The organism is Rhizobium sp. IY2, assembly GCF_047532935.1.
GTDB classification, from domain to species: Bacteria; Pseudomonadota; Alphaproteobacteria; order Rhizobiales; family Rhizobiaceae; genus Rhizobium; species Rhizobium anhuiense.
Genome location: NZ_JBLKNU010000011.1, coordinates 1 through 57,500, shown reverse-complemented (window position 1 = coordinate 57,500; position 57,500 = coordinate 1). Strand labels below are relative to the sequence as shown.

At 61.5% G+C, this 57,500-nt stretch carries 49 protein-coding genes, 2 tRNA genes and 1 pseudogene (1 of these 52 running past the window's edge); 32 read left to right on the top strand and 20 right to left on the bottom strand.

The features are described from left to right. Positions 1 to 491, top strand: partial view of a ligase-associated DNA damage response endonuclease PdeM gene (gene pdeM, locus ACMUVN_RS26715; protein WP_414815731.1) — the 3' portion only. It extends 235 nt beyond the left edge of the window; the window shows 491 of its 726 coding nt (coding positions 236-726); its start codon lies beyond the left edge, outside the window; it ends in the stop codon at positions 489 to 491. A gap of 43 nt (positions 492 to 534) precedes the next feature. On the opposite strand, the gene ACMUVN_RS26710 is transcribed toward pdeM, so the two are convergent. The 9 genes from ACMUVN_RS26710 to ACMUVN_RS26670 all read right to left on the bottom strand — a co-directional run bounded on the left by ACMUVN_RS26710 (position 535) and on the right by ACMUVN_RS26670 (position 10,059). Continuing rightward, the gene (locus ACMUVN_RS26710; protein ID WP_025570306.1) at positions 535 to 1,116 is read right to left on the bottom strand and encodes a transglycosylase SLT domain-containing protein; all 582 of its coding nucleotides are present in this window, start codon (positions 1,114 to 1,116) and stop codon (positions 535 to 537) included. Between the two features lie 145 nt (positions 1,117 to 1,261). Continuing rightward, positions 1,262 to 1,819, bottom strand: coding sequence for a dihydrofolate reductase family protein (locus ACMUVN_RS26705; RefSeq protein WP_414815676.1), 558 nt, complete (start codon positions 1,817 to 1,819; stop codon positions 1,262 to 1,264). Positions 1,820 to 2,012: 193 nt separating this feature from the next. Continuing rightward, the gene (locus ACMUVN_RS26700; protein WP_047617015.1) at positions 2,013 to 2,813 is read right to left on the bottom strand and encodes a TIGR02186 family protein; all 801 of its coding nucleotides are present in this window, start codon (positions 2,811 to 2,813) and stop codon (positions 2,013 to 2,015) included. Continuing rightward, complete coding sequence (locus ACMUVN_RS26695; protein WP_047617014.1) at positions 2,813 to 3,736, bottom strand: sulfite exporter TauE/SafE family protein; 924 nt, start codon at positions 3,734 to 3,736, stop codon at positions 2,813 to 2,815. The genes ACMUVN_RS26700 and ACMUVN_RS26695 overlap by 1 nt, the downstream gene beginning before the upstream one ends. Continuing rightward, a complete protein-coding gene (locus tag ACMUVN_RS26690; protein ID WP_047617013.1) occupies positions 3,733 to 3,966 on the bottom strand; it encodes a hypothetical protein in 234 nt (77 codons plus the stop codon). The genes ACMUVN_RS26695 and ACMUVN_RS26690 overlap by 4 nt, the downstream gene beginning before the upstream one ends. Before the next feature lie 68 nt (positions 3,967 to 4,034). Beyond that, positions 4,035 to 7,811, bottom strand: a complete 3,777-nt coding sequence (locus ACMUVN_RS26685; RefSeq protein ID WP_414815675.1) for a peptidoglycan-binding protein — start codon at positions 7,809 to 7,811, stop codon at positions 4,035 to 4,037. Between the two features lie 330 nt (positions 7,812 to 8,141). Next, positions 8,142 to 8,507, bottom strand: a complete 366-nt coding sequence (locus tag ACMUVN_RS26680; protein ID WP_063473923.1) for a VOC family protein — start codon at positions 8,505 to 8,507, stop codon at positions 8,142 to 8,144. Positions 8,508 to 8,600: 93 nt separating this feature from the next. Further along, entirely contained in the window at positions 8,601 to 9,302 is a 702-nt protein-coding gene (locus ACMUVN_RS26675; RefSeq protein WP_097594919.1) for an SDR family NAD(P)-dependent oxidoreductase, read from the bottom strand. Between the two features lie 73 nt (positions 9,303 to 9,375). Then, positions 9,376 to 10,059 (bottom strand): DNA-3-methyladenine glycosylase I, encoded by a 684-nt coding sequence (locus ACMUVN_RS26670; RefSeq protein WP_097544981.1) that lies wholly within the window; start codon positions 10,057 to 10,059, stop codon positions 9,376 to 9,378. A gap of 252 nt (positions 10,060 to 10,311) precedes the next feature. On the opposite strand from ACMUVN_RS26670, the gene ACMUVN_RS26665 reads away from it, so the two are divergent. The 4 genes from ACMUVN_RS26665 to ACMUVN_RS26650 all read left to right on the top strand — a co-directional run bounded on the left by ACMUVN_RS26665 (position 10,312) and on the right by ACMUVN_RS26650 (position 16,295). Beyond that, positions 10,312 to 12,108: an acyl-CoA dehydrogenase C-terminal domain-containing protein gene (locus ACMUVN_RS26665; protein WP_028756808.1), complete on the top strand. Its 1,797-nt coding sequence runs from the start codon at positions 10,312 to 10,314 to the stop codon at positions 12,106 to 12,108. 212 nt (positions 12,109 to 12,320) lie between these two features. Continuing rightward, positions 12,321 to 13,529, top strand: coding sequence for an acetyl-CoA C-acetyltransferase (locus tag ACMUVN_RS26660; RefSeq protein WP_028756809.1), 1,209 nt, complete (start codon positions 12,321 to 12,323; stop codon positions 13,527 to 13,529). Between the two features lie 66 nt (positions 13,530 to 13,595). Continuing rightward, positions 13,596 to 15,812 (top strand): 3-hydroxyacyl-CoA dehydrogenase NAD-binding domain-containing protein, encoded by a 2,217-nt coding sequence (locus ACMUVN_RS26655; protein WP_414815674.1) that lies wholly within the window; start codon positions 13,596 to 13,598, stop codon positions 15,810 to 15,812. Positions 15,813 to 16,085: 273 nt separating this feature from the next. Next, complete coding sequence (locus tag ACMUVN_RS26650; RefSeq protein ID WP_003545273.1) at positions 16,086 to 16,295, top strand: cold-shock protein; 210 nt, start codon at positions 16,086 to 16,088, stop codon at positions 16,293 to 16,295. Positions 16,296 to 16,544: 249 nt separating this feature from the next. On the opposite strand, the gene ACMUVN_RS26645 is transcribed toward ACMUVN_RS26650, so the two are convergent. Beyond that, positions 16,545 to 17,045: a MarR family winged helix-turn-helix transcriptional regulator gene (locus ACMUVN_RS26645; protein ID WP_028756811.1), complete on the bottom strand. Its 501-nt coding sequence runs from the start codon at positions 17,043 to 17,045 to the stop codon at positions 16,545 to 16,547. 58 nt (positions 17,046 to 17,103) lie between these two features. Here ACMUVN_RS26645 and ACMUVN_RS26640 point away from each other — a divergent pair, with 58 nt between their 5' ends. Further along, positions 17,104 to 17,508 (top strand): GFA family protein, encoded by a 405-nt coding sequence (locus ACMUVN_RS26640; RefSeq protein ID WP_028756812.1) that lies wholly within the window; start codon positions 17,104 to 17,106, stop codon positions 17,506 to 17,508. Positions 17,509 to 17,626: 118 nt separating this feature from the next. Then, the gene (locus ACMUVN_RS26635) at positions 17,627 to 18,070 is read left to right on the top strand and encodes a nuclear transport factor 2 family protein (protein WP_028756813.1); all 444 of its coding nucleotides are present in this window, start codon (positions 17,627 to 17,629) and stop codon (positions 18,068 to 18,070) included. A gap of 9 nt (positions 18,071 to 18,079) precedes the next feature. On the opposite strand, the gene ACMUVN_RS26630 is transcribed toward ACMUVN_RS26635, so the two are convergent. After that, entirely contained in the window at positions 18,080 to 19,282 is a 1,203-nt protein-coding gene (locus tag ACMUVN_RS26630) for an MFS transporter (protein WP_028756814.1), read from the bottom strand. Between the two features lie 132 nt (positions 19,283 to 19,414). Here ACMUVN_RS26630 and ACMUVN_RS26625 point away from each other — a divergent pair, with 132 nt between their 5' ends. After that, the gene (locus ACMUVN_RS26625; RefSeq protein WP_063473919.1) at positions 19,415 to 19,972 is read left to right on the top strand and encodes a TetR/AcrR family transcriptional regulator; all 558 of its coding nucleotides are present in this window, start codon (positions 19,415 to 19,417) and stop codon (positions 19,970 to 19,972) included. 8 nt (positions 19,973 to 19,980) lie between these two features. Here the strand turns inward: ACMUVN_RS26625 and ACMUVN_RS26620 are convergent, their stop codons facing one another. Then, on the bottom strand, positions 19,981 to 23,520 hold the full coding sequence (locus ACMUVN_RS26620) for a PAS-domain containing protein (protein ID WP_414815673.1): 3,540 nt from the start codon (positions 23,518 to 23,520) through the stop codon (positions 19,981 to 19,983). Positions 23,521 to 23,740: 220 nt separating this feature from the next. On the opposite strand from ACMUVN_RS26620, the gene mscL reads away from it, so the two are divergent. The 5 genes from mscL (at position 23,741) to ACMUVN_RS26595 (ending at position 30,027) form a co-directional block, all read left to right on the top strand. Then, the gene (gene mscL / locus ACMUVN_RS26615) at positions 23,741 to 24,178 is read left to right on the top strand and encodes a large conductance mechanosensitive channel protein MscL (RefSeq protein ID WP_028756817.1); all 438 of its coding nucleotides are present in this window, start codon (positions 23,741 to 23,743) and stop codon (positions 24,176 to 24,178) included. A gap of 120 nt (positions 24,179 to 24,298) precedes the next feature. Then, positions 24,299 to 25,465: a pyridoxal phosphate-dependent aminotransferase gene (locus ACMUVN_RS26610; protein ID WP_028756818.1), complete on the top strand. Its 1,167-nt coding sequence runs from the start codon at positions 24,299 to 24,301 to the stop codon at positions 25,463 to 25,465. Positions 25,466 to 25,686: 221 nt separating this feature from the next. Beyond that, positions 25,687 to 26,721, top strand: a complete 1,035-nt coding sequence (galE, locus tag ACMUVN_RS26605) for a UDP-glucose 4-epimerase GalE (RefSeq protein ID WP_028756819.1) — start codon at positions 25,687 to 25,689, stop codon at positions 26,719 to 26,721. 206 nt (positions 26,722 to 26,927) lie between these two features. Continuing rightward, complete coding sequence (locus ACMUVN_RS26600; protein WP_414815672.1) at positions 26,928 to 28,889, top strand: putative bifunctional diguanylate cyclase/phosphodiesterase; 1,962 nt, start codon at positions 26,928 to 26,930, stop codon at positions 28,887 to 28,889. Positions 28,890 to 28,974: 85 nt separating this feature from the next. Next, positions 28,975 to 30,027, top strand: a complete 1,053-nt coding sequence (locus ACMUVN_RS26595; protein WP_414815671.1) for an enoyl-CoA hydratase/isomerase family protein — start codon at positions 28,975 to 28,977, stop codon at positions 30,025 to 30,027. Positions 30,028 to 30,039: 12 nt separating this feature from the next. Here the strand turns inward: ACMUVN_RS26595 and ACMUVN_RS26590 are convergent, their stop codons facing one another. Continuing rightward, a complete protein-coding gene (locus ACMUVN_RS26590; protein ID WP_414815669.1) occupies positions 30,040 to 32,100 on the bottom strand; it encodes an ATP-dependent helicase in 2,061 nt (686 codons plus the stop codon). Positions 32,101 to 32,205: 105 nt separating this feature from the next. After that, complete coding sequence (locus ACMUVN_RS26585; protein ID WP_028756823.1) at positions 32,206 to 32,472, bottom strand: hypothetical protein; 267 nt, start codon at positions 32,470 to 32,472, stop codon at positions 32,206 to 32,208. A 135-nt stretch (positions 32,473 to 32,607) separates the two neighbouring features. On the opposite strand from ACMUVN_RS26585, the gene ACMUVN_RS26580 reads away from it, so the two are divergent. Both ACMUVN_RS26580 and ACMUVN_RS26575 read left to right on the top strand, forming a co-directional pair. Next, positions 32,608 to 32,868, top strand: a complete 261-nt coding sequence (locus ACMUVN_RS26580; RefSeq protein ID WP_028756824.1) for a BON domain-containing protein — start codon at positions 32,608 to 32,610, stop codon at positions 32,866 to 32,868. A 93-nt stretch (positions 32,869 to 32,961) separates the two neighbouring features. Continuing rightward, positions 32,962 to 33,222 (top strand): hypothetical protein, encoded by a 261-nt coding sequence (locus ACMUVN_RS26575; RefSeq protein ID WP_028756825.1) that lies wholly within the window; start codon positions 32,962 to 32,964, stop codon positions 33,220 to 33,222. Between the two features lie 293 nt (positions 33,223 to 33,515). On the opposite strand, the gene ACMUVN_RS26570 is transcribed toward ACMUVN_RS26575, so the two are convergent. Both ACMUVN_RS26570 and ACMUVN_RS26565 read right to left on the bottom strand, forming a co-directional pair. After that, positions 33,516 to 33,758, bottom strand: coding sequence for a DUF982 domain-containing protein (locus ACMUVN_RS26570; protein WP_011650393.1), 243 nt, complete (start codon positions 33,756 to 33,758; stop codon positions 33,516 to 33,518). A 315-nt stretch (positions 33,759 to 34,073) separates the two neighbouring features. Continuing rightward, positions 34,074 to 34,148: transfer RNA gene (locus tag ACMUVN_RS26565), tRNA-Thr, on the bottom strand. A 153-nt stretch (positions 34,149 to 34,301) separates the two neighbouring features. On the opposite strand from ACMUVN_RS26565, the gene ACMUVN_RS26560 reads away from it, so the two are divergent. From ACMUVN_RS26560 to ACMUVN_RS26505, 12 genes are all read left to right on the top strand, one after another. After that, on the top strand, positions 34,302 to 34,496 hold the full coding sequence (locus ACMUVN_RS26560; protein WP_097544972.1) for a hypothetical protein: 195 nt from the start codon (positions 34,302 to 34,304) through the stop codon (positions 34,494 to 34,496). Between the two features lie 107 nt (positions 34,497 to 34,603). Continuing rightward, positions 34,604 to 35,896, top strand: coding sequence for a UDP-N-acetylglucosamine 1-carboxyvinyltransferase (gene murA, locus ACMUVN_RS26555; RefSeq protein ID WP_028757476.1), 1,293 nt, complete (start codon positions 34,604 to 34,606; stop codon positions 35,894 to 35,896). Between the two features lie 95 nt (positions 35,897 to 35,991). Continuing rightward, positions 35,992 to 36,423 carry a DUF2948 family protein gene (locus ACMUVN_RS26550; protein WP_028757475.1) on the top strand — a complete coding sequence of 144 codons (432 nt, stop codon included), beginning with the start codon at positions 35,992 to 35,994 and terminating at the stop codon, positions 36,421 to 36,423. 118 nt (positions 36,424 to 36,541) lie between these two features. Further along, entirely contained in the window at positions 36,542 to 37,840 is a 1,299-nt protein-coding gene (gene hisD, locus ACMUVN_RS26545; protein WP_414815668.1) for a histidinol dehydrogenase, read from the top strand. Positions 37,841 to 37,844: 4 nt separating this feature from the next. Then, complete coding sequence (locus ACMUVN_RS26540; RefSeq protein ID WP_097544977.1) at positions 37,845 to 38,318, top strand: UPF0262 family protein; 474 nt, start codon at positions 37,845 to 37,847, stop codon at positions 38,316 to 38,318. Continuing rightward, entirely contained in the window at positions 38,315 to 38,800 is a 486-nt protein-coding gene (locus tag ACMUVN_RS26535; protein WP_028757472.1) for a low molecular weight phosphatase family protein, read from the top strand. The genes ACMUVN_RS26540 and ACMUVN_RS26535 overlap by 4 nt, the downstream gene beginning before the upstream one ends. A 123-nt stretch (positions 38,801 to 38,923) precedes the next feature. Then, entirely contained in the window at positions 38,924 to 39,142 is a 219-nt protein-coding gene (infA, locus tag ACMUVN_RS26530; RefSeq protein ID WP_003545338.1) for a translation initiation factor IF-1, read from the top strand. Between the two features lie 54 nt (positions 39,143 to 39,196). Next, on the top strand, positions 39,197 to 39,817 hold the full coding sequence (locus ACMUVN_RS26525; protein WP_028757471.1) for a Maf-like protein: 621 nt from the start codon (positions 39,197 to 39,199) through the stop codon (positions 39,815 to 39,817). Positions 39,818 to 39,850: 33 nt separating this feature from the next. Then, positions 39,851 to 40,063, top strand: coding sequence for a DNA gyrase inhibitor YacG (gene yacG / locus ACMUVN_RS26520; RefSeq protein WP_028757470.1), 213 nt, complete (start codon positions 39,851 to 39,853; stop codon positions 40,061 to 40,063). A 282-nt stretch (positions 40,064 to 40,345) separates the two neighbouring features. Beyond that, a tRNA-Phe gene (locus tag ACMUVN_RS26515) sits at positions 40,346 to 40,421 on the top strand. Positions 40,422 to 41,180: 759 nt separating this feature from the next. Further along, complete coding sequence (locus ACMUVN_RS26510; RefSeq protein WP_028756155.1) at positions 41,181 to 42,110, top strand: sugar ABC transporter substrate-binding protein; 930 nt, start codon at positions 41,181 to 41,183, stop codon at positions 42,108 to 42,110. Positions 42,111 to 42,653: 543 nt separating this feature from the next. Further along, positions 42,654 to 43,517: a DUF6030 family protein gene (locus ACMUVN_RS26505; RefSeq protein WP_414815730.1), complete on the top strand. Its 864-nt coding sequence runs from the start codon at positions 42,654 to 42,656 to the stop codon at positions 43,515 to 43,517. A 44-nt stretch (positions 43,518 to 43,561) separates the two neighbouring features. Here the strand turns inward: ACMUVN_RS26505 and ACMUVN_RS26500 are convergent. The 4 genes and pseudogenes from ACMUVN_RS26500 to ACMUVN_RS26485 all read right to left on the bottom strand — a co-directional run. Next, positions 43,562 to 43,819, bottom strand: a pseudogene (locus tag ACMUVN_RS26500) (transposase); the annotation flags it as partial. Between the two features lie 7 nt (positions 43,820 to 43,826). Then, on the bottom strand, positions 43,827 to 45,272 hold the full coding sequence (locus tag ACMUVN_RS26495) for an HlyD family type I secretion periplasmic adaptor subunit (protein ID WP_414815667.1): 1,446 nt from the start codon (positions 45,270 to 45,272) through the stop codon (positions 43,827 to 43,829). Positions 45,273 to 45,284: 12 nt separating this feature from the next. Further along, the gene (locus tag ACMUVN_RS26490) at positions 45,285 to 47,000 is read right to left on the bottom strand and encodes a type I secretion system permease/ATPase (RefSeq protein WP_414815666.1); all 1,716 of its coding nucleotides are present in this window, start codon (positions 46,998 to 47,000) and stop codon (positions 45,285 to 45,287) included. Between the two features lie 103 nt (positions 47,001 to 47,103). Further along, on the bottom strand, positions 47,104 to 47,679 hold the full coding sequence (locus ACMUVN_RS26485) for a hypothetical protein (protein WP_028756841.1): 576 nt from the start codon (positions 47,677 to 47,679) through the stop codon (positions 47,104 to 47,106). A 596-nt stretch (positions 47,680 to 48,275) separates the two neighbouring features. Between ACMUVN_RS26485 and ACMUVN_RS26480 the strand changes: the two genes are divergently transcribed. From ACMUVN_RS26480 to ACMUVN_RS26460, 5 genes are all read left to right on the top strand, one after another. Beyond that, on the top strand, positions 48,276 to 49,364 hold the full coding sequence (locus tag ACMUVN_RS26480; RefSeq protein ID WP_414815665.1) for a hypothetical protein: 1,089 nt from the start codon (positions 48,276 to 48,278) through the stop codon (positions 49,362 to 49,364). Between the two features lie 712 nt (positions 49,365 to 50,076). Then, entirely contained in the window at positions 50,077 to 50,784 is a 708-nt protein-coding gene (locus ACMUVN_RS26475) for a helix-turn-helix transcriptional regulator (protein WP_052213402.1), read from the top strand. 307 nt (positions 50,785 to 51,091) lie between these two features. Beyond that, positions 51,092 to 53,239 (top strand): type I secretion system permease/ATPase, encoded by a 2,148-nt coding sequence (locus ACMUVN_RS26470; RefSeq protein WP_414815664.1) that lies wholly within the window; start codon positions 51,092 to 51,094, stop codon positions 53,237 to 53,239. After that, positions 53,236 to 54,693, top strand: coding sequence for an HlyD family type I secretion periplasmic adaptor subunit (locus ACMUVN_RS26465; protein WP_414815663.1), 1,458 nt, complete (start codon positions 53,236 to 53,238; stop codon positions 54,691 to 54,693). Before ACMUVN_RS26470 ends, ACMUVN_RS26465 begins: the two co-directional genes overlap by 4 nt. Positions 54,694 to 54,813: 120 nt before the next feature. Next, on the top strand, positions 54,814 to 57,500 hold a 2,687-nt coding region (locus ACMUVN_RS26460), incomplete at its 3' end, for a M10 family metallopeptidase C-terminal domain-containing protein (RefSeq protein ID WP_414815662.1).

The window sequence follows — 57,500 nt, the reverse complement described above, 5'->3', positions numbered from 1 at the left end:
TCATCTCGCGCTACGATCCGAAGCTCGTCGTCTCGCTCGGCGATAATTTCCACGACCGTATCGGCTCAAAGCATCTGCCGGAGAATTTCCGGGCGCTGATCGTCGAAATGGCGCGCGGCCGCGAATGGATCTGGATCAACGGCAACCATGATCCGGATGGCATCGTCGATCTGCCGGGCGCTTCCACTGACGAGATGCATTATGCCGGCCTGACCTTCCGCCACGAGCCGAAGAACGGCTTGCAGAAGGGCGAAATATCGGGCCACCTGCACCCGTCGGCCACGGTCCGCCGCCGCGACAAATCCGTCCGCCGCCCCTGCTTTGCCACCGACGGCGCCCGCCTCCTCATGCCGGCCTTCGGCGTCATGAGCGGCGGCCTCGACCTCGGCCATCAGGCGATGCACGGTCTTTTCGACAGGGGATCGCTGATCGCCCATCTGCTCGGCAGGGACCGGATCTACTCGGTGCGGTATGGGAATTTGCGGGGATAGCGCTACGACCCGTGTGCCGCGTTCCCCTCTGCACACCCTTAAATCAATCACACTCCCGTAGCTGCTGCTGATACGTCCCCGCCATCCGCGCGAACCTCTGCGCCGTCTGCTGTAATTGCCCGTTCGAGCGCCAGTCGCCGCGCTTATATCCGGTCGGACCGGAATAATAGGCGAGATAGAGATTATAGGCATCGTTCAGCGGAATGCCGGTCTCCACGCTGTTCTGGTAGTGATACCAGCCGATGAAATCGATCGCGTCGGAAAAGTTTGTCCGGCGCGCGGCCCAGTTCCCCGTCTGCGACTGATAGTGATCCCAGGTCCCGTCGAGCGCCTGCGAATAACCGTAGGCCGTCGACGGCCGGGTCCAGGGAATGAAGCCGAACAGCTTGGTGCGCGGCGGCCGCGCATAGGGTTGGAAGCCGGATTCGGTATACATCGTCGCCATCAGGATCGGCACCGGCACGCCGTATTTCTTCTCCGTCCGCTCGGCGGCACGCTGCCAGCTGGTGAAGAGCCCGTCGCGCTCGTCGAAGACGGCGCAGATGTTCCGCGTCTGTTTGGGCGCCGTCGCGCAGCCGGCAAGCAGCGCCAGCCCGACGGCTGTCAGAACGATACGAGTACGCATAACAAAACCTCTCGTTTCCGAGAGATTACTAACTCGTAAATGTTAAAGACCGGTTTTTAGTCGAATACGAAGTTTCCCGGATGCTTTCCCGGGCGGCCAGGGGGATGCTGGCCTGATCGCCGGGAGGCCTAAGGAGAGACGCCCGCTACGCTTTGACGGGCTCGTAGCGCAGGATCATCGCGCCGCCTTCCGTCGTCGAGGATTCGATCAGCTTCAGCGGCACCTGGCTTTCCGCAGATTTGAAAAGCGGGTTGCCGCTGCCGAGGATAACCGGCACGACGCAGAGCCTGATTTCATCGATGAGGCCGGCTTTCAGCAGGCTGTCGGCAAGCTCGGCGCTGCCGAAGATGAAGATCGTCTTGCCGTCCTCCTGCTTCAGCTTCGTCAATTCCGGGATTGGGTCGCTGACGATGCGGGCATTGGTCCAGCCGGGTTCGGTCATCGTCCGCGATACGGCGATTTTGGCGATGCCGTTCATATAGGCTTTGATCTCACCTTCGCCCTCGGCGGTCGGCCAGTAGGAAGCCATGCCCTCATAGGTCTTGCGGCCAAAGATCAGCAGATCGCCCTCCCTGCCGAACTTTTCGGCATAGCGCTGCAGCTCAGGTCCCCAGGCGAGATTGTGGAAGTCGATATCCCAAGGCTTCGTGCCTTCGAAATAACCGTCGAGCGTCATCAGGTTCCAGACAACAAGCTTTCTCATTTCCATCCTCCTCCTGGATTGCTCAAAACCAGTTGCGTTTAACAACTGGTTGAAAACTAAGCTGACTGATAGCGAAATGCAAGCGGTTTTTGGAGTGGACTATCCGGGCAGGCTGCTGCTGCCGGCAGGCCGTTGTGCTCGGCGCTTTGCCGAGCCTGTTTTCGGGGAGAAATCTTGAACGCCCTGCGGCGGATCAGTCCTTACGGAAGATCAGGCTGGCGCCCCAGCCGGTGATGACGGCGAGAGCCACGGCCGCGCAGCCGTAAAGGATCGGCTGATTGTGCGCCGCATCCGTGATCGTCTGTTCGATACCGGTCTTGATCACCCTTAGCGGCAGCGATTTGTCGGTCACGAAAAGGCCGCTCTTGAACAGATAGGCGCGCACCGTGTGCACCCCGTTCGGAATGTTGGCCGGCAGGCGCAGGCTCGCCTTGAAGAGGTTGGAGGAAACGAACCGCACACCGCTGGTGTTCCGGTCGTAGAGGCCGCCGCCCTGCTGCAGCCGCCGGAAGGCGTCGCGGAATTCGCCGAGATTGCTGCCGTCGCCGACGAAACCGACCGGCGTGAGCGGAATATGATCGATGCCGATCCCCTGATCGGTCAGCTCGAGCGGCGTCGTCAGATCGTCGGTCATGCGCGAGCTCGACATCGAATAGGAATGCGGCACTGCCTCGAAGGTCATCGAGCGTGTATTCACCCAGATGCCGAAGACCCGTTCCTTCCTGCGCACCGTCGCATCCTCGCGCGGGCCTTCCAGCACCACGACCACGTCATATTGGCCGATGGCGAGCAGCAGCTGGTCGGTGTTCGAGAGCGCCCCGAAGATTGTCAGGTCGGCGCCGTGGAAATCCGAAGTGATGGCGATTTCGCTGGTCGAGGTGCCGATTTCCAACCCTTCACGCACCGCTTCCGTCGCCTGGCCCGGCAGCCATTGCGCTCCGGCAGTCGCCGGCAGCAGGCAAAACAGTGCGATGATGAAAGCCAGCAGGCGCATCAGTTGCCCGCTCCCATGACCACCGAATAGACGTCGGCCGGCGTCACCACCAGCGCGACAGCCAGACGCAGGCCGACGGCGAGCACCAGCAGTCCGAGCAGGGCGCGCAGCTGTTCGCCGCGCAGCTTCTGGCCGACCCGCACGCCGTATTGCGCGCCGATGACGCCCGCCACCATCAGGATGAAGGCGAGCACGATGTCGACGGAGAAGTTCGTCGCCGCCTGCACGATCGTCGTATAGGCGGTGACGAAGATGATCTGGAACAGCGAGGTGCCGACGACGACATTGGTCGGGATGCGCAGCAGGTAGATCATCGCCGGCACCATGATGAAGCCGCCGCCGACACCCATGATCGAGGTGAGGATGCCGATCGCAAAGCCGAGCGCGACGACCGGAATGACGCTCAGATAGATCTTCGATTTCTTGAAACGCACCTTGAGCGGCAGTTTGTGCACCCAGTGCTGGTGGCCGGGCTTGCGCGGCGCCGGCGGCTCGTTGCGCGCTGCCCGCCGCATCGCATTGATGCTTTCGAGCAGCATCAGTCCGCCGACGGTGCCGAGGAAGATGACGTACATCAGCGAGATGATGAGATCGAGCTGGCCGACCCGGCGCAAAAGCGAGAAGATCCAGATGCCGACCGTGGCGCCCGATAGGCCGCCCAGCAGCAGCACCGTGCCGAGCTTGACGTCGAGCGTGCCGCGCCGGAAATGGGTGATCGCGCCCGAGATCGACGACGCCACCACCTGGTTGGCGCCGGTCGCGACCGCGACGACAGGGGGAATGTTGTAGAAGATCAGCAGCGGCGTGATGAGAAAGCCGCCGCCGACGCCGAACATTCCAGACAGGAATCCGACGGCCGCCCCCATGCCGAGAATGATGAAGATGTTCACCGACAATTCTGCGATGGGCAGATAGATTGTCACAGCTGACCCCGAATGATGACCGCTCCTGCCGGGCGGTTTCTGTCACGTCCCCGTTCGAATGCGCACCATACTGTGAAATCGTTGCCAGAGGCTTTCGATCGGGCCTGATTGGCGAAGAGATCGGCGGCAGAGGATTCGCCGGATGCGCGGATCGATATGTCCGGGCATAATCCGGCTTTTTTCAGGTTTTGTGACAGGCGGCGGAAAAATTGGAAGAAGCCTTGCGGCATTGTGCCGCCAGGCCCTTCAGATTGCCCAAAGCAGAGATATGAGACGATCCCTTGTCGATGCGACGCGCTTAGATTGCCTTGCTGCCCTGCTTGTTGCGTTCGAGCAGCGCCTTCACGGTTGCGTCGGTCACCTTGCCGTCCGGCTCCTGGCCGACCGACTTCTGGAAGTTCTTGATCGCGGTCACGGTCTTCGCGCCCATTTCGCCGTCCGGCGCGCCGGCGTCGAAGCCGTTATTGTTGAGGATCGCCTGGATGTTGCGGATCGCCTTCTTCATGTCGACGGTCGCCGTCTTGGCGCCGGTGCCGGCCCATTCGTCGGGGATGTCGATGGCGTTGGTGCGGTGGTCGAGCGGCTCCGGCTTCCACAGATCGGCCTTGGCGCGCGCCCGTTCGAGCTGATCGGGCTTCATGGCGTTGGCCACTTCGTCGCGCTTCTGCGCCGCATCCTTGTCGCCGGCCTTGGCGGCAATCGCAAACCACTTGTAGGATTCTTCGAGATCCGCCGGCACCCCGTTGCCCCTGGCGCAGAGGATCGCCAGGTTGAACTGGCTGTCGGTGATGCCGAGATTCGCAGCCTTGGTGAACCACGAGGCTGCCGTCGCATAATCCTGCTGGCCGAGTGCGCCGGAGGCGTAGAGGACGGCGAGATTGTGCATGGCGCTGGCATTGCCCTGGTTTGCCGCCTGCTCGTAGAAGCCCTTCGCCTTAGCGATGTCGCGCTCGACGCCGTTGCCCTTCTCGTACATGCTGCCGAGCCGATACTCAGCAGGCGCAAAGCCCTTGTCGGCCGAAAGCTGATACCAGCTTGCCGCCTGCTTCTGATCGACCGTCATGCCGTTGCGGCCGTCCGAATAACGCGCGCCGATCTCGAACAGCGCCAGCGCATCGCCGCCGCTTGCCGCATCGGCCAGCGATTTCGGCTGGACGGTGTCGGGAATGGTGATGGCGGCCTGCGGTGCAGGTGCGGGAACGAAGCCCGATGTCTCCTGTGCGGCGCCGGATGGAGCAGGGGGGGCAAACGTCGCAGCCCCTTCGCCGTCGAGCGGTGCTGCGTCGGTCAGATGCTCGCCGGCAACCGGCGGGGCTGCTTCCGGCTGCGCCTGTTCGCCAGCCGGAGGCGTAGCCTCCGCTGCCGGCGCGGTCGTTCCGATGGCTGCGGCGTCCGGCTGGGCGGGGATCGCTTCCGGCACAGCAGGCGACGGGTTTTCCGTAGCCCCGCTCAGCGCCGAAACTTCGGCTGGCGCCTGCGGTGCGCTCTCGCCGCTCGTCAGCGTCCGGGCAAGCGGAAAGGCCATGATGGCGAGCAGCACCGCGCCGACCGCCAGCAGGATCGGCCGCCGGTAGCGCGAAAAGGCGCTGGTCTTGCCCGTCTTGTCAGACGTCTTGCCAGCCTTGCCGGCGGTCGCGCCTTTCTTCTCGGGCTTGACGGCGGCCTGCTTCGGATTGGCGTCCACCTCCATCGCGGCCGCCTGCGCCGCACGGCGGGCGGCGGCGATATAATCGGCCCGGTCGGTTTCGCCGGCAGGTTTGCCGCGCGCCGCACTCTGGCTGGCGCGAACCCGTTCCAGGATCTTCTTCACGTCAGGTGTGCCCGAGCCCGGCTCGAGCAGTTCGTTTGCCGCATCCGTCGGCACCACGTCGGCGGGGTCGATCGACGGCGCGGGGTCGATCATCGGGCGTTCGCTCGCCCGGCTCTCGGTTTTCTTGGCCGGCAGCAGCCGCTTGCCGAGGCTGGCGAGCAGGCTGACCTTTGACGGCGCCGGAGCCGCTGCCGGAGCCTCCGTCGTCCGGGTCGCGGCTTCGATGGCGATCACGCTCGTTCCGCTCATGGCGCTGGTTTGAGCCGGGGCGGCAGGTTCGGCTGCGACCTCGGCCGTACGGATCACCGGAGAGGCCTTCAGCGTTGCGGCTGTCTCCGCCGCCCTGTTCATCTCCGCTTCGGCCACCATCAGCGCGTAGGGATCGACATCGAAATCGACCTCGGCCACCGGCATCTGGGCGAGCGGCCGCCCGCGCTCTTCCATGCCGTCGAGGCGGTCGGCGATATGGACCAGCGTCTCGTGCAAAGCCTTGAAAGTCTTGTGCGTGCGCTCCTCGCTGTCGCGGCTGAGATCTTCGAGGTGGCGCAGATCTTCGGCAAGTGCCGTCAGCGCCGACATGTCGGCGGGTGCCACGGCGCCCTGCGGGCCGCCATGGCGCGAATAGGCTTCGACGACGGCTTCGGCCGCCTGGCGTGCGGCTTCGATGATATATTCGTCGCTCGTCGCCATATAGTCTTCGATCGCGCCCATGCGACGGTCGAATTCGGCAGGCATCGCAGCGCTTTCGCGCGGCTCGCTCATCAGCGCCGAAAGATGGGCGATCTGGTCTTCTAGGTTCTTCAGCGCCCGCGGATCGGTCGGCGCTGCGGATGTGCTCTCTTCCAGCCGGGCGGCGATGTCGCTCAGTCGTCCTTCGAGGCGCCGGAAGGCGCCGTCGTCGACCGCAGCGGCCGGCACCGGCACTTGCTGCTGATGCGCCATCTCGTCGATACGCCGGGCGAGATAGTCGAGCCGCTGCGCCAGCACATCGTTGACGGCGCCGTTCTCAAGCGCGTCGATCTTGCGGGAAATGTCCGACAGCGTGCCGGTGAGGTCGGGCTGGGGCGCAGCCTTCTGCGTGCGCTCCAGCAGATAGGAAAGATGTTCCAGCCGTTCGTCGAGCCGCGACGTCGCTTCCGCATTCGCCAACTCCTCGACGCGTCCGGTCAGCGCCTCCAGCCGCATCGCCAACTCGTCGGCCGGCGTTGCACGGCTGGCCGCATCATGGCTCATCAGGTCGATCTGATCGGCGAGCGCCGAAAGCCGGTTTTCCAGCCGCTGCATCAGCGCCGGATCATTCGCGGCAGCCGCGCGTCCGCTGGCCGCGATCGCCCGGCTGATCTCGTCGAGCCGCATGTCCATGGCGGCGAACTGTTCGGACATGACCCGGTCGTGCGGCTGGATCATGTTGCCGAAATGCTCCATCGCCGTGGCGATGGAGATGAGCTTGTCTTCCAGCGCCCGCACGGCCGGGCTTTCGCCCATGCCGCCGATGTGGCGCTTGATGTCGTCGAGGCGGTAGGCCAGCGAAACCAGCTCTTCCTGCAGCCCCTCGGTATCGAGTGCCGCAAGCCGGCTCTCGACGCCGTCCCAGCGGTTTTCCATATGGCGCAGCGAATCCTCGCGCGCCAGCCCGTCCATCAGCGAGCGCAGCTCCTCGAAATCCTCGCGCAGGCCGGCGGCCTCCGGGCCGCTCGAGCGGCCGGTCAGCTGGGTGATGCTCTGGGCAAGGCGGCCCATATCGGCGCGCATGTCGTCGGCGAAACGGCTGTCCCCGGCATTTTCCTTGATCTCGCGCAGCTCGGCGCGCAGCGTATTCATCTCGCGGGTGACACCCTCGGAAATGTCGCGCTTCAGGTCCTGCCGCAGATTGACGAGCGCCTGGGCGATCTCCGTCATCGTGTCGTCACCGGCGCGGAAGGCGGGCGCCGGCACTGGGGCGGCGGCGCGCGGCGCCGGTTCACGTGAGAGCGGGGCCTGCTCGCGCGTGTAGGGCCGCTCGCGGCCGGCTTCGAGGGCGCGCTGGCGCTGGCGGATTTCGGCGAGCGGATCCGGCCGCGGCTCGGGCGGGGCCTTTGCGGGCCGGGGAGCATAGGAGCCGGCATAGGGATCGCGCTCGGGCGTTGCCGTGCGCGGCCGCTGTTCGCGCCCGGTGCTGCCCATCAGCCCCTCGATGCGCGCCTCCAGCCCTTCGATCGTGCGGTTCAGCGCATCGAGCGAGGTCCTGTCGGACTGTCGGGAAGGATTTGATCGCGATCCGTTCATCTTCTTGCTCGCTTCGACTGCTCGACCTCTCGTCAGAGCTCGATCTTTGGCTTTTCCGTCTGCTGCCCGCGCCTTTGCGCGAACCGGAGCGCACCATTCACAAGAAGTTAGTCAATTAGACTTTCCTCAAGCTGAACGATGTAGCGGCATCCTTAAGGAACGCGAGACTGGGGCAAGGAATGCGGATCGCTACTGCTCAATCCGCACCTTTCACGAAACGTGGTAAACAAGCCGTTAATGTCGCTGAGAATTTTTTAACGTTTGCGGCCCAAACGCCGTTTTTGACGGCAATTGCCGTTCAATTCGTCAGATCGGATGGCGCCGCCACGATCAGGCCGGACGCGGATATTGCAGCTCGATCTTCACGCCCTCGGGGCCGTAGACGAAGACCTGACCGAGATCGGTGTCGGGAATATCGTAATATTCGTAGCGATAGCCGCTCGCCTTGATGCGTTCCAGCGCCGGCCCGAATTCGTAAAGGCTGAAGGCGACATGGTTGAAGATGCCGGGCGGAAAATCGGTGCTGCGCGATGTCAGGCTGAGATGGATGACCGGGCGTTCGTCCAGATAGAGCCAATGGCCGGGCGAGGCGAAGGGCGGCCGATAGCCTTCCCTGACACCGAGCAAGGTTTCGAGAAAACTGATCATGACAGGCGCATCGCGGGTTTCGATGGTGACGTGGTCCAGGCGCGGCATCGGTTTCCTCCCAGCCAGCTCAGAGGACGAAACATAGTGCGTTTGATGCCGCCGCGAAAGTTGCCTTCTCCGGCGGCGGCGCGCTGATCTAGCTCAGAAGCTCTCCGTCCACGGCCGGACTTCCACCTCCAGCGACCACGCGCTGCGGTGCTGGCGAAGCACGTCGACATAGGTCTGGGCGATCGCCTCCGGCAGCAGCGTGCCGTCGGGCTTCTCCGCCCGATCCGGCCGGATCTGCGAGCGCACTGCGCCGTCGATGACGAAATGCGCGACATGGATGCCCATCGGCCCCAGTTCGCGGGCAGCACTCTGGGCAAGGCCGCGCAGCGCGAACTTGCCCATCGCGAAGGGCGCCGATTGCGCAAAGCCCTTCACGCTTGCCGAGGCGCCGGTGATGAGGATGGCGCCGCGGCCGCGCGGGATCATCCGCTGTGCTGCCTGCTGCACCACCAGGAAACCGCCGAAAGCGGTGGTCGCGATCGCCTTCTCGACTTCGGCGGGATCGAGTTCGGCGAGCGGCCCGCGCAGGCGGGCGCTGGCATTGAAAATCACCACGTCAGGCCCGCCGATGGCGGCGGCAGCCTCTTCGAACAGGGCTGCGACGCTCGCCGGCTGCGAGACGTCGGCGCTAAAGGCGCTGGCGCGGGTCTCCTCGATGAGCCCTTGCAGCTTTTCGATATTGCGGGCCGCGAGCCCGACCTTGACGCCCTGCGCCGACAATTGCCGGGCGAGCGAGGCGCTGATGCCGGAGCCCGCGCCGACGATGAGGGCACTCTCATAGGGAAAATCGGTCATGATGTCGTCCTCGATGGATCGTCGCAATCACGTAGGAAGTTCGAACGGCCGGCGCCACCGCTCGACCGGAATTTCAGTGCGCCGAATCGATCGAATAGGCGCTGATGCGTGAGAGATGGATGAGGGAAAGACCGGTTTCCCCGGCCCAGTCGTTGAAGGTCTGCTGGATCAGTTGCTGGTCCTTCTTCGTCGTGCCGGAGGAGGAGAGCGGCACCCCGGCCGATCGGAGGCAGGTGAGCACATCCATCGTTCCGATGAAGCTGTCGCGGCCGATGCCACGCAGGAAATATTGTCCGGTCATGCCGCCGAGCCGGCTGCCGCGTTTGCTCAAGAGGTCGAGAAGGCCGATCTGGTCATCCCGTGGCCAGTCGGCGAAGAAGACGCCGGCGCTGCCATATTCCTTCGCCAACGCCCTGACGAAGGCGGCATTGGCGCGAACCGACATGATCTTGGCGCCGTTGCGGATGATCCGCTCATCCGAGGTCAGGGCATGCCAATAATCGTCGGGTGCGATATTCAGCGTCGCCGGATCGAAACCGGAAAATGCCGCCTCGAAACCCGGCCACTTCGCATCGATCACCTTCTGGACGAAACCGCTGTAGAAGACCCGCCGGGTCATATCCGCCAGGATGCGATCGTCGGGCATGGCGCGCAGCCGCTCGTGATCCGGCCGGTGATTCTGCAGCAGGGCCTGCAACGCGGCCGCTCCGCCCTTTCGTTCCTCGGCACGCTGCCTTATCGCCTCGAAACTGATCATGCAGCCCTCCTGAAGCATTGCCCGATTGCGGCTTGAACGACGCCTCCGCTTATACGCCTTTCCCAGATGGACAAGGAAGATGAGATGGCGTCTCCTCCGCGCACGTCATGGCCCACGGATTCGTGCTCGTGAATTTTTTCACGAAAAGACGGCCAAGGTGCAAAATTTGACGTTTACGCAAACGTCAATATTTTGTAAGACAGTGCCCGAGGCCGGGGCGATCCGGTCAGCCGAATGGGAGGAATTCGAGAGATGCCAGTCTACAAGGCCCCGGTGAACGATACGCTCTTCGTCCTGAACGACGTGCTGGGCCTCGAACGCTACAACAATCTGCCGGGTTTTGCCGACGCGACCCCCGATATGATCGAGGCGATCCTCGGCGAGGCCGGAAGGGTTGCCGAGGAAGCGCTCTTCCCGCTGAATTATTCCGGCGATCAGGAAGGCTGCACGCGCCACGACGATGCCAGCGTCTCGACGCCGAAGGGTTTCAAGGAGGCCTATAAAGCCTATCGCGAGGGCGGCTGGATCGGCCTTGCGGTGCCGGAGGAATTCGGCGGGCAGGGACTTCCCTATACGCTGCATACCGCCGTCGGCGAATATACCTCCGCCGCCAACATGTCGTTGATGATGTATCCCGGCCTGACGCAGGGCGCGATCGCCGCGATCCTCGTCCACGGCAGCGACGAGCAGAAGGCCACCTATCTGCCGAAGATGGTGGACGGCTCCTGGTCCGGCACCATGAACCTCACCGAGCCGCATTGCGGCACCGATCTCGGCATGCTGCGCACCAAGGCGGTGCCGCAGGCTGACGGCAGCTACAAAATATCCGGCCAGAAAATCTTCATCTCTGCCGGCGAGCACGACCTGACCGACAATATCGTCCATCTGGTGCTGGCCCGCATCGAGGGTGCGCCGGAGGGTACCAAGGGCATCTCGCTCTTCATCGTTCCGAAATTCCTCGTCGGCAAGGACGGCGCGCCGGGCGCCCGCAACGCCGTCTCCTGCGGCGCGATCGAGCACAAGATGGGCATTCACGCCAACGCCACCTGCGTGATGAATTACGACGAGGCGACCGGCTTCCTGATCGGCGCCGAAAACCGCGGCCTCAACGCCATGTTCGTGATGATGAACGAGGCCCGCCTGATGGTCGGCCTGCAGGGCATAGCCATTTCCGAGATCGCCTATCAGAATGCCGCCAGCTACGCCCGCGACCGCATCCAGGGCCGCTCGCTGTCCGGCCCCAAGGCGCCGGATAAGAAGGCCGACCCGATCATCGTCCATCCGGATATTCGCCGGACGCTGATGACCATCCGCGCCTTCAACGAGGCCGGCCGCGCCTTTCTGCTCTGGACGGCGCTGAAGTCCGATATCGCCCACCGCGCCACCGATGAGAAGGAGCGCCAGACGGCCGACGATATTCTCGGCCTCGTCACCCCGATCCTCAAGGGCGTGATGACCGACAAGGGCTTCGACCATGCCGTCATGGCCCAGCAGGTTTTCGGCGGCCACGGCTATATCGAAGAACACGGCATGAGCCAGTATGTGCGCGATGCCCGCATCGCCATGATCTATGAAGGCGCCAACGGCATCCAGGCGCTCGATCTCGTCGGCCGCAAGCTCGCCTTGAACGGCGGCCGCGCCGCCATGGCCCTCTTCAAGGAGATCGGCGATTTCTGCGAGGAAAACCGCAGCAACGAAAAGCTCTCCTTCTTCACCAAGCATCTGAAGAAGGGCTTGAACGACGTCCAGGGCGCGACCATGTGGTTCATGCAGAACGCCATGGCCAAGCCCGACAATGCCGGCGCCGGCTCGACCGACTACATGCACCTCTTCGGCCTGGTCGTTCTCGGCTATATGTGGGCGAAGATGGCGAAAGCCGCCGAGGATGGCCTTGCATCGGGCGATGCCGCCCGCGAGGATTTCCTGAAGAACAAGCTGGTCACCGCCCGTTTCTTCATGGAACGCCTGATGCCGGAAACCGCCCTTCGCAAGGCCCGCATCGAAGCCGGCGCCGACACGATGATGGAACTGGCCGCCGAAGCGTTTTAAGACGAATTCCCTCTTCTCCCCAGCGGGGAGAAGATGCCCGGTAGGGCAGATGAGGGGGTGAGCGACAAAGGAGCGAGCAGCCGCGCGCAAGCAAGCTCGAGTTTGTCGCTCTGGCCCTCACATCCGACCTCTTCGAGGCTACCTTCTTCCGCCGGGGAGAAGAGAAAAGACACGAATTCACCGGCGCCGCCGCGCCGTCAGGGAGATGAGATATGACCGAGGTTTTCATTTACGACCACGTGCGTACGCCGCGCGGCCGCGGCAAGAAGGACGGCGCCCTGCATGAGGTGCCATCCGTCCGCCTCGCGGCAAAGACGCTGGAAGCAATCCGCGACCGCAACGGGCTTGATACATCGACGGTCGACGACATCATCATGGGCTGCGTCGATCCGGTCATGGATGCCGGCGCCGTCATCCCCAAGGCCGCCGCCTTCGAAGCCGGTTATTCCACCAAGGCGCCCGGCATGCAGATCTCCCGCTTCTGCGCTTCCGGCCTCGATGCCGTCAATTTCGGTGCCGGCAAGATCGCCCAAGGGGCCGACGACATCGTCATCGCCGGCGGCGTCGAAAGCATGTCGCGCGTCGGCCTCGGCATGTCCGGCGGCGCCTGGTTCATGGACCCTTCGGTGAATTTCCCGGCCTATTTCATGCCGCAGGGCGTCTCGGCCGATCTCATCGCCACCAAATACGGTTTCAACAGGACCGATGTCGACGCCTATGCGGTCGAGAGCCAGAAGCGCGCCGCCCATGCCTGGGAAAAGGGCTGGTTCGACAAGTCGGTCGTTCCGGTCAAGGACCAGAACGGACTGACGATCCTTGATAAGGACGAGCACATGCGCCCCGGCACCGACATGCAGGCGCTCGCCTCGCTCAATCCATCCTTCCAGATGCCCGGCGAGATGGGCGGCTTCGAGGCCGTCGGCATCCAGGCCCATCCGGAGATCGAGCGCATCAATTATGTCCATCATGCCGGCAATTCCTCCGGCATCGTCGATGGCGCCGGCGTCGTGCTGCTCGGCTCCAAGGCCGGCGGCCAGAGCATGGGGATCAAGCCGCGCGCCCGCATCAAGGCTTTCGCCAATATCGGCTCCGATCCGGCCCTGATGCTGACCGGACCCGTCGACGTCACCGAGAAGCTGCTGAAGCGGACAGGCATGAGCCTTGCCGACATCGACCTCTTCGAACTGAACGAGGCCTTCGCCGCCGTGGTGCTGCGCTACATGCAGGCCTTCGAGATCGATCACGACAAGATCAACGTCAATGGCGGAGCCATCGCCATGGGCCATCCGCTCGGCGCCACCGGCGCAATGATCCTCGGCACCGTGCTGGACGAACTCGAGCGCCGCGACCTCAACACCGCGCTGGTGACGCTCTGCATCGGCGCCGGCATGGGCACGGCAACTGTCATCGAACGCGTTTGATGGGATAGCCCTCTCCACAAGGGGAGGGCTCCACGGCAAAAGAATTCAGGGAGAGGAATGCCCAAGATGAGCACCTACACCAATTTCACGCTCGAAACCGACGCCGACGGCATCGCTCTCGTCACCTGGGACATGCCCGGCAAATCGATGAACGTGTTCACCGCCGAGGTGATGGCCGAACTCGACGCCATCATCGACGCCACGACCGCCGATGCCGCCGTCAAGGGTGTCGTCTTCACCTCCGGCAAATCCTCCTTCTCCGGCGGTGCTGACCTCTCGATGATCAAGTCGATGTTCAGTTCCTATCAGGAAGAGAAGGCAAAGAGCCCGGAGACGGCGGTGCAGAACCTCTTCGGCCTGGTCGGCCGCATGAGCGGCCTGTTCCGCAAGCTCGAAACATCGGGCAAGCCCTGGGTGTCCGCCATCAACGGCACCTGCATGGGCGGCGCCTTTGAATTGTCGCTCGCTTGCCACGGCCGCGTTGCCTCCGATGCCAAGAGCGTCAAGATCGCGCTGCCCGAAGTGAAGGTCGGCATCTTCCCCGGCGCCGGCGGCACCCAGCGTGTGCCGCGGTTGGCGAACGCCCAGGATGCGCTGCAGATGATGACGACGGGCCAGTCGCTGACCGGCTCCCGCGCCAAGGCGATGAACCTCGTGCATCAGGTGGTCGAGCCGGATCAGCTTATCCCCGCCGCCAAGCAGATGATCAAGGATGGCCTGAAGCCGGTCGCCCCCTGGGACGAGAAGGGCTTCAAGGCGCCCGGCGGCGGCATCTGGACGCCGGCCTCCGCCCAGCTCTGGCCGGCGGCGCCGGCGATCCTGCGCCGGGAAACATCGGGCAATTATCCGGCAGCGCTTGCCATCCTGAAATGCGTCTATGAAGGCCTGCAGGTGCCGTTCGACACCGGCCTGAAGATCGAGCAGCGTTATTTCACCGAGGTGCTGCAGACCCGCGAAGCCTTCTCGATGATCCGTTCGCTGTTCATCTCCATGCAGGAGCTCGGCAAGGGCGCCCGCCGCCCGGCAGGCATCCCGAAGACCGAGCTGAAACATGTCGGCGTCGTCGGCGCCGGCTTCATGGGCGCCTCGATCGCTTACGTCACTGCCGCCGCCGGTATTCCCGTGACGCTGATCGACCGCGACATCGAAGCGGCGACCAAGGGCAAGACCGTCTCCGAAGGCCTGGTCAAGGATTCTGTCGGTAAGGGACGTCTTACGCAAGACGAGGCAGCCGCACTGCTCTCCCGCATCACGCCGTCGGCCGATTATGCCGACCTCGCCAATGCAGATCTCGTCATCGAGGCGGTGTTCGAGGATCGCGAAGTGAAAAAAGCCGTCATCGAGGCCGTGGAAGCCGTGCTGCCGGAGGGCGCGATTTTCGCCTCCAATACCTCGACCCTGCCGATCTCGGGTCTTGCGAAGAATTCGAAACGGCCTACCGATTTCATCGGCATCCACTTCTTCTCGCCTGTCGAAAAGATGATGCTGACGGAGGTCATCCTCGGAAGCGAAACCGGCGACAAGGCGCTGGCCGTTGCTTTGGATTATGTCGCCGCCATCAAGAAGACGCCGATCGTCGTCAACGACACCCGCGGCTTCTTCGTCAATCGCTGCGTGCTGCGCTACATGTCGGAAAGCTACGACATGCTGATCGAGGGCGTGCCGCCTGTGATGATCGAAAACGCCGCCAAGATGGCCGCCATGCCGGTCGGTCCCTTGGCGCTGAACGACGAGGTCGCCATCGACCTCTCGCTGAAGATCCTCAAGGCGACGGTCGCCGATCTCGGTGAAAGGGCCATCGACCCCAGGCATATGGACCTCATCTCCCGCATGGTGGAGAAGGAGGGCCGTTTCGGCCGCAAGAATTCCAAGGGCTTTTACGACTATCCGCCGAAGCCGGCGAAGAAGTCGCTCTGGCCTGATCTCAAGACGCTCTACCCGCAGAAGCCGGCGGATGAAGTTGATGTCAACGTCCTGAAGCAGCGCTTCCTCGTCACCATCGCGCTGGAAGCCGCCCGCACCGTCGAGGAAGGCATCGTCACCGATCCGCGCGAGGCGGATGTCGGTTCGATCCTCGGCTTCGGCTTCGCGCCCTATACCGGCGGGGCGCTGAGCTATATCGACGGCATGGGTGCCAAGACCTTCGTGGAGCTGGCCGAAAAGTTAGCTGGTGCTTACGGAAATCACTTCCAACCGACGCCGCTGTTGAAGGACATGGCCGCCAAGGGCGAGACCTTCTACGGGCGATTCGATCCCTATGCGAAGGTCGGGCAAGCCGCGTAAGCCGTCCTTTCCCCTTGTGCCGCGGCGCCCGCTCTGGCCTGCCGCGGCACAACGTTAGAGAACGCTTGACCCGCTGAACTCGACTTTTCCTTGTTGCGGCCTTGCCACGGACACAATTCCCGATTAAACGTTCACGCATCGATCTTGCTAGATGAACTTTGAAACGGCGCTAGCGTCGTTCCTGGCGAACTTCCTCCAAAATCGGTTTTCATCGCCGCTTGGGCATCTGTCCGGGCTGCATTCTTCTATGAACGATTCGAAAAGGATATCGTCATGAGCACTGGTACCGTAAAGTGGTTCAACGCAACCAAGGGCTTCGGCTTCATTCAGCCGGATGACGGCGCAGCCGACGTTTTCGTCCACATCTCCGCCGTTGAACGCGCTGGCATGCGTGATCTCAAGGATGGCCAGAAGCTGTCTTACGAGCTCGTCCGCGACAACAAGTCCGGCAAGATGTCGGCAGACCGCCTCCAGGCGGCCTGAGCCTTTAAGGCTTTGAATATCATCTCCGGATCGTGACCACGGATGTACTGGCACGGTTCGTTGAGATAGCAGGGAAGGTCGGGTTAGCCCGGCCTTTTTTTGTTTGTGGCTGGGGGATGCTGTACCCTTTCCCAAGAAATACATCCGCGACACCCCCTCTGCGGCCACAGCACGACCTCAAAGAATCTTTCGCGCCACCAACTGAATTCGCCGCCAGCGACAACAAGCCTCGCAAGGCAGCTAAACCACTCAACCTCCACCCGTCTCACCACCTTCCAGCAGCTCCATCACCCGCGCCATCACCGCCCGCGCCGCATCGAGCTCGGCTGCCGTAAACGCGGCACCCAGCCCGTCCGCCCATCCGGCCTGCGCGATCTCGATGACGCCGAGCCGTGCGGCCCCTTCCGCCGTCAGTCGCACCAGTTTGGCGCGCTGGTGCTGCGGGTTGTCGGCATAGGCGATCAGCCCTTCGCCCTCCAGCACATCGGCAAGCCGTTGCACGCCCTGGCGGGCGAGGCCGAGGGCGCGGGCGATCTGCGCCACCGACATGTCGCCGCGCCGCGCTGCGGCCAGCACCTGCCAACGTGCGCTGGTTTGTCCCGCCGGCTTTGCCAGCTGGTCGCCGGCCGCCGTCAGATGGCCGGCGAGGCGAAGGGCGGTGATCGCGAAAGCGGAAAAGGCATCCCCTTCCATCGTTCGCTCCGGTCGATTTTGTTTGACAACATGTTGTCTATTTTGTATCTCATCCATAGTGACAACATATTGTCATATTGGAATGGCAAAGGCAACGCCGAGGGAGGAGAGCGCCATGAAGAAAACCTACAGAGGAAGCTGCCATTGCGGCAAAGTGCACTACGAGGTGGACATCGACCTTGAGGAAGGCACCGGCCGCTGCAATTGCTCGATCTGCACCAAGCGCCGCTATTGGGGCGCCAACGTCAAGCCGGAGGATTTCCGGCTGATGTGCGATCCGGTGGAAACGACCGATTACCAGTTCAACACCATGAGCGGTCATCACCGCTTCTGCCGCACCTGCGGTGTGTCAGCTTTTGGCGACGGTTATGTCGAAGCGATCGGCGGCGCCTATGTCTCGATCAACATCGCCTGCCTCGACGATGTCACCCCTGAGGAACTGGCAGCACTGCCGGTCCGTTATTACGACGGCAGGCACGATGCCTGGTGGAACGAACCTGAAGTGACGCGTTATCTCTGAAGCAATTCCAGCAAGACTGCGCAGCAGTTTTGCCGGAGTTGCGCAAACCGAGAACCATCTCTGTCGGATCGTCGTCCTCCCCTTCGTCCTCTGTCCATAACGGAGAAGGAGAACTGATGTGAAAGACGAAGCGAGTGCCAGGATCGAGGAAGAGGCGATCATCGCCATGCTGATGATGCGCGCCAAGGCGCTGGGCGAAAAGAATGCCAAGGACGCGCTTTCTTACGAGGTGGAGGATTCCGTCGAGTTTTCGCTGGCGCCGCCGCTTGCCTATTACGGCCAGGACGAGGCGGGTCTGCAGGCCTGGTTCGATACCTGGGAAGGCCCGATCGGCGGCGAGGTGCGCGATGCCAAGCTGACGGCCGGCGAAGATGTCGCTTTCTGGAGCGGCCTCATGCGCATGACGGGAACCAAGACCGATGGCGCTGAAGTCGATCTCTGGTTTCGCCAGACGCTGGGCCTCGTCAAGCGGGATGGCCGCTGGCTGGTCGCCCACCAGCACGCCTCGGTGCCGTTCGCCATGGATGGCAGCGGCCGGGCGCTGCTCGATCTCAAGCCCTGAACTGCGTCCTCAGGCGGCGCTCTCCGCCACCCTGCGCCGGTCGGCGCGAATGCTCAACAGTCCGGCGCCCATCAGCAGCAGGATTGCCGTCGCATAAATGTCGGTTGTCAGTGCGTAACCGGCTGATTTCGCCAGGAACCCGGCAAGGATCGCCGGCAGGCTGAAGGCGAGGTAGCTCTGCACGTAGAAGGCCGACAGCAGCCCGGCCCGCTCGTCCGGTTTGGCGAGGGGCATGATCGTGCCGATCGAGCCGAGGAAATTGGTGCCGAAACCGGCGCCGGTAAAAATCGTGCCGATGAGCAGCAGCGGCACATTGGCGAGATGCACGCCGGCAACGACGGTCAGGATGCCAAGCGTCTTGGCCGACACGCCGAAGCCGAGATTGGCCGAGGCCGTCTTGCTGCGCCTGAGATAGACGGCGATTGCCCCGCTCACCATCAATGCGGTGACGACGGCCCCGCCCGTCAGCGGCGCCCGGCTGCCGGTGGTGGTGGCGACCAACGACGGCACCAGGGAGAGATAGAAGCCGGCAAGCGTCCAGTTGGCGATGTTGATCGGCGTCACCAGGGAGAGCGGCCGTTTCACCTGCGGCGGAACGGTGACCCGTGGGATCAGCGAGCCGAGCGCGCCGGGTCGCGTTGCCCCGCTCTCGCGCGTCAGCCAGATGGCGGCCGCCTGCAGCGTGAAGGCGACAAGCAGCAGCGCATAGACCAGATGCATCGGGAAGGGGCCGTATTGGATCAGGGCGCTGGTGCCGACCGCGCCCACCGCCATGCCGGAAAGCGGCGCAATCGAGTTGACGATCTGGCCCTTGGCCCGGTCGACATCGACGAGCGCCGCTCCGAGCGAAGCGCCGGCGATCCCGGTCGCCAGCCCCTGGACGATCCGCGCCGCAATCAGCCAGCCGGGGCCGCTGGCGACGACGAAGAGGCCCATGGCGATGATTTCGAGCACCAGGGCGAAAAAGATCACCGGCTTGCGGCCGAGATGATCCGAGATCGAACCGGCAGTCAGCAATGCCGCCAGCAGCGCGAAGGCGTAGACCGCGAAGATCACCGTGATCAGCACCGGCGAGACGGAGAAGTTTTCCTGGTAGATCCGGTAGAGCGGCGTCGGCGCCGCGGAGGCGCCGAAGAAGGTGGCGAGCGTCAGCGCATGAAAACCGATCGAGGGGCGCGGCGAATTCTCTGTGGATTTGGCGACGGCGACCATATATAAGCCCCTTAAAGCTAAACCATTGCTTTAGCCTATGTAGAGCCGGCATTTTGTAAAAGCAAATTATTTGCATTAATAGGTCTGTCAAAGATTTTGAACCATCGGCGTAAAAGGGGGAAAGTTGCGCGCATGACAGTGAAAGAGAATCTCCGTCCGGGCGGCCGAAGCGCGAGGGTCCAGGCATCGGTGCACAAGGCGGTGCGTGAGCTGATGGCCGAGATGAGCCGTGCCGATGTGACGATCCCGCTGATCGCCGGCAAGGCGGGGGTGACGCCGTCGACCATCTATCGCCGCTGGGGCGACCTGCAGGAACTTCTCGCCGATGTCGCCGTCGATCGGCTGCGGCCGGATATGCAGCCGGTCGATGCCGGCAGCGGCAGAGCCGATCTTCAGGCTTGGGCCGAGCAATATGCCGAGGAAATGTCCTCCGGGCCGGGCCGCGAGATGATCCGCGACGTGCTGGCGGCGCAGGCCGGCGCAAATGCCTGTAAATGCGCCGAGTTTACCCGCCAGCAGATCGGTCTCATCGCCGAGAGGGCGAAGGCTCGCGGCGAGACCTTTCCGGATGTCGACCGGGTCATGGACCAGGTGGTGGCGCCGATCATGTACCGTATCCTGTTCGGCGATGTGCCGGATGCAGCACGCGTGCGCGATCTCGTCGCCCGTGTCATGGGCGCGGCGCTGTAAGCGGTCTCTTACTCAGCGGCGGCGCGCTTGAGGCCTGATATCTGGGTGATATAGGCGCGCAGCGCCGCCGGCCGCACGGGTTTGTGCTGAACGGCGATGCCGTATCGCTCGGCCTCGCTGCGCACCTCCGGCGTCCGGTCGGCGGTGATCATCAGGGCAGGGATATCGGCGCCGAACTGCCGGCGCAGATGCAGGATGGCGGCTATGCCGGTGCCGTCGCCGAGATGATAATCGGCGATGACGATGTCAGGCGGTCCTCCCTGGCCGTCGCTTGATATCACGTCGGCGAGGCAATCCAGCGCCTCCACCTCGCAGCCCCAGCCGCTGATCAACAGCCGCATGCCTTCGAGGATTTTCGGCTCGTTGTCGATGCAGAGGATCTTCAGTCCGCTCAGCGGCTGCCCCGGACGGTCGGCGGGCGTGACGGCCGCTGCGGCCGCGGCCGGGCGCGAGACGTCGAGCGGCATGGCGATGCGGAATTCCGTGCCCTTGCCATGGGTCGACTGCAGTTCGACCGGATGGTTGAGCACTCGGGCGATGCGGTCGACGATCGATAGGCCGAGCCCCAGGCCTGAGGCGGTTTTGGCGCCTTCGTCCAGCCGCGCGAATTCCTTGAACACCGTGCGGAATTTCGATGGTGGAATGCCGATGCCGGAATCGATCACCTGGATGATCACCTGGTTGCCGCGCCGCCGCGCGCCGACCAGCACCTTGCCGGTGATCGTGTATTTGATGGCGTTGGAGACGAGGTTCTGCACCAGCCGGCGCAAGAGGTTGGGGTCGGAGCGGACGCGCAGCGACGTCGGCATGACCACCAGTTTCAGCTGTTTTTCCCGCGCGATCGGCGCAAAATCGGTCTCGATCCGCTTGAGCAGGTCGGAGAGCGCGACGGCGGCGAGCCGCGGCCGCATGGCGCCGGTGTCGAGCCTTGAAATATCGAGCACCGCGCCGAGAATGGTCTCGACCGATTCCAGCGCCGAATCGATGTTGCGCACGATCGGGCTGTTGTCGGATTGCGCCATGCGCTCGACCAGCGCCGAGGAATAAAGCCGGGCGGCATTGAGTGGCTGCAGGATGTCGTGGCCGGCGGCCGCAAAGAAGCGTGTCTTGCCGATATTCGCCTCGTCGGCGGCGGCGCGTGCCTCGCCGAGTTCGCGGTTGACGCGGGTCAGCTCGGCCGTGCGTTCGGCGACGCGCTGCTCCAGCGTCTCGTTCGCCTGTTTCAGCGCCTGGTCGGCAGTGACGCGCTGAGTGATGTCGGTGAAGGTGGCGACGATGCCCTTGTCCGGCATGGCGTTGGAGCGCACTTCGATGATCCGCTCGCCGCCGTCAAGCACCAGCGAAAAGGGTTTGTCGAGCGTCAGGAAATGCCGCACCGTCTGGCTGAGATCGCCGGGCGCGATATCGCCGCGCTGGCTGAGCGTGGTGACGATCTCGGACAGGGGAAAGCCGACCTGGCCGGCACTTTCCGGCAGATCCAGCAATTGCCGGAAGCGCCGGTTCCAGATCGTCAGCCGGTTGGAACTGTCGAAGACCGCAATGCCCTGGTCCATCTGCGACAGCGCCGTCTGCAGCATGTCCTGGTTATATTGCAGCGCCTCGCTCGCCTGGTCGAGCAGCCAGGCGGTATCGGAAGAGGCATCTTCGATCTTCTGCAGGATCAAGGACAGCACCAGCCGGGCCGAGGACGAGCCGATGGCACTGCCGAGCAGCTGTTCGCTGAAATGGATGAGCGCCATATCGGCCGGCTGCTCGTCCTCCAGCTTGCGGCCGGAGCTTTGTTCATAGGTGGTGAGCGAGCGTTGCATGCGCTCTTCGCCGAGATAACGCGAAATCGCCGCTTTGAGGTCGCCGACGCTGATACGGGTCTTCCAGCCGCGCGTGGCAAATTGCGAGCGCGAATGCCGCTTGACGAAGATGCCGGCCTGAATGCGCTCCAGCGGCCTGGCATTGCGGGTGAGCGAGCCGACGATGAAGAAGGCGGTGTTGACGAGCAGGCTCATGACAGTCGCATTGACGAGCGGATCGGCGTCGGCTGCGGTGAACAAGGTGGTCCCGGGAAAGATGAAGCCGAGCACGGCGCTCGCCACATAGGAATAATCAGGTCCGCCGAGCGAGGGCAGGAACAAGAGGTACACCCAGATGGTGAAGCCGGAGGTCAGCCCGAGGATCGCGCCGCGCGCATTCGCCCGCCGCCAGATCAGCCCGCCGATCAGGGCAGGGGCGATCTGCGCGATCGCGGCAAAGGAAAGCAGGCCGATCGAGGCAAGGCCGGCGGTGCTGTCGGTCGAACGATAATAGGCATAGCCGAAGAGCAGCACGGCGAAGATGGCGCTGCGGCGGATGTTCAGCAGCGTCTTGGCGAAATCGTCGCGCTGGCTGGCGCGGCCGGCGAGTTTGCGGCGGAGGAAAATCGGCATGATGATGTCGTTCGACACCATGATCGACAGCGCCACGGAATCGACGATGACCATCGCCGTCGCGGCCGAAAAGCCGCCGATGAAGATGATCAGCGAAATGACCGGCATCTGGCCGGCAAGTGGCAGCGACAGCATATAGAAATCGGCATTGCCGGCGCCGCCGAAGGTCAGGAGCCCGCCGATCGCCACCGGCAGCACGAAGAGATTGATGGCGATGAGATAGGTGGGAAACAGGAAGCCGGCGAGTTTCAGCTGTTTCGGCGTCCGGTTTTCAACGACCGTCACGTGGAATTGCCGCGGCAGCAGGATGATCGCGAAGGCCGACAACAGGATCAGGGTGATCCAGCGGCTGATCGGCGTATGGTAATTGAGCGCCGACATGACCAGCTCATTGTCGACGGTCTTCTGCCAGAGATCGGCCGGGCCGTCGAAGAGAAACCAGATGACGCAGATGCCGGCCGTCAGGAAGGCGACGAGCTTGACGACGGATTCCATCGAGACGGCGAGGATCAGGCCGTCCTGGTGTTCCGTCGCATCCGTATGCCGCGTGCCGAACATGATGGCGAAGCAGGCAAGCACCAGCGTTGCGAGGAGCGGCAGGTCGAGGAAATAGAGATTGCCGCTGCCGATGCCGTAATCGGACGGATTGACCATGGCGCCGACCGTGCTCGAAATCGCTTTCAGTTGCAGCGCGATATAGGGAATGGTGCCGATCAGCGAGATCAGCGCGACGATGGTGGCGACCGTCGGGTTCTTGCCGTAGCGTGCGGCGACGAAATCGGCAACCGAGGTGAGCTTCTCCGCCTTGGCGAGTTCGATGATGCGGCGAAGCAGCGGCATGCCGAGCGTGAAGACCAGGATCGGGCCGATATAGATGCCGGCAAACTCCAACCCGCGCTGCGCCGCAAGCCCGACGCTGCCGAAATAGGTCCAGGAGGTGCAGTAGATCGCAAGGCTCAGCGCATAGACCACCGGCCATCCGCCTTCCAGCGTGCCCGGGCCGAGCGTGCCCGGGCCGCGATCAAGCGTGCCCTGGCTGCGGTTCTTGCGGTCGCCATAGCTTGCCACGGCAAAAAGCAGGAGCAGATAGCCGAAGGCAGACGCGAATATGACCCAGCCTGGAAGCATTGACCCTCCGCCGGCGGAAACCCGCCGGGACCTCCCGCAACATTGGTCAGCTTAAGTTATTTCAGACGCTTTGAAAATTCCTCGCCGTCTAGGCCTTAAGTCAAAGACCGCGGGGGGTATTGCCGAATAATTGCGATTGCCGATTGATTAATTGCAATGAAGATGTAGCTAATAAATTCAGTTGGATATCTTTGAAATGCATCGAAGGGAGACGGATCCGATGCTCAATGAGTTCAAGGCCTTTATCGCCCGCGGCAATGTCATGGATCTTGCCGTCGGCGTCATCATCGGCGGCGCCTTCGGCGGCATCGTCAAATCGCTGGTCGACGACCTTATCATGCCGATCGTCGGCGCCATTTTCGGCGGCTTCGATTTTTCGAATTATTTCCTGCCGCTGTCGTCGGCCGTCAACGCGCCGTCGCTTGCGGCCGCCCGTGCGCAGGGAGCGGTGTTTGCCTATGGCAGTTTCCTCACCGTCCTCATCAATTTCCTGATCCTCGCCTGGATCATCTTCCTGATGGTCAAGGGCGTGAATATCCTGCGTGCCCAGGTCGAGCGCCAGGAAAAGGCCGCACCGGAAGAATTGCCTCCGCCGCCCGCAGACGTGCAGCTGCTGACGGAAATCCGCGATCTGTTGGCCAAGCGCCCGACGGCTTGATCGGCTGGAGCCCGTCCGTCCCGGCCGGGCTCATTCATCACCAAAATCGATATGCCATCACTGGATATCATGGGATTTGCCGACGCAAATCCTCTATGAAGGCGAAAACCGGAGATATGCATGTCGATCTTGAGCAGCCTTAGCCCGCGCGCCGTAGCGGCGCCCGAAAGCGGGATCGTCGAAGTCGTCAATTATGCCCGTGGCCGTGAGGGCCTGCTGCCGCTCTGGGTGGGGGAAGGTGACCTGCCGACGCCGGATTTCATCAGCAAGGCGGCGATGGATGCGCTGGCGGCCGGCGAGACCTTCTACACCTGGCAGCGCGGCATTCCGGAGCTTCGCCAGGCGCTTTCGGATTATTACAGCAGACATTTCGGAATCCGGCTTCCGGTCGAGCATTTCTATGTCGCCGGCTCCGGCATGCAGGCGATCCAGATCAGCGTGCAGGCTCTGACCTCGCCGGGCGACGAAATGATTTACCTCACCCCCGCCTGGCCGAATATCGCCGCCGCCCTCGAGATCGCGGGCGCACGCTCGGTCGGCGTTCAGCTGCAGTTCGAAGGCGGCAAATGGGCGGTCGATCTTGACCGCATCGAAGCCGCGATCACGCCGAAGACCAGGGGGCTGTTCATCAACACGCCGTCGAACCCGACAGGCTGGACGGCAACCAGGAAGGATCTTGGTGATCTCCTGGCGCTGGCCCGCAAGCACGACCTCTGGATCATGGCGGATGAGATCTATGCCCTCTATTATTTTCCAGGCGGCCGTGCGCCCTCTTTCCTCGACGTGATGGAGCCTGATGACAAGGTCATCTTCGTCAATTCCTTCTCGAAGAACTGGTCGATGACCGGCTGGCGCGTCGGCTGGATCGTCGCACCCCCAGAGATGGGCCAGGTGCTCGAAAACCTGATCCAGTATTCGACATCGGGCGTGGCGCAGTTCATGCAGAAGGGCGCGGTCGCAGCCCTCAATGAAGGCGACGATTTCGTGCTCGCCAATATCGCCAAGGCGGCCCGTTCCCGCGATATTCTCTGCGATGCGCTCGTTGCCACCAACCGCGTCGAGACGCTGAAGCCGGATGGTGCGCTTTACGCCTTCCTGAAGATCGACGGCGTCACTGACAGCCGCAGGGCTGCGCTCGATATCGTCGACAAGACAGGCGTCGGCCTTGCCCCCGGCACCGCTTTCGGCCCCGGCGGCGAACTCTTTCTGCGCGCCTGTTTCCTGCGTGACCCAGCCCAGGTGGCGGTCGCCGCCGAGCGTCTCTGCGACTATATCCTCAAGCTCTGACCAACATTGGCCACGAGACCCCATCTGGTGGCCGGCCAAGTCGATTTTGTGCCGGAATCGCCGGATCGATAAAACTCTAGCAATGCCCGAAATCGGCCTCTAACCACGACTCCAAACATACCGGTTCAAAGGCCCTCGAACGGCCATTCGATAAGAAAATTGGAAAGAAAAACCGGCGCCTGATGCCCCTGCTTATAAAAACGAAAGCAGGGATGCGGGACATGGCGGTTTTGGTGACGGGCGGGGCCGGATATATCGGCAGTCACATGGTTTGGGCGCTGCTCGATGCGGACGAGGATGTGGTCGTGCTCGACCGCCTCTCGACGGGCTTTCGCTGGGCCGTGGCGCCGGCGGCGCGTTTCTATCTCGGCGACATTGCCGATCCCGACATATTGAAGAAGATCTTCATCGAAAACGACATCGAGGCGATCATCCATTTCGCCGGCTCCGCCGTCGTCCCGGTCTCCGTCGCCGATCCGCTTTCCTATTACGACAACAATTCCGGCAAGACCCGGGCGCTGCTGAGCGCTTCGGTCAAGGCCGGTATCCGCAATTTCGTCTTCTCCTCGACGGCGGCCGTCTACGGTCAGCAAAAGTCGGACCTGCCGGTGAAGGAGACTGCCTCCCTCAATCCGGAAAATCCTTACGGCCAGTCGAAGCTGATGACCGAATTCATGCTGCGCGATGCCGCCGCCGCCTATGATTTCAACTATGTCGCGCTTCGCTATTTCAACGTCGCCGGCGCCGATCCGCACCACCGTGCCGGCCAGTCGACCTCAGGCGCCACGCATCTCATCAAGGTCGCCTGCGAGGCAGCGCTCGGCAAGCGCGACAGCGTCCATGTCTACGGCATCGACTATCCCACGCATGACGGCACCGGCGTGCGCGACTACATCCATGTCAGCGATCTTACGGATGCTCATCTGAAAGCGCTGCAGCATCTGCGCAAGGACAGGGGCTCGCTCGTCGCCAATTGCGGTTATGGCAGCGGCTATTCCGTGCTCGACGTGCTGAACATGGTCACCCGCCTGCACGGCCATTCCTTCAAGATCCACATGGCGCCGCGGCGCGCCGGCGATTCCGCCAGCGTCGTCGCAGACGCGTCGCTCGCAAGGCAGGTGCTCGATTGGAAGCCCAGATACGATTCGCTGGAAACCATCGTCCAGAGCTCGCTTGATTGGGAACTGTTCCTGTCGAACAAGGGTGTCGACGATCTGCAGAGTATCCACCGGGCACTCGCCGCCGCGTCGTTCTGAGCGGCGCATGACAGCGCCGCGCGCCTTTTCAGACGCGCAGGACGCTGTAGCACTTTGAACTGCTGCATCACTCCTTCAATCGATCTCGATTGAAGGAGTGATGCAATAGCCTGTTTATATCCCCCGCCTGCGGGGTCGCATGCCGTTACGTGAATAAGGAAAAATCAGGCTTTCTCTGGCTGGCTCGGGCCAACGGAAAAGAGAAGATGAAGAAATTTCTGGCCGCATTGCAGCTGCAAAAGGACAATCCGACGCTTCTGACGGCGCAGTTTCGGGCCCTGTCGTCACAGATCCCCATTCTCTACGTCCTCCTGATCATCAACGCCCTTGCGGTGGCGATCACTCACCTCAAATCCGCACCCCTCTGGCTTTCGCTCTACATTCCCGTCGCCTTGAGTGTCCTCTGCGTCTTCCGTCTCTGCTGGTGGGAGATCCGGGGCAAGGAAAACGTCACCGCCGAACGGGCCTATAAGCTGATGAAGGTGACAATGGTCGGGGCCGGCGTCCTGACTTTCGCCTTCGGCGGCTGGGCGATCGCGCTTTATCAATATGGCGACGCCTCCCAGCAGGGCCAGATCGCCTATTTCCTCGTCGTCACCGGCATCTCCTGCATCTTTTGCCTGATGCACCTGCCGATGGCGGCGGCACTGACCACGGTGATCACCTTCTCGGCCATGATTGCGACCTTCATGTTCTCGGGCAATCCCGTTTTCGTCGCCACCGCCGTCAGCGGCCTGTTCCTGATCTTGCCCTTCCTCAGGGTGATCAACAGCTATTTCCAGAATTTCGTCGGCCTCGTGCAATTGACCGAGGAGCTGAAGCAGAAGCAGGCGGAGGCCGAGGAACTGAACCTCGTCAACAGCCGCAACGCGCTGCATGACCAGCTGACCGGCCTTGCCAACCGCCGCAGCTTCTTTCTCTCGCTGGAGAAACGGCTGCAGAAGGACCCGTCCGCGCCGCCCGTCCTCGGCATTCTCGATCTCGACGGCTTCAAGCCCGTCAATGACGTCTTCGGCCATGCTGCGGGCGATCTCGTGCTCAAGGAGACGGCCCGCCGCTTCGTCGCGCTGGTCGGCGAAGAGGGCATCGTCTCCCGTCTCGGCGGCGATGAGTTCGGCATCATCTTCCCCTGTTCGATGACGCGCCAGGCGATCGCCGATCTCGGCCAGGCGCTCTGCGCCGCCGTCCGCGAACCTTACGAAATCCCCGACGGCTCGGTCCGCGTCTTCGGTTCCTGCGGCATCGTCTATCCCGATATCGGCGAGTACACGGCCGAGGATCTCTACGAGAAAGCGGACTTCGCTCTTTACCAGGTCAAGAGCAAGCGCAGCAGCGGCGTCGAATTCTTCTCGCCCGACCACGAGAAGATCCTGACGCAGCGCCACCTGATCGAACTCGAACTGCAGGCGAACGACTTCGCCAAGGAATTGAAACTGGACTATCAGCCGATCGTCGAATTGAGGAGCGGCCGCGTCGTCGGCTACGAGGCGCTCGCCCGCTGGGACAGTGCCCGCTTCGGCCGCATCAGTCCGGAAGCCTTCATTCCCGCTGCCGAGCGCACAGCGGTCATCGGCCGCATGACCCGCATCCTCTTCGCCAAGGCGCTCGAAGCGCTGGCGATCATTCCCAGGCATCTCAGGCTGTCCTTCAATCTCTCGGCGCGCGATATCTGCGACCACGAGACCTCGATGGCGCTGCTTGCCATGATCACTCGCTCCGGCATCGATCCGAAGCGCATCGAATTCGAGATCACCGAGACCGCACTGCTCTCCGATTTCGACACCGCCGATCAGGTGATATCAATGCTGCGCGCCGCCGGCATCTCGATCGCGCTCGACGATTTCGGCACCGGCTATTCGAGCCTCAGCCATATCCACCGTCTCGGCTTCGACAAGCTGAAGATCGACAAGGCCTTCGTGATGAATTTCGATCGCGACGCTCGTTGCATGAACATCACCCGCTCGGTCGCCAATCTCTGCCAGAATCTCGGCATTGCCTCCGTCGCCGAAGGCGTCGAAAGCGAAGAGATCGCCGAAGGATTGAAGGCGATGGGCGTTCGCCTGGCGCAGGGCTATCATTTCTCGCGGCCGCTGCCGCTGGAGCTTGCCATCGACTACGCCGCAAGGTGCGATGCCGCGGCCTCCGCCCGCAATTCACTGTCTGCCTGAACAATCAAATCCGCGACCGGTCGCAAAGCGACTGGAGTGAAGCTGGATCGTCGTCTATTCATGGTCGTAACCGAGGAGGTGAACCATGCAGGACGGCGAAGTCATCATTGAACGGCGGGGCACCGCAGGCGTGATCCGGCTCAACCGGCCGCGGGCACTGAACAGCCTGACGCTGCCGATGATCCGCGCGATCACCGAGGCGTTGCAGGCTTTTGCCGGGGATTCCGAGGTGGCAAGCGTCGTGGCCATGGGCGAGGGCGAACGCGGCTTCTGCGCCGGCGGCGATATCCGCGCCCTGCATGAGAGCGCCCGCGCCGGCGATGGCCTGGCGGCAAGCTTCTGGCGCGAGGAATTCCGCCTCAACCATCTAATCGCCTCCTACCCCAAACCCTATGTCGCGCTGATGGACGGCATCACCATGGGCGGCGGCGTCGGCCTGTCGTCGCACGGCCGCCACCGCATCGTTACCGAGCGCACGCGGCTTGCCATGCCCGAAACCGGCATCGGCTATGTCCCCGATGTCGGCGCCACCTGGCTGCTGCCGCGTAGCCCCGGCGAAGCCGGAACATGGCTCGCCCTGACCGGCCTCGATATCGGTGCCGCCGATGCCATCCATGCCCGCCTCGCCGACCTGCAGATCGCCTCGTCGCGGCTCGGCGCGGTGATCGATGCTCTGTCGACCCTGCCGCGCGGCAGTTCGTCCGGCGATGTCGATGCCGTCTTGCAGGCGCTTTCCGAGTCTCCAGGAGAAAGCCGGCTCAGGCAGAATGCGGCGATGATCGATCGCGCCTTCCGTTTCAACAGCGTCGAGGAGATCCTGGCCGCCCTTGCCGGGGAGGAGGGCGACTTCGCCGCCGAGACGCGGCGGGTGCTGCTGACGCGGTCACCGACCAGCCTGAAGCTCGCTTTGCGGCTGCTCAGGGCCGGCCGTCGCAGCGCCTCGCTCGCCGAATGCCTCGGCCGCGAACTCGGCGCCTGCCTGCAGATGCTGGATAATCCGGACTTCTTCGAAGGCATCCGCGCCGCCGTCATCGACAAGGACCGCAATCCGAAATGGTCGCCCGCGTCAGTCGAGGCCGTGCAGGCCGCAACAATCGAGCATTTCCTGAAACCGGCCGAGCCGCCGCTTTCGCTCTGAACTGCTCTGGGCCTATCGCCACATGCCGCGCATGCGGGCGCCGACATCGATGCGCACCTGCCGTGCCTGCGCTTGAGCGGCGGTCTGCGATTTCACCTGCGGCCAGCTGCAGGCCTCGAAGAACTGCAGCAGTGTCGCGGGAATGAAGCGGCTGCGTGAGGCATAGACATGCCGGTCGCCCTGCGAATTCTGCCCATAGGTGAAGAAGCGTTGCGGCACGACCAGATCGAGGCCGTCTCTCGCCCGCGTCATCGCGACATAGAGCAGCCGGCGTTCCTCCTCGATTTCGGCGCTGGCGCCGACGGCGAGATCGCTCGGAATGCAGCCGTCGACGACGTTCAGCATGAAGACCCGCGTCCATTCCTGGCCCTTGGCGGAGTGGATGGTCGACAGGATGAGATAATCGTCGTCGAGGAGCGGCACGCCCGCCTGGTCGCTGGTCGCATCCGGCGGGTCGAGGGTGAGCTCGGTGAGGAAACGCTCGCGTGAGGCATAACCGCTGGCGATCTGCTCGAGCTGCAGCAGATCGGCCTGCCGCGTCGCGGCGTCCTCATGCAGCCGTTCCAGATGCGGCACGTACCATTGCCGCGCCAGACCGATTTCCGCCGGCCAGCCGGCCTTGCCGGTCTTCAGCTCCTGCAGCATCGAAACGAAATCAGTCCAGTCCTCGCCGGAGCGCGGCGGCGCCGGCATGGCGGCAAGCGCGGATAACGGGCTGGCATCCTCGGCCATCAGGTCGAGCGCCTTCTGCGCCGTCGATGGCCCGACGCCCGGCAGGATTTGCATCAGACGGAAGCCCGCCACCCGGTCGCGCGGGTTCTGCGCGAAGCGCAGCGCAGCCAGCATGTCCTTGACATGCGCGCTGTCGAGAAACTTCAGCCCTCCGAACTTGACGAAGGGAATGTTGCGCCGGGTCAACTCGACCTCAAGCGGCCCGCTGTGATGCGAGGCGCGGAACAGCACGGCCTGCTGCTTGAGCTTGAGACCTTCTTCGCGGTTGTCGAGCACCATGTCGGCAACGTAGCGCGCCTGCTCGGCCTCGTCGCGCACCGTCACCAGGCGCGGCCGCTCGGACGATTGCCGCTCGGTCCAGAGATTCTTGGTAAAGCGCTCCGAGGCAAGATCGATGACAGCGTTGGCGGCCGCAAGGATCGGCTGCGTCGAGCGGTAGTTGCGGTCGAGCGTGACGATATCGGCGGCCGGGCTGAAGGCGGCGGGAAAATCGAGGATATTGCGCACCGTCGCGGCACGGAAGGAATAGATCGACTGCGCATCGTCGCCGACGACGGTCAACCCCTGGCCGCCGGGCTTCAGCGCCATGAGGATCGAGGCCTGCAGCCGGTTGGTGTCCTGATATTCGTCGACGAGCACATGGTCGAAACGATCGCCGATATCCTCGGCAATGACAGTCTCGCCGACCATCTGCGCCCAGTAAAGCAGCAGGTCGTCGTAGTCGAGCACGTTCTGGCTCTGCTTGGACTCGACGTAACAGGCGAAAAGTTCGCGCAGCTGTTTGTCCCACGCCGCGCACCAGGGAAAGGCGTCGCGCAGCACGAGATCGAGCGCGGTTTCCGAATTCACCGCTCGGGAATAGATGGCAAGACAGGTGCCCTTCGTGGGAAAGCGGCTTTCCGTCTTGGAGAAGCCGAGGTCGTGCCGGATGAGGTTCATCAGGTCGGCACTATCTTCGCGGTCGTGGATGGTGAAATCCGGATCGAGGCCGATCTGCTGGGCGTAATCGCGCAACAGCCGCGCGCCGATGCCGTGGAAGGTGCCCGACCAGGAAAGCGTGTCGGCCATGACGCCGGCATTGGCACCAAGCACATCGCGGCAGATGCGCTCGACGCGCCGCGCCATCTCGGCGGCTGCCCGGCGCGAGAAGGTCATCAGCAGGATGCGGCGGGGATCGGCGCCCTTGACGATCAGATGGGCGACCCGATGCGCCAGCGTATTCGTCTTGCCGGAGCCGGCGCCGGCAATGACCAGCAGCGGCCCGGCAATATGGCTGCCATCGGTGAGCGTGCCGTGCTCGACGGCCATGCGCTGCTGCGGATTGAGCTTTTCGAGGTACATCCAGCCGTCCGGTCGGGCTCCCGCAGAATCACTGGGGAAAGATTAGATGTTCCTTGAATGTTCGCGATTGCCCTCGCTGTCAAGCGTTGTGGCGTGACGGCAGCCTCAGTCGGGGAAATCCGGGCCGACGACACGCCGCACCAGTTTCAGGCTGCGGTCCGGCTGAAGAATATAGGTTTCCTCCACGCGCTGGCCCGTCTCGTTGTAGAACTGGTTGTAGACGGCGCTGCCGACCGGCGACTTGGTGAGCTTCGTTCGCGGCTGGCCGCCATAGGTAATGCTGCCCGGAATGGGCTCCAGCGCCGGGCTATCGGCCGAGGAGCAGCCGGCAAGCAAGGCCGCGGTTAACAAGGCTGATAGAAGCGCTTTCATCGTCTTCATCCCTCTTTCGACTGCAGCCAGATATGGAAATCGCCGCGTCTTTCGCCAAGGGCTGTCCACCCGGCCGCAACGAAATGCCTCGCCGCGGCGTTAACCGATATCTACCAACATCAGGAGACGGCCACGGTGCTCGGATTTCCAGCATTCACCGACCATGAGGAGTCCGGCCGGCAGGGCCACAGCGATGCGGCGACGCGCGCTTCGGTGGAAAGCGCCCTTCATGCGGCCGGCGATATCGAAGCGGCGGACATCATCGTCAGCATATCGGGCGCCTATGTCGTCCTGGAAGGTTTCGTGCGCCGGCGCGGTGATGTCGAGCGGGCCGTCGAGATCGCCGAGAGCATCGTCGGCCGAGGCCATGTGCGCGGTCGCCTGCTGCGACGCTAGCCGGCCCGCGCGCCCTCATGTCTTGCGACGCATGAAGGGAACCAAAATGCCCTCCGCGGGTTGAAAGGCCGGACCCAAACGCTGGAGACCCTCATGCAGTCGCTTCTTCGCATCTCTGCAATGACCTTGATTACAGGCGGTGTCCTTGCCGGCTCCGCCCATGCCTCGCTGGAAACCGGCACGAATTATTCCGCTCTGCCGAAGGACCAGATCGCCCTCAACGAATATACCGGGGCCGTCGCCTGCCAGCCGGTAGAGCCCCACTATCTCCCCTCCTTCATCCGCGCGGCGGACGGTACGATCATCGGCGTCGGTTATGTCGAGGTCGAGGACGAGGGCGGCGCGGACTGCTGAAAACATGAGGACTTGCTCGGACGAGGCTCGCCTGCGTCTCCGCTAAGGGTACGAGCCTCTAACCATCATCATGATGGCTGGGCATCTTCTATGAAGACACCTGTACCAGGCGCAACACCTGTTGCACCAAAACCCGGCGCGAGTTCGATGCAGGGTTAAGCAAAATTAAAACATTGTTCCGTTCCGGCACGTTCCGTTTACGAACGACCTGAAGTGACCTGGAAATCCCGACCGAAGTGCAGCGCATAACCCCGAAAATCGGAATCGATTTTCGGAAAGGATTATGCGCCAGTTCAATGCAGCTTCAGCTTCGCCTCTTCGGCCGCCGCCAGGAACTCGGCTCTTGCTTCTTCCACGCTCTTGCGCCCGTCGAGCGCTGCCCGGCAGGCGCTGCGGGCCTTGATGTAACGAAGCCCGCGCATACTCGGCCAGAGATCCGCCAGGCACTTCAGCGCATCGAACGGACCATTGACCGTTCGCGCATCGGCACCTTCGAAACCGACCTTGACCGGGCTGTTCCATCTTTCAGTTGCCATCGATACTCCTCCACGATTGTCGACAGAAACGACGTGCAGTATCTCCCAGTTCCTCCGGGGAGACTCCGCCATGATAGGCATTCTAGCGCGATTTTTGCGGCCAACAATGGTGAATCGATTATTGCTGATGAGACGAAATGTCAGCCTGCATGGCCTTCCCGGCTCTCGTCAGATGGCTGCCCTGCGAGAGGTTGGTGAAACGGAGAGCGTGCGGCCGGGTCCCTTCGCCCCGTTTACGGGGAGAAGGTGGCGGCAGCCGGACGAGGGGCTGGCCTCACCGAGTGAGCAAAATGATTCCTAATACTGAAAGAAAACTGGTGCTGCCGAGTGGGATTGAACCACCGACCTCACCCTTACCAAGGGTGTGCTCTACCACTGAGCTACGGCAGCAGGACCAGATCCGCGCGAGCCGGGGCTCAATCGCGGGAACGGGGCGGCTATTGCCACAGCTTGACGGCAAGCGCAAGCAGCAAATTCCAACTTCGCGTGGATTGCCGTGCAAGGGCCTTTTGGATTGGCGCGAATTCGGCTAATCCTTTTGGCATGAACGACAAGACCGAAACCGGCCAGCAGAGCCGCAAAGAGGCAATCGAGGCACAGGCGAAACTGCGTCGCGAGCGCGCCGCTGAAAAGCTCAGGGAAAATCTGGGGCGACGCAAACAGCAGGTGCGCGCCCGCCGTTCGGGCCAGGCCGACGAAACAAATGGACTGCCCGCCGCAAAAATGGACGAATCGTAATGTTCCGTCCCGGACGAATTGAAGCGTCGTCAGAAATCCCCTAAACACTCCACTCCTTATTCCAAGGCAGAACTTTCAGGAAAGGCGGGCGCTGCCCGTAAGCGCACATGGATCGTATCAGAATCGTCGGCGGTAATGAGCTGAATGGCATCATTCCGATTTCCGGCGCCAAGAATGCCGCACTGCCGCTGATGATCGCCTCGCTTCTGACCAGCGATACGCTGACGCTCGAAAACGTGCCGCATCTGGCCGATGTCGAACTCTTGATGCGCATCCTCGGCAATCATGGCGTCGATGTCGCCGTCAACGGCCGCCGCGAGCGCCAGGAAGATTCCTACGCCCGCACGATCCATTTCACCTGCCGCACCATCGTCGATACGACAGCCTCTTATGAGCTGGTCTCGAAGATGCGCGCCTCCTTCTGGGTCATCGGCCCGCTGCTCGCGCGCGAAGGCCATTGCCGCGTCTCGCTGCCGGGCGGCTGCGCCATCGGCACCCGCCCCGTCGATCTCTTCATCGAAGGCCTGACGGCGCTCGGCGCGACGATGGACATCGATGCCGGTTATATCAACGCCAAGGCACCGGCCGGCGGCCTGATCGGCGCGCGCTACACCTTCCCGAAGGTCTCCGTCGGCGCCACCCATGTGATGATGATGGCGGCAACGCTTGCCCGCGGCACGACGGTTATCGGCAATGCCGCCCGCGAGCCCGAAGTGGCCGATCTCGCCAACTGCCTGAACGCCATGGGCGCCAAGATCACGGGCGCGGGGACTGCGACGATCACCATCGAAGGCGTCACCTCGCTCTCCGGCGCCCGTCACCGCGTCCTGCCGGACCGCATCGAGACCGGCACCTATGCCATGGCCGTCGCCATGACCGGCGGCGACGTCGTGCTCGAAAATACCGATGTGGCGCTGCTCGAGACCGCGGTGGAAACGCTGCGCCGGGCCGGCGCGGAGATCTCGTCGACCAACAACGGCATGCGCATCAAGCGCAACGGCGCCGGCATCAAGCCGGTCGATATCGTCACCGATCCCTTCCCCGGCTTCCCCACCGATCTGCAGGCGCAGTTCATGGCGCTGATGACCCGTTCTTCCGGCGTCTCGCACGTCACCGAGACCATCTTCGAAAACCGTTTCATGCATGTGCAGGAGCTTGCTCGCCTCGGCGCCAGGATCTCGCTCTCCGGCCAGACGGCAAAGATCGAAGGTGTCCAGCGCCTGCGCGGCGCGCCCGTCATGGCGACCGACCTGCGTGCCTCGGTTTCGCTCGTCATCGCCGGCCTTGCCGCCGAGGGCGAAACCACGGTGTCGCGCGTCTACCACCTCGATCGCGGTTTCGAGCGGCTCGAGGAGAAACTGACCCGCTGCGGCGCCATCGTCGAGCGCATCAGCGAGTAAACGCGCCCTTATCCCGGTTGCGTAATCCGCTGCGGCATCTTATTTCCCTTCTGACGCATCGCCATTCCGGCGGTGCCCGCGGGGGATGAGGCTGAATGACCGACCTGAAGCTTATTGCGCTCGATGACGAGGACCTTGCGGTCGTTTCCGCGCATATGCAGGACAGTGTCTTCAAGGTCGGAGACATCGACTGGTCGCCGCGCGACGCGCAGTTCGCCCTTGCCGTCAATCGTTTCGTCTGGGAAGGTGCCGAGCGCAAGCGCCGCGGTTTCGAGCGCCGCCGTGCCGCCCTGGTCTTCAAGCGTGTGCTGGCCGTCCGGTCGCTCGGCATCGATCGTGGCAAACGCGACGAGGTGCTGTCACTGCTGGCGCTGCGCTTCGAGCCGAAGGGCGAGGGGCCGGATGGTACGGTCGAGCTGTCGCTGTCCGGCACGGCCTCGATCGCGCTCGATGTCGAATGCATCGAGGTCCAGATGGCCGATATCGGCGGCGCCTGGGAGGCCTCTTCCAAGCCGCGTCACCGCTAGTGCATGTCGCCCGGAAGTGTGCAGCGGTTCCGGGATAACGACATGCATAAAAAGAGCTTCAGTGCTTGACGCCTGAAGTTTGAATATCGCAGTTTCGAGTTGAGAGGGAATATCGGCCTTGGCAATCTGGCTGGATCAGGCATCGGAAGGTTTCGAGCAGCATTTTGCCGCCTTTCTGACGACCAAGCGTGAAATCTCCGAGGATGTGAACACCGTCGTTCGCGCCATCATCGATGATGTCAGGGCCCGCGGCGACGTGGCGCTCGCCGAATATTCGCTGAAATTCGACGGCATCGATTTCGCCACCGTGCCGATGCGCGTCACACCAGAGGAGATCGACGCCGCCGTCGAGGCGGTGCCTTCGGAAGTGCTGGGCGCGCTGAAGCTTGCGGCACTGCGCATCGAATCCCATCATCGCCGGCAGCTGCCGAAGGACGATATCTACGAGGACGACATGGGCGTCGGTCTCGGCTCGCGCTGGACGGCGATCGAAGCGGTCGGGCTCTATGTTCCGGGCGGCACGGCGAGTTATCCGAGCTCGGTGCTGATGAACGCCGTGCCGGCCAAGGTCGCCGGCGTCGATCGCATCGTCATCGCCGTTCCCGCCACGGGCGGCGCCGTCAATCCGGCGGTGCTTGCCGCCGCCAAGCTCGTCGGCGTCACCGAGATTTATCGTGTCGGCGGCGCCCAGGCGATCGCGGCTCTTGCCTATGGCACCGAGACGATCGCCCCGGTCGCCAAGATCACCGGCCCCGGCAATGCCTATGTCGCTGCCGCCAAGCGCCATGTCTTCGGCACCGTCGGCATCGATATGATCGCCGGCCCCTCCGAGGTGCTGGTCATTGCCGATAAGCACAACAATCCGGATTGGATTGCCGCCGACCTCCTGGCGCAGGCCGAACACGACGTCAGCGCCCAGGCGATCCTGATCACCGACGATGCCGCGTTCGGCAAGGCGGTGGAGCAGGCGGTCGAACGCCAGCTGAAGACGCTGAACCGCGCCGAGACGGCGGCGGCGAGCTGGCGCGATTTCGGGGCGGTCATCCTGGTTGCCGATCTGAAACAGGCCATTCCCTTGGCCAACCGCATCGCCGCCGAGCATCTGGAGCTCGCCGTCGCCGATCCGGACCGGCTGCTCGACGGCATCCGCAATGCCGGCGCGATCTTCATCGGCGCTCATACGCCCGAGGTGATCGGCGATTATGTCGGCGGTTCGAACCACGTGCTGCCGACGGCGCGTTCGGCGCGCTTCTCTTCCGGTCTTTCGGTGCTCGATTTCGTCAAGCGCACCTCGATCCTGCGCCTCGGCCCGCAGCAGCTGCGCAGCCTCGGCCCGGCGGCGATCGCGCTTGCGGTTTCCGAAGGCCTCGATGCCCATGCGCGGTCGGTCGCGATCCGCCTCAACCTCGAAAGGTGAGGGCATGGCGAAGGGCGAATTCCGGCTTTGCGACGTCGTCCTTGACGATACGATCGGCCGTTCGACGCCCGATGTCGAGCATGAACGCGCTGTCGCCATCTTCGACCTGATCGAGGAAAACAGCTTCGAGCCGCTCGGCCACGCCGGCGGGCCTTACCGGCTGAACATCTCGCTGGTCGATTCGAAGCTGGTCTTCGCCATCACCACCGAAGAGGGCGGCGGCGTCGCTACCCATATCCTGTCGCTCACCCCTTTCCGGCGGATCGTCAAGGATTACTTCATGATCTGCGAGAGCTATTACGAAGCGATCCGTTCGGCGACGCCGAGCCGCATCGAGGCGATCGACATGGGCCGGCGCGGCATCCACAATGAAGGTTCGCAGACGCTCAAGGACAGGCTGGCCGGCAAGATAGAGATCGATTTCGACACCGCCCGGCGCCTTTTCACGCTGGTCTGCGTGCTCTACTGGCGCGGATGACGGCAATGGATCGTGCCGCCGACATCGACGAGGGAAAGCGGCCGGGCGCCATCCTCTTCATGTGCGGGATGAATGCCATCCGCTCGCCGATGGCCGAAGCGATCGCCCGTAGCATTCTGCCGGCCAATACCTATATACGATCGGCCGGCGTTCGCGCCGGCGAGCGCGATCCCTTCGTGGATGCGGTGCTGGAGGAGATCGGGCTTTCCCTCGGCCGCCGCCAGCCGCAGACGCTGGAAGAGCTCGAGGACGATTATTTCGATCTGATCATCACCCTGTCGCCGCAGGCCCATCACGCGGCGCTCGAGTTGACCCGGTCGAATGCGATCGATGTCGTCTACTGGCCGACGATGGATCCCACGGTTGCAAGCGGAACGCGCGAGCAGATTCTGACAAGCTACCGCGAGGTTCGCGATCACCTGGCCGGCCTCATAGAAAGCCGGCTACTCAAGCGAAATGGCATCGCCGCGCAATCGGCATGAAAACAAATAAAGGAAAGCCTGATCAACAAGGTTCACAAACCATCGTTGATTGTGTAGTTTCCGCCCAAATTTTCAAGGCGCGCCCTGCGCTGCCTATTCAACCCACAGGAAGAAAACACTTATATGCCTAAAGAAGAAGTCCTCGAATTCCCGGGAATCGTCACCGAACTTCTGCCGAATGCGACGTTCCGCGTGAAGCTCGAAAACGAACACGAGATCATCGCCCATACCGCAGGGCGCATGCGCAAGAACCGCATCCGCGTTCTCGCCGGCGACAAGGTGCTGGTGGAAATGACGCCCTACGATCTGACCAAGGGCCGCATCACCTACCGTTTCAAGTAAGCTTGCCCAAGGCCCTGCAAGGGTTTTCTCCCGTCTGCCGATGGTCGAGGTTCCATGACGCTGAAATACAAGCTCATTCTGGCCTCGGGTTCGCCCCGTCGCGTTGACCTGCTCAACCAGGCCGGCATTGAGCCTTCGCGCCTGATGCCGATGGATATCGACGAGGCGCCGAAGAAGTCGGAGCATCCGCGTTCGCTGGCCCGACGGCTTTCGGCTGAGAAAGCCGAAGCCGCCCTTGCCGCCATCAAGGGCGATATCACCTGGAAGGGCAGCTATATCCTGTCTGCCGATACGGTGGTCGCCGTCGGCCGGCGCATTCTCGGCAAGGCGGAGTTCGCCGATGAGGCGTTGAGCTCGCTGCATCTGCTGTCGGGGCGCAACCATATGGTCTACACCGGCGTTTGCCTGGTGACGCCGGATCGCAAGATCCGCCAGAAGATCGTCGAGACCAAGGTCCGCTTCAAGCGGCTCTCCGGCTTCGAGATCGAGAACTACCTGGCCTCCGGCCAGTGGCGCGGCAAGGCAGGCGCCTACGGCATCCAGGGCCTCGCCGGCACCTTCGTACAGAAGATGGTGGGCTCCTACACCAATGTCGTCGGCCTGCCGCTTTATGAAACCATTCTGCTTTTGACCGGCGAAGGCTTCGATGTGCATAGCCGGTGGCCCGAGGGCTGAGCCCCGACGGCCGATCCTATAGGACAGACCGATATGCCTGAAGACAAGAAAGCGGCCGCCAAGGTCGAACCGCTGCGCAAAGCGCGCCCTTGCCCCGAATGCGGCAAACCTTCCCACCGCGAACACTACCCCTTCTGCTCCAACCGCTGCCGCGAGGCCGATCTCTCCCGCTGGCTGACCGGCGCCTATGCCATCCCGGTTGCCGACGATGAGGCCAAGGCCGATTATCCCGATGAGGAAAACTAATGCATGTCGCCCAAAAGTGCGCAGCGGTTTTGGGAGAACGACATGCATAGAAATAAAGCTCTAAAGCGCGAGGAGCAGTCTGAAGGATTGCGACGCGCTTTAGAGCGCTGCACCCGCGAAGCTCTTATATTTCCTCATGAATCCGCAAAGCCGGCAAGACCGTCAAAAAAGAGTCATTTGACGCTTGCCATGGCCGAACAAGATGCTATAACCCCGCTCGCTTCCGGGGCGAACCAAGGCCCCGCGGTTCTTTTCCTGAAAGGGGCCATCGGAAGCAGGTTAGCCCAGGTAGCTCAGTTGGTAGAGCAGCGGATTGAAAATCCGCGTGTCACTGGTTCGATTCCGGTCCTGGGCACCATTCAGTCTCTTAAAGCCGGTCTCATATGTTTGGTCTCGGAATAGCGGCGAGATTTTAATGGCTTAGCCCATATGTGCGTCCGTCTTTTCCACCTTTCTCAGCCTTCTGCATGTCATTCTCCACCTTTTGCCGGCCCGTCTCAGGTGGCTGTCGCCAGTAGCCAATAGCTCGCATCAGTTGACTTGCGCTTTCTTGAGACAGGTTCGCCTGTCTCGATCGACTCTGCTGCACCTGCGGAGAGCGCAAAAGGGCGTCTGCCGTGATGCCCTCCTCGATCAGCCAGCACGGCGCGGTTGAACGCCACCGGCGCCACCCGATTTCGCAACGTAGCGCGTCCGCTGTTGCGCCGGTGATGGAGTTCTCTCATCGCCGCGGCGATTCTTTCAGGAATGAGAGGGTTTGCAAGCAACGATGAATGGACCGCAAAACGAAATCAATAGAAGCTTGCCGAACTTCGTGACGTCGCCTCGTGATCGCGCGAAAACTGGGAGGAGATCAGGTGAAAGTCGCTCGGCATTGACGCCGTCTATGAAGTTCGCGGACTTAAGTCATCAAATAAGGCACTGAAAAAGCATGCATTTCGTGCGAGGCAGTGGAGCGGGGAACGACAGGCAAATTGCCAGCGTCGAGATCGCCGCGACAGCTTTACGATGATTTTCGACCTTTTTTGCTGGCACCCTGACGCCTGTTTTTGGCCAGGGCGCTGGAGCTCCGGCGTGAGGAGGGTGCAGCCGGGCACCGCTTTGTGGAGGAAGTGAAATGAAAAAGTTTATCCTGGGCACTGCGATGGCGCTCGTCATGTCGACGGCGGCTCACGCAGAAACCGTCGGCGTCTCGATGGCGAAGTTCGACGATAATTTCCTGACGGTTCTGCGCAACGGCATGACCGATTATGCAAAGACACTCAGCGGTGTGACGCTGCAGGTCGAAGACGCACAGAACGACGTGTCCAAGCAGCAGAGCCAGATCCAGAATTTCATCGCCTCCAAGGTCGATGCGATCATCGTCAACCCTGTCGATACCGATGCGACGACGGCGATGTCGAAGCTTGCGGCCGATGCCGGCATTCCGCTGGTTTACGTCAACCGTCAGCCGGTCAATGTCGACACGCTGCCGGAGAAGCAGGCTTTCGTCGCCTCCAACGAGCAGGAATCCGGCACGCTGGAAACCAAGGAAATCTGCCGCATTCTCGGCGGCAAGGGCAAGGCCGTGGTGATCATGGGCGAGCTCTCCAACCAGGCTGCGCGCATGCGCACCCAGGACATTCATGACGTCATCAAGACGGATGAATGCAAGGGGCTGGAGATCGTCGAAGAGCAGACGGCCAACTGGGACCGCACCCAGGGCGCCGACCTGATGACCAACTGGCTCTCCAGCGGCATCGAATTCGACGCCGTCATCTCCAACAACGACGAAATGGCGATCGGCGCCATCCAGGCGCTGAAGGCGGCCGGCAAGGATATGACCAAGGTCGTCGTCGGTGGCGTCGACGCCACCCAGGACGCGCTTGCCGCCATGCAGGCGGGTGATCTTGACGTCACCGTGTTCCAGGATGCCGCCGGCCAGGGCAAGGGCTCGCTCGACGCGGCGCTGAAGCTTGCCAAGGGCGAAAAGGTCGACAAGAAGGTCTATATTCCCTTCCAGCTCGTCACGCCTGAGAACGTCAAGGACTTCGTCACCAAGAACTGAGGCGAATGCCAAGCAGGATGCGGGCTTTGCCCGCATCCTTTTTTGAGTGCTCAAAGTCCCGTGGCTGATTGAGGATGAGACTGTCCGGCATCCCGATCTCGTGCCCGCAAAGAAGAGGCAGGGCCGAAACGTCAAGGAGTGAACCTTTGCCGAAGACGCTTTGCGCGCCGCGACAGAGGCCACCATTGTCGGCAAATATAGCTAAGCTAGGTTGCTCGACGGAACCCTGTTTTCGACATATGCGGGTCCGCGCGTTACTAGCGCATCGCCCCGAAAATCGCCGCCCCGAGGTTCCTGCTTGACGCTTTATACAGTCGGCATCAGAATCGCAGTGTTGAAGGTGAGTCGGCTGTACCCGCTTTCACATCGTTGCTCGCCTCAGAAGAGACTAGCCGCAGGGGCCGATTGGCCACGCGCCGACCGACGCCGCTGGTCGTAAGCTTGCGGGGGATCGCCGTGGATAAAGTGTCGTCGGCAGTTGGTCCTCCTCGCGACAGCCAGCCGCGGCACTGGAGGTTCCTCTTACGGAGCAACCGCCGCTGGCTGCTTTGGCCGGCGCTTTTGATACCCGTTTTGCTTCTTGTCGGCATCGCTGTTTTTTACCATGAAATCCGTCACGTCGAAGATCCGGCTGGTCGCTTTGAGTATCAAGCGCTCGATAAGGCCGCCCGATCATCACGCATATCAGTCCGCCCTGATACGGCGGCTCCTGCTCCTCTTCCGCCGACCTCTGTATCGCTGAAGCTGATCGAGGTTCCGAAACTGGAGCTGGCCAGTCAGTTTCTGCGGACGTGGCGCTTCGCGGGGCCAAATATCTGCGGCGCTCTTCGAGAGGCCGGCATCGAAATGAGCGAATGGAAAGCCGCATCGATGCGCAATCGCAGCTATGAATGTTATTTTCAGCGCATCCACGAACGGGACGAGGTGCGACCCCTCAGTTCGACCTTCGTTAGGGTTCGGGGAAATGAAAGGGGCGATATTGTTGAGATCCGCGCCAAGATCGTCGGGCCGCAGACAGATGCCCAGGGGCGTCTCGCTCCGGCTGTCCTGCGCATTTTCGAGATCATTGTGAAGCAGGCTTGCTGGCGTGATTTCGAAGATGCGCTTGCGTCGATCCAAAGCCTTCGCAATGTCGAATACGAACAATTCGGCGCCTATCTCAGCTTTACGCGCGAAGCCGGCAGCGAAAATAGCTTCAATTTCATTCTTGGCCTTAAGGCGACGTCAAGTTCGCAGGTGAGGACCAAGGCGTATTTTTCGGCAGACAGCTGGCTGGCCACGACAAAACCCCGCATTCCGCAAACTTTATCCTCATCGACCGCATCGTCACATCCACAGCCGCCACTTGCGCTCAATGACGGAGTGAGTAGCGGCCACAATTCAAGATCAATCTGGAACTGTGGCTGAACATCCACAAGTCCATCGTGACCTTAGTTTCGCCCCTTCGAGGTCTTCGCCAGCATCTCGCTCAGCGTTGCCGCCGAGAGCATGGATTCGGCCAAAAGCTTCTTGAGCTTCTGGTTTTCCTCCTCCAGTGCTCTCAGCCTTTTGGCATAGAGACCGACATTTCCGTACTGCAAGGATTGCCACCGATAGAAGGTCGGCTCGCTGATACCGTGCTTGTGGCAAACATCCGCCACCGTCACCCCGGCTTGGTGCTCCTTCAGAATACCCGTAATCTGGTCGTCGTCGAATTTTCTCTTGCCCATCACGGTGTCAGTCCTCGCGAAATGCTCTGTTGAAACTGTCGAGGAGTGGTCTGACGGCATAGAGCGCCACGCTGCTTTCGCCCGTTTCGATCAGTGTCTGTGCGGGCATGCCCGCGACCAGTTCGACATCACTCATTTTTGCCAACCGCTCGTCCGTTACACGGATTGTCGCGGCAAAATAGGGCTGGCCACTCTGCGGATCGGTGAGACGGTCCGCTGATACATATTCGACCCGACCTTTCAGGAGTGGAACACGCCGCTGATTGTAGGGAAGGAGGTGGACCTGTGCCTCGAGCCCCGGATGGACGAGATTGATGTCTTCCGGTCTGACGTGGGCAGACACGACAAGACGATCGGTGCGTGGCAGAAGATCAACGAGTGGTTCACCCGCGCCGATCACGCCACCTGATGTGTGGATGCGCAGGTTCATAATTGTTCCATCTTCGGGAGCACGGATATCGGTCCTGGACAGTTGGTCGTCGATCGCCCGCAAGCGTTCGCGCAGCTGCATGATCTGGCTTTCCGTATTGCGCATGCCCTGGGCGACTTCGTTCAGCCGGTCGCTCTCAAGCTTTACGAGATCGGCCTGCGAGCCGCTGATTACCTGATAGGCGCGAGAGATCTGCGCCTCTACTGCACCGTGCTGGCCATCAAGGTCTGCTTTTTCCCGCTGGAGGTTGAGAAGCCTGCTCCGTCTTTCCAGTCCTTTGGCGGTGAGGACCGTAACCTGATCCAGTTCTTGGCTCGAGATTGCGGCTCTGTCGGCCAGTGCTGCCTTCTGCGCGCTAAGCCCGACGATTTCCTGCCGCACCTGCGCGATTTTTTCATTGGTGATCTGAATTTCCGCCTGCATGACCCGGCGACGGGCGTCGAAGATTTTCTGTTGCCCGATCAGAATCGCGCTGACCGAAGGATATTTGTCCATTGCTGCCCTGAGATCCTCAGGATAGGCGACATGGTCGCCGCCTGTCTGCTCCGCAAGCAGGCGGGCACGGCTTCCTTCGGCGTCCCAAAGTTGCCCTTGAACGCTGTCGCGCTCCGAGCGAGACTTCGTATCGTCGAGTTCTATGACGATCTGCCCGGCCGTGACCGCATCGCCGTTTTTAACGAGGATCCGTCGGACAATTCCACCTTCCAGATGCTGAATGGTCTTGCGGCTGGATTCCGGTTCGACAACGCCCGAAGCAATTGCAGCGCTTTTCAGCGGCGCCAGAACCGACCAGATTCCCAATCCGACGATGAAGGTCAGGATCAACAGGTTCCCCGTCCAGACAACACTTCTGAGCCGCGGCATGGGAGAAGGGGCGGCGGGTCCGCGCTGTTTCGACTCGATCACCGGCCAATAGGCCGACTGTTGCTTGGCTGTCGCTGTCGGTCGTTCGACCAGCTCCCGACCCGTCCTCGACGAATTTGAAAATCTCGCCGGCGTTGTCTCCAGTTGAACAAGGGCCATGGCAGCGTTTCCCTATGTTCCTGTTCGAGACGGTGGTTGAAGATAGGTTTCGTAAATCCGCTCACTGTCGCCGAAGGCAGCCACCGTCCCGTTGCGCATGATGGCAATCTTGTTGGTGACCGGCAGGATCCCCATCCGGTGCGTTATGATAACGACGATCATCCCCCTGGATCTCATGCGCTCGATTGCCGCAAAGAGCATGCGTTCGCCGTCATAATCCAGGCTCGAATTCGGATCGTCGAGAACGATAAGAGACGGATTTCCATAGGCAGCCCGTGCCAGTCCCAGCTGTTGGCGCTGAGCCCGAAGGAGCAGGTTTCCACCTTCACCGATATCGGTCTCGTAGCCCTGCGGCAGTCGCATGATCGCTTCGTGCAACCCAACGAGCTTTGCGGCGTCGATCGCTTTGCAGGGGTCTCCTCCGTCCAGCCGGCCGATCACATCCTTGATTGCTCCGCCGAAGAGTTCGATGTCCTGCGGCAGGTATCCGACATGGCAGGTCCCGCCGCAAAGGCGCAGAGCCGAGATATCGACCCCGCCGAGAAGGGCACATCCGCTCGTTGCTTGCACAACGCCTGCCATGATGCGGCCAAGTGTCGATTTTCCCGATCCCGACGGACCGATGAGCGCTATGCAATCGCCTGGCGCCAGCCGCAATGTGATATCCGTCAGTATCGGCCGATTGGCGAATGGCTTGAAATAGCTGACATTATCGAGAACGAGGCCATTGGGTTCCGGTCGCGGCACCATTCGAGTATCGCGGTCCGATGCAACTGCTATCAGCATTCTGTTCAAGCGATTGAAGGCATTGCGCGCAAACGTAAAGGAGCGCCAAGCACCTATTGCGCCCTCGATTGGTGCGAGCCCGCGCCCGAGCAGCAGGCTCGCAACGAAGATGATCCCGGGACTGCCGTCGTTTGCGAGCACCAGCCATGTCGCGGATCCCATCATCAGGATCTGCGCGAGTGTGCGGATCGATTTGGAGAAACCAAGAATGATCTCGGTGCGATGCATCGCGATGTCCTGCGCCCGTCTTGCCATTTCTGCATCGCGATAGACGATCAGCGCCGCGCCATCCTGCATGCCCATTGCCCGGATCACCTCGATGTTTTTGAGGGCGGTCGCAAATCGCAGATAACTCCTCGAAAGGGCAAGATTGGCGTGGGCAAGCGGCTCCCGCGTTGCCAGTTCCGTCATGAACGCAAACAGCAGAAGTGCAACTGCGCTCAGAAGACCGATGGTCCCAAGCAGCGGATGAACAAGAAAGAGCAGGAGCAGGAATAACGGCGCCCAGGGAACGTCAAAAAGCAGCGAGCTGGCCGGTGAATCGAGGAACTGGCGTAGGGCGGCCAGGTCCCTGTAGCATTCCGTAGCAGCTCCCGTATCGGCGCGAGCGGCATATTCGAACGATGCGGTCAACACCATGGGCCGTAGCCTGTGATCCAGCCAGCTGCCGAGGCGCGAAAGCGCAGCCCTGCGCACGATATCGAGCGTCGACCCGACCAGCACAGCGACGGCGATGATCATCGTCAGCATCAGGAGCGTGTCAGCGCTTCGGCTCGACAGGACCCTGTCATAGATCTGCAGGAGATAGATGGACGGCGCCAGAAGAAAGAGATTGTAGCCGCAGCTATAGAGGAAGACCAACCCGAAGGCTCCGGCACAGGCCCTGAGCGCGACAACAAGCTGTGTCGGCGGGCGCGGTGGCTTGATGGAAATCGTTGTCATTACCAGATCTCGCTGCATTTGATACTGACGAGAAAAGACTGCGTGCTGGTTCAGCAATTCAGGAGGGTCGCCAGCCGAAACCGGCGACCCTCAGAGTCTGAGTTCATGAGCCGAGATGGTCGACGTCGATATGGCCGAAGGCGTTTATGAAGTGATCGAGAGAATTGTTCACCGTCGTCGTTTCGGGATCCGTGTGCACCAAAGCTGACGAGATATCGCCGCCCAGAGCGTTGTTTCCGTTGCCGCCGTTGCCGCCGACGCCTGCGAGGATGGTGGCATGCTGATCGGCCACAAGCTGCGTATATTGTGTCGCGGTCGTAGCTGCAGCCACCGCAGCCGTGTCGCCGCCGCTCGAGTTTCCTTGGCTGCCGTTGGAGTTGGAATCTCCCCCGGCGCCGCCGTCGCCGCTGTTCGTGACCGCCGCCAGGAAGCCGTTCTTGGCCTGAGCAAAGCCACCGTCTCCGCCATGGCCGGCGTCCCAACTTGCCTTCTGCCAAACGTGATCGCCGTTGTGCAGATCGGTCGTTGCCCCGTAGACCTTTTGCACGGGGTCTACATATGCAACTGGGTTGTAGTTGATGTTCCCATCGTTGTGGCCATCACCGCCGTTGCCGGCTTTCGCGTCACCAGCATCCGGGTTATTGAGTTGAATCGTGTCGGATATTTGTGGAATAGGCATTGATGTCACTCCTTCTACTTCGTTTCGTCCATGTTACTTTTACGGCGTGGGTATCCAGCATGTCACCGCTAGCCAATACAACCGCGGACGAATATTGCCTGCGATTTAATCTGCGAACTACCCAGATATTCGGCGGCACTCTTTCGGATGTATACTTGAAGGTGACGGAGCGTTATTTGGATTAGTACCTAGTGATTTGACCCCGGCTGGTATGGGCAGGATCATTTCTGCGGCCTCGTCGAAGCGATGCCGTTTTTCGAAGCAACGGCCGTCCAAGCGAACCGGCTGCATCCCCGGGGCTGATCAGGCCGCGCCTGGCGGAGGCCCCGCTTGGAGCTGAAAAACTGTCATGACTCGCCGCGAGAACGGGGGCGCAAGATGGGGGCCTCTAACCCAAACGGGCGTTGAGTGCTCGCAGACTGGCACAAGGAGCACTGCGGCCCTGACAGCCAAATGGCTATAGAACTAGCCGACGGGATGTAGACGAATTGCAGGCTCTGCTTTTGTTGCGTTCAGATGCACAATGCCTGAACAATTCAGGCTGCATAGCGTCGCACGCTCGGTGGCCGTGCGGTTGACCGGAAATGGAGACGGTAATGGCGGAAACTCGTTCCTTATCGGAAGACTTGCCCAAGGCGGGCACCGATCAAAACCTCGCCCCTAATGTGGCCGCGGGGCATCTGGCACTGGTGCCGACCTGGCTTCCATTGGAGGTCGCTTCCAATCCGAGCTATAATTCTGCCGGCAGCGGTGGTGACGGGATAAGCGAAGGCGTGATCAGCAGCAACGCCTTGGCCGTCTTCATGCCGTCGAATGCCGCGATGGCCGGGCCTCATTCGGGCGCCGACGCTTTCCAGGGCAATGATGCGCTTATCAATCAGCATCCTACCGAAATGGCCGGGATCGGCGGGAATGGCGGAAGCGGCAATGTTGCCATCGGCAGCGGCGACGGCGGCAATCATGCCGGCACCGGCGGCAATGGCCTCTTCTACGGTGGACTGGTCAGCACCGAAGTCGCGGTGTTTGCGCCGGTGAATACGGCCGTGGCTGCTGGCCCCGGCGCGGAGGCTCACGCTGAGCAATCGAACAATGCATTGTTTCTGCAGGGCGCAACCCAGATGGGCGGCATCGGCGGCTCGGGCGGAGACCACAACGCCGCGGGCCATGGTGCGTCGCTGAGCCCGGGAACGTCGCTCACATTGACCGGCGACAATTATGCGGGCCACGGCGGCGATGGATATTTTATCGGCAGCATGGTCGACGTAAGTGTGGCCATATTCTCACCGATCAACATCGCCGTCGGCGCCGCAGGCGGTTCGGCGGTCGCTCATCAGACAAACAATGCAATTTTCGATCAGGGCACTGTGCAGATCGCCGGCATCGGCGGCAATGGCGGTGGCTTCAACATATCGTCGGATACGATTTTCACCGGCAATCATGCAGGGGGCGGTGGTGGGACCGGATCGTCAACCGGCAGCATGGTAGACGTCAATTTCGCCTATTTCCATCCCATCAACATTGCCGTTCCCGCCGGCGGGACGGCGGACGCCCAACAGATCGATCATGTTCTCTATGATCAGCAAGCGCTTCAGTTGGCGGGCATCGCGGGCCACGGCGGAGAGGGTAATCTCACAGACGCCCATTCGGCTCTCGTCGACGACATTCTGAGCTTCATGCATAGCTAGCGGATAGACTCCGCGCTTGCATTGCGGAGGCTCGACTGCACGAAACCGCTTTCGTGCCGACGGGCTCGCGCAATGCCGAACATTTCACCACGACCTCATCCGTATTGTCGCCGATTTCGGCCGCCAGAGGCCGTGACCGCCGCCCGGCATCTGGGAGCGTCGGCGCAGTGCTGCCTGCGTGAAACAACGGGTATTCATGCCTCATCAGGGTGTAGTTTCACTAATCATAATGGGTAATCAGCGATCTTGTGGTTTTGTCGCTTTTTTCGGTTGTCGTTTTGCTGTCTGGGTCTGCGGCTGTTTTGAACTGACATATGGAAACAAAGCCGAGCCGATCGGCAGCTGGTTATCTCCACTGGTTCCTTCCAAAATGGGCCTGTAGCAGATCGGTTGCTTTTTCAGTGCCTTTGAAAGCTTTGTTGACCCGCTTGCCGTACGTGAATTCGGCGAAGGGATGGAAAGTCTGTAGCGACAAGTCGAACCAGCAGACCCTCATGAACAATCTCTTAAATACGCCCTGCAGGCCTAGTCATCTCTCACTCAAATCTTATAGACTATAAGAATTATCGTGAGAGATCAGACTATTGATATCTGAAATACACTCACTTTTTATCATGACATGTAATGAGAACAGGAATAATATGAACAGCTGTTGCGTTGCAAATATCTGGGGAGCGCGCAAGTGTCCGACATTGCTAATACCAAGCGCCGTATGGGGCGCAATGCACCAACTGTGATCATCATTGAGCATTCTACTTTGGCGCGCACCACCGTGGTGAAGCTTCTTGAGCGTGAACTCGCTGGGTGGAACTTTATAGATTTGATCTCGACCGAGAGTCTCGATCGGGCTCTTGGAGCCGAGGTGCGTTTGATTGCATTGGATCTGGCTGGCAGAGATGTCGAGAGCGCCAGCCTGCGGGAAGATCTCGCGGCAATTGCTGCACGTTTTCCTGAGGCTCCTATCACGTTGCTCTCAAGTACGGATGACGTCATCATAGTCCGTCAGGCGCTTGAGATAGGCATCCGCGGCTTTTTCTCGACGTCACTTCCCGTTGATATTGCCCTTGCCGGTCTTCGCCTTGTTCTGGCAGGAGGAACATTTTTCCCGCAGCTATTGGGAGCTGTTGCAAACGGCTCAAGCGAGCATAGCCCGGCCAGAAATGAGGCCGAAAAATGCTTGGATGATAGGACGCAGTACTTGGCGATTGCTGATTTCACTCCCCGGGAAGCGGATGTCCTCGCAGAGCTGCAATCCGGCTGTTCAAATAAGGTAATTGCAGGAAAACTCAATTTGTCGGGGCATACGGTCAAGATGCATTTGCAACACATTATGCGCAAGTTGCAGGCGCAGAACCGCACTGAAGTGGTTGCCCGCTTAATTCAAAGAGCCGCCGGTGGGCCTGACGCCTCGCCGAGTTAGGCGGTGTCGGCCAGTACCGGGGCGCTGTCTCAACGCTTGAGTGGGTGTCGGAGCGCGGTTTGATCCCATCATAGGCGCCGAAGATTGCTCCCTGACTCGAGCCGTTGCCACCCCCGGCGAAGCTAGACTGTGCTACCGTCGGTGCGTTGTTGCTTCTTCGCCACAACCGGCTCGAAATCAGGCGAGCTCCAATATCCCCCCGTGGCGCAGTATTTCCGAGTGAGTTACATCATCAGCAAGCAGCCGCAGCAGGCGGTTGGGCCGGTGGAGCGCGGTAATCTGTAGCTTCAGGGGAATAGTTCCGCGCATGGATGGCAGCCTTTCGCAGCATCTGGACTCCGGTCTTCGTGCGCTCTGCGGCATCGCTGCATTCTATCGCATTGCTGCCGACCCGGTTCAGCTGCAGCACGATCTGGCGTTGAAGGGGCGCACGTCCCAGGCCATCGACATTCAGCGAGCAGCCAAGATCATCGGGCTTAAGGCGCGTGTCGTGGAGAAGGTCACGGAGCAACGTCTTCGAGCCATGCCTGTCCCCGCCATTGTCCAGGTGCGCAGCGGCTCCTTTCAGGTGCTCGGCGGCTTGAACCCATCGGGAAAGTACAGACTCGTCGATCCGATAACACGCGTCGATCGTGAAATCGCTTCTGCGGATATACTAGCCGAAATCGACGCGCGCGTTATTCTTGTGGGGCGGCGCATAAGAGGCGAAGGGTCCGACCCGCGAGAATTCGGCTTCAAGTGGTTTCTGCCATCGATCTGGCGTTATCGAAAGCCGCTTGCCCATGTATTGCTTGCCTCGCTGTTTGTGCAGATCTTCGCGCTCATCACACCTTTGTTCTTCCAGGTCGTGGTCGACAAGGTCCTGACGCACAAAGCCTATTCGACGTTGTTCGTGCTTGTTGCAGGCATCGCGATCATTGGTCTCTTCGATGTCATGCTTCAATATCTGAGGGCCTATGCGCTGGCTCACACGACGAACCGGATCGATGTCGAGCTCGGCCAACGATTGTTCCATCATCTCCTGCGGCTACCGCTGGAGTACTTCGAGACGCGATCAGCCGGCCAGACCGTCGCCCGCGTTCGAGAACTTGAAACGATCCGCGCATTTCTGACCGGGCAGGGGTTGTTTTCGGCGCTCGACGTCATTTTCACTTTTGTCTTCATCGCGGTTCTTTTCGCCTACTCCTGGAGCTTGACCCTGATTGTCGTTGCGGCGATCCCGATCTACCTCCTGATCGGAATCGTGGTTCGACCGCCGCTGCGCGAATTCGTCAAAGAGAAGTTCAATCGGGGAGCGGCAAGCCAGCAGTTCCTGGTCGAAGCGATCGTCGGTGTCCACACGGTTAAATCCGCCGCGGTGGAGCCGGTGATGCAGGCGCAGTGGGAGGAAAAGCTCGCAGTTTACGTGCGAACAGCCTTCGATACGACACTGCTGAGCGCTGGCGGACAAAATGCCATTCAATATGTGAGCAAGCTTTCGACGGCGGTCCTTCTTCTTTTCGGTGCAAGGGCCGTGATGAACGGGGAGCTTTCCGTTGGTTCGCTTGTTGCCTTCAACATGATCGCAGGGCAGGTCACTCAGCCGGTTTTGAGGTTGTCCCAACTCTGGCAAGATTTCCAGCAGGTGCAGATCTCGGTCGATCGGCTCGGCGACATTCTGAACACGCCGATGGAGCGTCAGCCAAGCTCCCGTTTGTCGTTGCCTGCCCCACGGGGGAACATTGAACTTCGAAATGTCATCTTCCGTTATCGGCCCGGCTCTCCGGAAGTCTTGAAAAACGTATCGCTGGACATCAAACCCGGAGAAATCATCGGTATCGTCGGCGCATCGGGTTCCGGAAAGTCCACGCTTGCCAAACTGGTGCAGCGTCTCTACGTCCCCGAAGAGGGGCAGGTCCTGCTGGATGGCATGGATCTATCACAACTCGACCCCGCTTGGCTTCGAAGCCACATAGGAGTCGTTCTCCAAGAGAATCTGCTGTTCAACCGCACGATCCACGACAATATCGCTTTCTCAAACCCGGCGATGCACCGCGCTCAGGTTATTGCGGTTGCCAAGCTCGCCGGGGCGGATGAATTCATTTTGCGGTTGCCGCAAGGCTACGACACGATGATCGAAGAACGTGGCGCGAACCTGTCCGGCGGCCAGCGTCAGAGGATCGCCATTGCCCGTGCGCTTGCCACAGCCCCGCCGATCTTGATTTTCGATGAGGCGACCAGCGCCCTCGACTATGAAAGCGAACGGGTCGTACAGACCAATATGCGCCAGATCGCCGCCGGCCGAACGGTTATCATCATCGCGCACCGGCTCGCAGCTGTGCGGCCCTGCAATCGGATCATCGGTATGGCAGACGGGCGCATAGCAGAAATTGGCAGCCATGACGAGCTGCTTAAGCGCCCGGACGGGCTCTATGCGCGGCTTTGGGCCTTGCAGAATGACAGAGGCGCCGCATGAAAAGTGGACCTGTCCAAGCTGTTCGATATGCCGGTCCTGCGCCGCGCCCGGCCAAGCGATCCGATCATGAGTTTCTGGCACCGGCGATCGAAATCCTCGAGACCCCACCCTCGCCGGTGCGCCTGGCGCTGATCTTGATCATTTGCGCCTTCGTCACAACGGCATTGATCTGGTCCTATATCGGCCACATCGACATCATCGCAGCCGCACAGGGCAAGATTCAGCCGGCCGGCCGCGTTAAGGTTGTTCAGCCGCTGTTGACGGGTAAGGTGAAGGCGCTTCCGCCATCAAATGGCGCACAGGTCAAGACCGGTGATATCCTCCTCGAGCTTGATTCGACGGATGCTATTGCCGATGAGACGGATGCGGCAAAAGGCCTGGCGTCTGTGAGCGCCGAGGTCCGGCGCCGAACAGCTGCGGTAAACTATGTTCGTTCTCAGGAGAGCGGCAGGCTGCCGCCAACGATCTCATGGGATGCGGACGCGTCCGATGAATTGCGTCGTCGTGAAGAAGGCATCCTGCGGGGCGACCTCGAACAATACCAGGCCGCAGTTGCGTCGCTTGATGCTCAGAAGCACCAGAAGGAAGTGGAGCGCGATCGTCTGACGGTGACGGTTGTGGCTCAGAACTCGCTGGTTGAAACGCTGAAAGAGCGTGTGGCGATGCGCAATATGCTGGCTTCGAAGGAAGCCGGCACCATGGCAAGCGTGATCGATGCGACGCAAACATTGAAGGAGCAGGCGACGCAACTGGCTATGCAGGAAGGTCAGCTCGCTGATGCCGCCGCTGGTATCGAGGTCCTTGCGCGGGAAAAGGACAAGCTAAAACGAGCATTCCTAGGCGATCAGCTCGAGCGGCTGGGTAATGCGGAACGTCGGGTCGAAGAGCTGGAGCAGCGACTGGCGAAAGCCATAAATGTTCGCGAGCAGATGACTTTGCGCAGTCCAATAGACGGCACGGTGCAAGCATCCTCGATTACCAGTGTGGGCCAAGTGGTGACCGTCGGCGAGGACGTGATGCGTGTCGTGCCTGAGGGAAGCACACTGGAACTCGAAGCTTACGCTTTGAACAAGGACATCGGCTTCATCAAGGTCGGCCAGGATGCTGTCGTCAAGCTCGAAGCCTTTCCCTTTACACGCTACGGAACGATCCCGGCCCGCGTCATCAAGATTGCGGCCGATGCGATTCCGGAACCCGATGCCGCGCGTCGTGAAGGCGACCCTGCGGCACGACAGTCGGAGACAACGTTCGGCGGCGCCGAAAGGATGCAGAACCTGGTTTTTCCGGTGACCTTGAGTTTGGAGGCCGATCAAATTCTAGCAGATGGCCGTAACGTCCAGTTAAGTGCGGGCATGGCAGCAGTTGCGGAGGTTCGAACAGGCGAGCGCAGGATCCTGGAATATGTCTTCTCGCCTTTGATCGAGGTCGCGGAGGAAGCCCTTCATGAGCGTTAGTTACTTAGGTCAAAACCTTACTGAAGCGAGATAAGACTTGTAGTTGAAGTTTCACCCTCATGCGGAGCAGAGGGAACCGGCATTTGGCACGGCAGAGTGGATTAGGCAAACGGGGATTTTATGACGAACCTTATTACTTCGACGAAGAACGTCAGCTTGACTGGGGATCAGAAAGTTGACGGGCTGTTCAGCGGCACAGCCTGGGACGGAACGATAACCTATGCGTTTCCCACCTTCTCGACATCGTATTCCTATGCCGGCGAGAAAGATTGGGGTTTCTCTGCGATTTCCTCTCAGCAGCAGTCTTTTGCCTTGTTCTTCATGGAGCAATCCTACGGAAATACGGCAAATGACGGTTTCTCCGTTGAGGGATTTACGAACGCCAACTTTCAGGCCGGTAGTGCGGAGACCGCATCGGTGCGGTTCGCTCAGTCATGGATGCCCCCGACGGCATGGGCCTATTATCCAGACACTCCGGAGGCAGGCGGCGACGTCTGGTTCGGAACGTCATATGCCGGCACTGAGGTAGATCTTCGCTTTCCGGAGTTCGGCAACTATGCAGGGCATACCTTGGTGCATGAACTGGGTCACGCGCTGGGATTGAAACATGCTCATGAGCCCATATACTTCGACAATTCAACGGTCGTTCCGAGTGCCTACGATTCGCTCGAATACACGGTCATGACTTACCGCACGTTTGTTGGAGACGATACAACAAGCGGCTACAAATACGAGCATGACGGCGCGCCTCAAAGCTTCATGATGCTCGACATCGCCGCCCTGCAGGAAATGTATGGTGCGGACTACACGACCAACAGTGGCAATACCGTTTACAAGTGGAATCCGAACCAAGGCATCACCTATGTCAACGGCGTCGCGGCCATCACGCCCGATGCCAACCGCATCTTCGCGACAATCTGGGACGGCGGCGGAATCGATACCTATGATTTGAGCGCTTATACCACCAACCTCACGATCGATTTGCGAGCAGGGGGGTACTCGGTCTTTTCCCAGGGCCAGTTGGCCGATCTGGGGGGTGGTCCGAACAATGGTTACGCCCGCGGCAACATTTTCAACGCGCTTCTTTATCACAACAACGTTGCCTCCTTGATCGAGAATGTTCAGGCCGGCTCCGGCGACGATACGATTGTCGGTAACGAAGCGAACAATACGCTTTGGGGAAATGCCGGAAATGATTCGCTGTCCGGTGGTACTGGCGTCGACACATTGATCGGCGGCACTGGCAACGACACCTATTTCGTCGACAATGCCGCCGACGTCGTCACCGAAAACGCCAGTGAGGGGACCGACACGGTTCGCGCCACGGCAAGCTACACGCTTGGCGCCAATGTCGAAAACCTAACCTTTATCGGCACCGGGGCCTTCAGCGGTATCGGAAACGGGCTCGCCAACACGATCACGGGGGGCGCCTCCACCGATACGCTCTTAGGCGGCGCCGGCAACGATACGCTGGACGGTGGCGCCGGCGCCGACACGCTGCTCGGCGGTGCGGGGGACGACACCTACATCGTCGACAATGCCGGCGACAGCCTCACCGAGAACGCCAGCGAGGGGACCGACACGGTCCGCACGAACTTGGCAAGCTATACGCTTGGCGCCAATATCGAGAACCTCACCTATAACGGAACGGCGGCCTTTGCCGGAACGGGCAACTCGCTGGACAACCTTATCATCGGGGGCGCTGCCAGCGATACGCTTTCCGGCGGCGCCGGCAATGACACGCTGAATGGCAGCGCCGGCGCCGACACGCTGATCGGCGGGGCGGGGGACGACATCTATGCCGTCGACAATGCCGGCGACAGCGTCGCCGAGAACGCCAGCGAGGGGACCGACACGGTCCGCACGAACCTGGCAAGCTATACGCTTGGCGCCAATGTCGAGAACCTCACCTATAACGGAACGGCAGCCTTTGCCGGAACGGGCAACTCGCTGGACAACCTTATCATCGGGGGCGCTGCCAGCGATACGCTTTCCGGCGGGGACGGCAATGACACGCTGAATGGCAGCGCCGGCGCCGACACGCTGATCGGCGGAGCGGGGGATGACATCTATGCCGTCGACAATGCCGGCGACAGCGTCACCGAAAGCGCCAGCGAGGGGACCGACACGGTCCGCACGAACCTGGCAAGCTATACACTTGGCGCCAATATCGAGAACCTCACCTATAACGGAACGGCGGCCTTCACCGGCACCGGCAATGCATCCGCCAACACGATCAGGGGTGCGGCAGGCGCCGACATCCTGGACGGAAAGGCCGGAGCCGACACACTGATCGGTGGAGCAGGCAACGACACCTATATTGTCGATGACATTGCCGACGTGGTCACCGAAGGGTCGAATGAAGGAACCGATCTGATCAGGACGGTGCTTTCTTCCTATGCCTTGACCAATATTGCCAATGTCGAAAACCTGACCTTCATCGGCACCGGCGATTTTATCGGGACAGGAAACAGCCTCGCCAACACGATCACCGGCGGCGCCGGCAACGACACGCTGGACGGCGGCACCGGCGCCGACTTACTGATCGGCGGTGCCGGCAACGACCTCTATGTGGTCGACAGTGCGAGCGATGTGATCGACGAGGCGGCCAGTGCCGGCACCGATGAAATCCGCACGGCGCTTTCAAGCTATACGCTCGGCACCAATGTCGAGACCCTGACCTACACGGGATCCGCCAGCTTCACCGGCATCGGCAATGCGCTCGCCAACACGATCACCGGCGGTGCCGGCAATGACACGCTGAATGGCAGCGCCGGCGCCGATACGCTGATCGGCGGGGCGGGGGA

Bases quoted from the DNA above. Each gene is read 5' to 3' on its own strand.
- ACMUVN_RS26710 (WP_025570306.1), bottom strand. From the start codon at position 1,116: ATGCGTACTCGTATCGTTCTGACAGCCGTCGGGCTGGCGCTGCTTGCC.
- ACMUVN_RS26705 (WP_414815676.1), bottom strand. From the start codon at position 1,819: ATGAGAAAGCTTGTTGTCTGGAACCTGATGACGCTCGACGGTTATTTC.
- ACMUVN_RS26700 (WP_047617015.1), bottom strand. From the start codon at position 2,813: ATGCGCCTGCTGGCTTTCATCATCGCACTGTTTTGCCTGCTGCCGGCG.
- ACMUVN_RS26690 (WP_047617013.1), bottom strand. From the start codon at position 3,966: ATGCCGCAAGGCTTCTTCCAATTTTTCCGCCGCCTGTCACAAAACCTG.
- ACMUVN_RS26685 (WP_414815675.1), bottom strand. From the start codon at position 7,811: ATGAACGGATCGCGATCAAATCCTTCCCGACAGTCCGACAGGACCTCG.
- ACMUVN_RS26680 (WP_063473923.1), bottom strand. From the start codon at position 8,507: ATGCCGCGCCTGGACCACGTCACCATCGAAACCCGCGATGCGCCTGTC.
- ACMUVN_RS26675 (WP_097594919.1), bottom strand. From the start codon at position 9,302: ATGACCGATTTTCCCTATGAGAGTGCCCTCATCGTCGGCGCGGGCTCC.
- ACMUVN_RS26670 (WP_097544981.1), bottom strand. From the start codon at position 10,059: ATGATCAGTTTCGAGGCGATAAGGCAGCGTGCCGAGGAACGAAAGGGC.
- ACMUVN_RS26665 (WP_028756808.1), top strand. From the start codon at position 10,312: ATGCCAGTCTACAAGGCCCCGGTGAACGATACGCTCTTCGTCCTGAAC.
- ACMUVN_RS26660 (WP_028756809.1), top strand. From the start codon at position 12,321: ATGACCGAGGTTTTCATTTACGACCACGTGCGTACGCCGCGCGGCCGC.
- ACMUVN_RS26655 (WP_414815674.1), top strand. From the start codon at position 13,596: ATGAGCACCTACACCAATTTCACGCTCGAAACCGACGCCGACGGCATC.
- ACMUVN_RS26650 (WP_003545273.1), top strand. From the start codon at position 16,086: ATGAGCACTGGTACCGTAAAGTGGTTCAACGCAACCAAGGGCTTCGGC.
- ACMUVN_RS26645 (WP_028756811.1), bottom strand. From the start codon at position 17,045: ATGGATGAGATACAAAATAGACAACATGTTGTCAAACAAAATCGACCG.
- ACMUVN_RS26640 (WP_028756812.1), top strand. From the start codon at position 17,104: ATGAAGAAAACCTACAGAGGAAGCTGCCATTGCGGCAAAGTGCACTAC.
- ACMUVN_RS26630 (WP_028756814.1), bottom strand. From the start codon at position 19,282: ATGGTCGCCGTCGCCAAATCCACAGAGAATTCGCCGCGCCCCTCGATC.
- ACMUVN_RS26625 (WP_063473919.1), top strand. From the start codon at position 19,415: ATGACAGTGAAAGAGAATCTCCGTCCGGGCGGCCGAAGCGCGAGGGTC.
- ACMUVN_RS26620 (WP_414815673.1), bottom strand. From the start codon at position 23,520: ATGCTTCCAGGCTGGGTCATATTCGCGTCTGCCTTCGGCTATCTGCTC.
- mscL (WP_028756817.1), top strand. From the start codon at position 23,741: ATGCTCAATGAGTTCAAGGCCTTTATCGCCCGCGGCAATGTCATGGAT.
- ACMUVN_RS26610 (WP_028756818.1), top strand. From the start codon at position 24,299: ATGTCGATCTTGAGCAGCCTTAGCCCGCGCGCCGTAGCGGCGCCCGAA.
- galE (WP_028756819.1), top strand. From the start codon at position 25,687: ATGGCGGTTTTGGTGACGGGCGGGGCCGGATATATCGGCAGTCACATG.
- ACMUVN_RS26600 (WP_414815672.1), top strand. From the start codon at position 26,928: ATGAAGAAATTTCTGGCCGCATTGCAGCTGCAAAAGGACAATCCGACG.
- ACMUVN_RS26595 (WP_414815671.1), top strand. From the start codon at position 28,975: ATGCAGGACGGCGAAGTCATCATTGAACGGCGGGGCACCGCAGGCGTG.
- ACMUVN_RS26590 (WP_414815669.1), bottom strand. From the start codon at position 32,100: ATGTACCTCGAAAAGCTCAATCCGCAGCAGCGCATGGCCGTCGAGCAC.
- ACMUVN_RS26585 (WP_028756823.1), bottom strand. From the start codon at position 32,472: ATGAAAGCGCTTCTATCAGCCTTGTTAACCGCGGCCTTGCTTGCCGGC.
- ACMUVN_RS26575 (WP_028756825.1), top strand. From the start codon at position 32,962: ATGCAGTCGCTTCTTCGCATCTCTGCAATGACCTTGATTACAGGCGGT.
- ACMUVN_RS26570 (WP_011650393.1), bottom strand. From the start codon at position 33,758: ATGGCAACTGAAAGATGGAACAGCCCGGTCAAGGTCGGTTTCGAAGGT.
- ACMUVN_RS26560 (WP_097544972.1), top strand. From the start codon at position 34,302: ATGAACGACAAGACCGAAACCGGCCAGCAGAGCCGCAAAGAGGCAATC.
- murA (WP_028757476.1), top strand. From the start codon at position 34,604: ATGGATCGTATCAGAATCGTCGGCGGTAATGAGCTGAATGGCATCATT.
- ACMUVN_RS26550 (WP_028757475.1), top strand. From the start codon at position 35,992: ATGACCGACCTGAAGCTTATTGCGCTCGATGACGAGGACCTTGCGGTC.
- ACMUVN_RS26540 (WP_097544977.1), top strand. From the start codon at position 37,845: ATGGCGAAGGGCGAATTCCGGCTTTGCGACGTCGTCCTTGACGATACG.
- ACMUVN_RS26535 (WP_028757472.1), top strand. From the start codon at position 38,315: ATGACGGCAATGGATCGTGCCGCCGACATCGACGAGGGAAAGCGGCCG.
- infA (WP_003545338.1), top strand. From the start codon at position 38,924: ATGCCTAAAGAAGAAGTCCTCGAATTCCCGGGAATCGTCACCGAACTT.
- ACMUVN_RS26525 (WP_028757471.1), top strand. From the start codon at position 39,197: ATGACGCTGAAATACAAGCTCATTCTGGCCTCGGGTTCGCCCCGTCGC.
- yacG (WP_028757470.1), top strand. From the start codon at position 39,851: ATGCCTGAAGACAAGAAAGCGGCCGCCAAGGTCGAACCGCTGCGCAAA.
- ACMUVN_RS26510 (WP_028756155.1), top strand. From the start codon at position 41,181: ATGAAAAAGTTTATCCTGGGCACTGCGATGGCGCTCGTCATGTCGACG.
- ACMUVN_RS26495 (WP_414815667.1), bottom strand. From the start codon at position 45,272: ATGGCCCTTGTTCAACTGGAGACAACGCCGGCGAGATTTTCAAATTCG.
- ACMUVN_RS26490 (WP_414815666.1), bottom strand. From the start codon at position 47,000: ATGACAACGATTTCCATCAAGCCACCGCGCCCGCCGACACAGCTTGTT.
- ACMUVN_RS26485 (WP_028756841.1), bottom strand. From the start codon at position 47,679: ATGCCTATTCCACAAATATCCGACACGATTCAACTCAATAACCCGGAT.
- ACMUVN_RS26480 (WP_414815665.1), top strand. From the start codon at position 48,276: ATGGCGGAAACTCGTTCCTTATCGGAAGACTTGCCCAAGGCGGGCACC.
- ACMUVN_RS26475 (WP_052213402.1), top strand. From the start codon at position 50,077: ATGGGGCGCAATGCACCAACTGTGATCATCATTGAGCATTCTACTTTG.
- ACMUVN_RS26470 (WP_414815664.1), top strand. From the start codon at position 51,092: ATGGATGGCAGCCTTTCGCAGCATCTGGACTCCGGTCTTCGTGCGCTC.
- ACMUVN_RS26465 (WP_414815663.1), top strand. From the start codon at position 53,236: ATGAAAAGTGGACCTGTCCAAGCTGTTCGATATGCCGGTCCTGCGCCG.